The organism is Streptomyces sp. AC550_RSS872, assembly GCF_019049285.1.
In the GTDB taxonomy this organism is placed as follows: domain Bacteria; phylum Actinomycetota; class Actinomycetes; order Streptomycetales; family Streptomycetaceae; genus Streptomyces.
Genome location: NZ_JAGMUL010000019.1, coordinates 1 through 56,604 on the forward strand (window position 1 = coordinate 1; position 56,604 = coordinate 56,604).

At 70.9% G+C, this 56,604-nt stretch carries 51 protein-coding genes and 2 pseudogenes (1 of these 53 only partly in view); 27 read left to right on the plus strand and 26 right to left on the minus strand.

What is annotated here, in order from left to right; all coding sequences use genetic code 11:
• Positions 1-989 precede the first annotated feature (989 nt).
• Positions 990-1,799 (minus strand): annotated as a pseudogene (locus KUM44_RS47515) (serine/threonine-protein kinase); the annotation flags it as partial.
• 292 nt (positions 1,800-2,091) lie between these two features.
• Between KUM44_RS47515 and KUM44_RS08645 the strand changes: the two are divergent.
• Positions 2,092-2,817, plus strand: coding sequence for a hypothetical protein (locus tag KUM44_RS08645; RefSeq protein ID WP_217207200.1), 726 nt, complete (start codon positions 2,092-2,094; stop codon positions 2,815-2,817).
• A gap of 80 nt (positions 2,818-2,897) precedes the next feature.
• Positions 2,898-4,229 carry an FAD-binding oxidoreductase gene (locus tag KUM44_RS08650; protein ID WP_217207252.1) on the plus strand — a complete coding sequence of 444 codons (1,332 nt, stop codon included), beginning with the start codon at positions 2,898-2,900 and terminating at the stop codon, positions 4,227-4,229.
• Here KUM44_RS08650 and KUM44_RS08655 read toward each other — a convergent pair.
• Positions 4,219-4,806, minus strand: coding sequence for a biotin transporter BioY (locus KUM44_RS08655; RefSeq protein ID WP_217207201.1), 588 nt, complete (start codon positions 4,804-4,806; stop codon positions 4,219-4,221). The genes KUM44_RS08650 and KUM44_RS08655 overlap by 11 nt on opposite strands.
• Positions 4,807-5,032: 226 nt before the next feature.
• Positions 5,033-5,176: a hypothetical protein gene (locus KUM44_RS08660; protein WP_217207202.1), complete on the minus strand. Its 144-nt coding sequence runs from the start codon at positions 5,174-5,176 to the stop codon at positions 5,033-5,035.
• Between the two features lie 174 nt (positions 5,177-5,350).
• On the opposite strand from KUM44_RS08660, the gene KUM44_RS08665 reads away from it, so the two are divergent.
• A complete protein-coding gene (locus KUM44_RS08665; protein ID WP_217207203.1) occupies positions 5,351-6,739 on the plus strand; it encodes an amino acid permease in 1,389 nt (462 codons plus the stop codon).
• A gap of 107 nt (positions 6,740-6,846) precedes the next feature.
• Entirely contained in the window at positions 6,847-7,488 is a 642-nt protein-coding gene (locus KUM44_RS08670) for a superoxide dismutase (protein WP_217207204.1), read from the plus strand.
• A gap of 132 nt (positions 7,489-7,620) precedes the next feature.
• Here KUM44_RS08670 and KUM44_RS08675 read toward each other — a convergent pair whose 3' ends face one another.
• The 3 genes from KUM44_RS08675 to KUM44_RS08685 form a co-directional block, all read right to left on the minus strand.
• Complete coding sequence (locus KUM44_RS08675) at positions 7,621-8,400, minus strand: SAM-dependent methyltransferase (RefSeq protein ID WP_217207205.1); 780 nt, start codon at positions 8,398-8,400, stop codon at positions 7,621-7,623.
• A 12-nt stretch (positions 8,401-8,412) separates the two neighbouring features.
• Complete coding sequence (locus tag KUM44_RS08680) at positions 8,413-9,042, minus strand: histidine phosphatase family protein (protein WP_217207206.1); 630 nt, start codon at positions 9,040-9,042, stop codon at positions 8,413-8,415.
• 107 nt (positions 9,043-9,149) lie between these two features.
• Positions 9,150-10,637, minus strand: a complete 1,488-nt coding sequence (locus KUM44_RS08685) for an FGGY-family carbohydrate kinase (RefSeq protein ID WP_217207207.1) — start codon at positions 10,635-10,637, stop codon at positions 9,150-9,152.
• Positions 10,638-10,838: 201 nt separating this feature from the next.
• Here KUM44_RS08685 and KUM44_RS08690 point away from each other — a divergent pair, with 201 nt between their 5' ends.
• Genes KUM44_RS08690 through KUM44_RS08700 form a run of 3 tightly spaced genes read left to right on the plus strand, consistent with a single transcriptional unit; the run spans position 10,839 to position 14,089 of the window.
• The gene (locus KUM44_RS08690) at positions 10,839-12,260 is read left to right on the plus strand and encodes a sugar ABC transporter substrate-binding protein (protein ID WP_217207208.1); all 1,422 of its coding nucleotides are present in this window, start codon (positions 10,839-10,841) and stop codon (positions 12,258-12,260) included.
• Between the two features lie 3 nt (positions 12,261-12,263).
• Positions 12,264-13,262: a carbohydrate ABC transporter permease gene (locus KUM44_RS08695; protein ID WP_254389255.1), complete on the plus strand. Its 999-nt coding sequence runs from the start codon at positions 12,264-12,266 to the stop codon at positions 13,260-13,262.
• Positions 13,259-14,089: a carbohydrate ABC transporter permease gene (locus KUM44_RS08700; RefSeq protein ID WP_217207209.1), complete on the plus strand. Its 831-nt coding sequence runs from the start codon at positions 13,259-13,261 to the stop codon at positions 14,087-14,089. The genes KUM44_RS08695 and KUM44_RS08700 overlap by 4 nt, the downstream gene beginning before the upstream one ends.
• An 804-nt stretch (positions 14,090-14,893) precedes the next feature.
• Here KUM44_RS08700 and KUM44_RS08705 read toward each other — a convergent pair.
• Positions 14,894-14,997: pseudogene (locus KUM44_RS08705) on the minus strand (helix-turn-helix domain-containing protein); the annotation flags it as partial.
• A 56-nt stretch (positions 14,998-15,053) separates the two neighbouring features.
• Between KUM44_RS08705 and KUM44_RS08710 the strand changes: the two are divergent.
• From KUM44_RS08710 to KUM44_RS08740, 7 genes are all read left to right on the plus strand, one after another.
• Positions 15,054-16,067: an ABC transporter ATP-binding protein gene (locus KUM44_RS08710; protein ID WP_217207210.1), complete on the plus strand. Its 1,014-nt coding sequence runs from the start codon at positions 15,054-15,056 to the stop codon at positions 16,065-16,067.
• Positions 16,068-16,105: 38 nt separating this feature from the next.
• The gene (locus tag KUM44_RS08715; protein WP_254389261.1) at positions 16,106-16,906 is read left to right on the plus strand and encodes a DeoR/GlpR family DNA-binding transcription regulator; all 801 of its coding nucleotides are present in this window, start codon (positions 16,106-16,108) and stop codon (positions 16,904-16,906) included.
• Positions 16,884-17,966, plus strand: coding sequence for an ABC transporter ATP-binding protein (locus KUM44_RS08720; RefSeq protein ID WP_217207212.1), 1,083 nt, complete (start codon positions 16,884-16,886; stop codon positions 17,964-17,966). Before KUM44_RS08715 ends, KUM44_RS08720 begins: the two co-directional genes overlap by 23 nt.
• Complete coding sequence (locus KUM44_RS08725; protein WP_217207213.1) at positions 17,963-18,991, plus strand: 2-hydroxyacid dehydrogenase; 1,029 nt, start codon at positions 17,963-17,965, stop codon at positions 18,989-18,991. Before KUM44_RS08720 ends, KUM44_RS08725 begins: the two co-directional genes overlap by 4 nt.
• A gap of 185 nt (positions 18,992-19,176) precedes the next feature.
• A complete protein-coding gene (locus tag KUM44_RS08730) occupies positions 19,177-20,604 on the plus strand; it encodes an FGGY-family carbohydrate kinase (protein WP_217207254.1) in 1,428 nt (475 codons plus the stop codon).
• Positions 20,605-20,636: 32 nt separating this feature from the next.
• A complete protein-coding gene (locus KUM44_RS08735) occupies positions 20,637-21,704 on the plus strand; it encodes a glycerophosphodiester phosphodiesterase family protein (RefSeq protein ID WP_217207214.1) in 1,068 nt (355 codons plus the stop codon).
• The gene (locus KUM44_RS08740; protein WP_217207215.1) at positions 21,704-21,940 is read left to right on the plus strand and encodes a hypothetical protein; all 237 of its coding nucleotides are present in this window, start codon (positions 21,704-21,706) and stop codon (positions 21,938-21,940) included. The genes KUM44_RS08735 and KUM44_RS08740 overlap by 1 nt, the downstream gene beginning before the upstream one ends.
• Before the next feature lie 3 nt (positions 21,941-21,943).
• Here the strand turns inward: KUM44_RS08740 and KUM44_RS08745 are convergent, their stop codons facing one another.
• Complete coding sequence (locus tag KUM44_RS08745; RefSeq protein ID WP_217207216.1) at positions 21,944-22,582, minus strand: DsbA family protein; 639 nt, start codon at positions 22,580-22,582, stop codon at positions 21,944-21,946.
• 160 nt (positions 22,583-22,742) lie between these two features.
• On the opposite strand from KUM44_RS08745, the gene pepN (KUM44_RS08750) reads away from it, so the two are divergent.
• Entirely contained in the window at positions 22,743-25,343 is a 2,601-nt protein-coding gene (gene pepN / locus KUM44_RS08750; protein WP_217207217.1) for an aminopeptidase N, read from the plus strand.
• Between the two features lie 207 nt (positions 25,344-25,550).
• Positions 25,551-26,612, plus strand: coding sequence for a hypothetical protein (locus tag KUM44_RS08755; protein WP_217207218.1), 1,062 nt, complete (start codon positions 25,551-25,553; stop codon positions 26,610-26,612).
• A 189-nt stretch (positions 26,613-26,801) separates the two neighbouring features.
• On the opposite strand, the gene KUM44_RS08760 is transcribed toward KUM44_RS08755, so the two are convergent.
• Entirely contained in the window at positions 26,802-28,577 is a 1,776-nt protein-coding gene (locus KUM44_RS08760; protein WP_217207219.1) for a TIGR03767 family metallophosphoesterase, read from the minus strand.
• 245 nt (positions 28,578-28,822) lie between these two features.
• Complete coding sequence (locus KUM44_RS08765) at positions 28,823-29,284, minus strand: NUDIX hydrolase (RefSeq protein WP_217207220.1); 462 nt, start codon at positions 29,282-29,284, stop codon at positions 28,823-28,825.
• 225 nt (positions 29,285-29,509) lie between these two features.
• Here KUM44_RS08765 and KUM44_RS08770 point away from each other — a divergent pair, with 225 nt between their 5' ends.
• Positions 29,510-32,824, plus strand: a complete 3,315-nt coding sequence (locus tag KUM44_RS08770) for a S8 family serine peptidase (protein ID WP_217207221.1) — start codon at positions 29,510-29,512, stop codon at positions 32,822-32,824.
• A 78-nt stretch (positions 32,825-32,902) separates the two neighbouring features.
• Here the strand turns inward: KUM44_RS08770 and KUM44_RS08775 are convergent, their stop codons facing one another.
• Entirely contained in the window at positions 32,903-33,643 is a 741-nt protein-coding gene (locus KUM44_RS08775) for a hypothetical protein (protein WP_308402541.1), read from the minus strand.
• Position 33,644: 1 nt separating this feature from the next.
• Positions 33,645-34,193 (minus strand): RNA polymerase sigma factor, encoded by a 549-nt coding sequence (locus KUM44_RS08780; RefSeq protein WP_217207222.1) that lies wholly within the window; start codon positions 34,191-34,193, stop codon positions 33,645-33,647.
• Between the two features lie 384 nt (positions 34,194-34,577).
• Here KUM44_RS08780 and KUM44_RS08785 point away from each other — a divergent pair, with 384 nt between their 5' ends.
• Positions 34,578-35,594, plus strand: coding sequence for an aspartate-semialdehyde dehydrogenase (locus KUM44_RS08785; protein WP_217207223.1), 1,017 nt, complete (start codon positions 34,578-34,580; stop codon positions 35,592-35,594).
• A 57-nt stretch (positions 35,595-35,651) separates the two neighbouring features.
• Here KUM44_RS08785 and KUM44_RS08790 read toward each other — a convergent pair whose 3' ends face one another.
• Positions 35,652-35,999 carry a type II toxin-antitoxin system PemK/MazF family toxin gene (locus KUM44_RS08790; protein WP_217207224.1) on the minus strand — a complete coding sequence of 116 codons (348 nt, stop codon included), beginning with the start codon at positions 35,997-35,999 and terminating at the stop codon, positions 35,652-35,654.
• Positions 35,986-36,216, minus strand: coding sequence for a ribbon-helix-helix domain-containing protein (locus KUM44_RS08795; protein WP_217207225.1), 231 nt, complete (start codon positions 36,214-36,216; stop codon positions 35,986-35,988). Before KUM44_RS08795 ends, KUM44_RS08790 begins: the two co-directional genes overlap by 14 nt.
• Positions 36,217-36,377: 161 nt before the next feature.
• Between KUM44_RS08795 and pepN (KUM44_RS08800) the strand changes: the two genes are divergently transcribed.
• Positions 36,378-38,954, plus strand: a complete 2,577-nt coding sequence (gene pepN / locus KUM44_RS08800; protein WP_217207226.1) for an aminopeptidase N — start codon at positions 36,378-36,380, stop codon at positions 38,952-38,954.
• Positions 38,955-39,017: 63 nt separating this feature from the next.
• On the opposite strand, the gene KUM44_RS45205 is transcribed toward pepN (KUM44_RS08800), so the two are convergent.
• From KUM44_RS45205 to KUM44_RS08810, 3 genes are all read right to left on the minus strand, one after another.
• Complete coding sequence (locus tag KUM44_RS45205) at positions 39,018-39,224, minus strand: hypothetical protein (protein ID WP_254389257.1); 207 nt, start codon at positions 39,222-39,224, stop codon at positions 39,018-39,020.
• Positions 39,225-39,371: 147 nt separating this feature from the next.
• Positions 39,372-39,854 (minus strand): hypothetical protein, encoded by a 483-nt coding sequence (locus tag KUM44_RS45210; protein WP_254389258.1) that lies wholly within the window; start codon positions 39,852-39,854, stop codon positions 39,372-39,374.
• 156 nt (positions 39,855-40,010) lie between these two features.
• Positions 40,011-40,994 (minus strand): carbon-nitrogen hydrolase family protein, encoded by a 984-nt coding sequence (locus KUM44_RS08810; protein ID WP_308402542.1) that lies wholly within the window; start codon positions 40,992-40,994, stop codon positions 40,011-40,013.
• Positions 40,995-41,182: 188 nt separating this feature from the next.
• On the opposite strand from KUM44_RS08810, the gene KUM44_RS08815 reads away from it, so the two are divergent.
• Positions 41,183-41,398, plus strand: a complete 216-nt coding sequence (locus KUM44_RS08815; protein WP_217207258.1) for a hypothetical protein — start codon at positions 41,183-41,185, stop codon at positions 41,396-41,398.
• A gap of 7 nt (positions 41,399-41,405) precedes the next feature.
• On the opposite strand, the gene KUM44_RS08820 is transcribed toward KUM44_RS08815, so the two are convergent.
• The 3 genes from KUM44_RS08820 to KUM44_RS08830 all read right to left on the minus strand — a co-directional run bounded on the left by KUM44_RS08820 (position 41,406) and on the right by KUM44_RS08830 (position 44,310).
• Positions 41,406-42,335: a LysR family transcriptional regulator gene (locus KUM44_RS08820; RefSeq protein ID WP_217207228.1), complete on the minus strand. Its 930-nt coding sequence runs from the start codon at positions 42,333-42,335 to the stop codon at positions 41,406-41,408.
• 14 nt (positions 42,336-42,349) lie between these two features.
• Positions 42,350-43,240 carry a DMT family transporter gene (locus KUM44_RS08825; RefSeq protein ID WP_374202023.1) on the minus strand — a complete coding sequence of 297 codons (891 nt, stop codon included), beginning with the start codon at positions 43,238-43,240 and terminating at the stop codon, positions 42,350-42,352.
• Between the two features lie 71 nt (positions 43,241-43,311).
• Entirely contained in the window at positions 43,312-44,310 is a 999-nt protein-coding gene (locus tag KUM44_RS08830) for an EamA family transporter (RefSeq protein WP_217207230.1), read from the minus strand.
• A gap of 111 nt (positions 44,311-44,421) precedes the next feature.
• Here KUM44_RS08830 and KUM44_RS08835 point away from each other — a divergent pair, with 111 nt between their 5' ends.
• Entirely contained in the window at positions 44,422-44,934 is a 513-nt protein-coding gene (locus KUM44_RS08835) for a MarR family winged helix-turn-helix transcriptional regulator (protein ID WP_217207231.1), read from the plus strand.
• A 45-nt stretch (positions 44,935-44,979) separates the two neighbouring features.
• Here the strand turns inward: KUM44_RS08835 and KUM44_RS08840 are convergent, their stop codons facing one another.
• Positions 44,980-46,479: an FAD-dependent monooxygenase gene (locus KUM44_RS08840; protein ID WP_217207232.1), complete on the minus strand. Its 1,500-nt coding sequence runs from the start codon at positions 46,477-46,479 to the stop codon at positions 44,980-44,982.
• 142 nt (positions 46,480-46,621) lie between these two features.
• Between KUM44_RS08840 and KUM44_RS08845 the strand changes: the two genes are divergently transcribed.
• Positions 46,622-47,236 (plus strand): TetR family transcriptional regulator, encoded by a 615-nt coding sequence (locus tag KUM44_RS08845; protein WP_217207233.1) that lies wholly within the window; start codon positions 46,622-46,624, stop codon positions 47,234-47,236.
• 183 nt (positions 47,237-47,419) lie between these two features.
• Here KUM44_RS08845 and KUM44_RS08850 read toward each other — a convergent pair whose 3' ends face one another.
• From KUM44_RS08850 to KUM44_RS08860, 3 genes are all read right to left on the minus strand, one after another.
• Positions 47,420-47,677 (minus strand): hypothetical protein, encoded by a 258-nt coding sequence (locus KUM44_RS08850; RefSeq protein WP_217207234.1) that lies wholly within the window; start codon positions 47,675-47,677, stop codon positions 47,420-47,422.
• Positions 47,678-47,823: 146 nt separating this feature from the next.
• Positions 47,824-49,950 carry a 4-alpha-glucanotransferase gene (malQ, locus tag KUM44_RS08855; RefSeq protein ID WP_217207235.1) on the minus strand — a complete coding sequence of 709 codons (2,127 nt, stop codon included), beginning with the start codon at positions 49,948-49,950 and terminating at the stop codon, positions 47,824-47,826.
• A complete protein-coding gene (locus tag KUM44_RS08860) occupies positions 49,951-50,211 on the minus strand; it encodes a hypothetical protein (RefSeq protein WP_217207236.1) in 261 nt (86 codons plus the stop codon). It abuts the gene before it with no gap.
• A gap of 196 nt (positions 50,212-50,407) precedes the next feature.
• On the opposite strand from KUM44_RS08860, the gene KUM44_RS08865 reads away from it, so the two are divergent.
• From KUM44_RS08865 to KUM44_RS08875, 3 genes are read left to right on the plus strand one after another with little or no spacing between them, the layout of a single operon-like run.
• The gene (locus tag KUM44_RS08865) at positions 50,408-50,941 is read left to right on the plus strand and encodes a PadR family transcriptional regulator (protein WP_217207237.1); all 534 of its coding nucleotides are present in this window, start codon (positions 50,408-50,410) and stop codon (positions 50,939-50,941) included.
• On the plus strand, positions 50,938-51,651 hold the full coding sequence (locus tag KUM44_RS08870) for an ABC transporter ATP-binding protein (protein WP_217207238.1): 714 nt from the start codon (positions 50,938-50,940) through the stop codon (positions 51,649-51,651). Before KUM44_RS08865 ends, KUM44_RS08870 begins: the two co-directional genes overlap by 4 nt.
• Positions 51,648-53,006 carry an FtsX-like permease family protein gene (locus tag KUM44_RS08875; RefSeq protein ID WP_217207239.1) on the plus strand — a complete coding sequence of 453 codons (1,359 nt, stop codon included), beginning with the start codon at positions 51,648-51,650 and terminating at the stop codon, positions 53,004-53,006. Before KUM44_RS08870 ends, KUM44_RS08875 begins: the two co-directional genes overlap by 4 nt.
• 126 nt (positions 53,007-53,132) lie before the next feature.
• On the opposite strand, the gene KUM44_RS08880 is transcribed toward KUM44_RS08875, so the two are convergent.
• Positions 53,133-53,669 carry an HNH endonuclease gene (locus KUM44_RS08880; RefSeq protein WP_217207240.1) on the minus strand — a complete coding sequence of 179 codons (537 nt, stop codon included), beginning with the start codon at positions 53,667-53,669 and terminating at the stop codon, positions 53,133-53,135.
• A 327-nt stretch (positions 53,670-53,996) separates the two neighbouring features.
• Here KUM44_RS08880 and KUM44_RS08885 point away from each other — a divergent pair, with 327 nt between their 5' ends.
• Complete coding sequence (locus KUM44_RS08885; RefSeq protein WP_217207241.1) at positions 53,997-55,091, plus strand: mechanosensitive ion channel family protein; 1,095 nt, start codon at positions 53,997-53,999, stop codon at positions 55,089-55,091.
• A 29-nt stretch (positions 55,092-55,120) separates the two neighbouring features.
• Here the strand turns inward: KUM44_RS08885 and KUM44_RS08890 are convergent, their stop codons facing one another.
• Positions 55,121-55,375 (minus strand): hypothetical protein, encoded by a 255-nt coding sequence (locus KUM44_RS08890; RefSeq protein ID WP_217207242.1) that lies wholly within the window; start codon positions 55,373-55,375, stop codon positions 55,121-55,123.
• Positions 55,376-55,511: 136 nt separating this feature from the next.
• On the opposite strand from KUM44_RS08890, the gene KUM44_RS08895 reads away from it, so the two are divergent.
• Positions 55,512-56,604: the 5' portion of an MFS transporter gene (locus tag KUM44_RS08895; RefSeq protein WP_217207243.1), read on the plus strand. It continues 209 nt past the right edge of the window; the window shows 1,093 of its 1,302 coding nt (coding positions 1-1,093); the start codon lies at positions 55,512-55,514; its stop codon lies beyond the right edge, outside the window.

Here is a 56,604-nt window from a genome sequence, read left to right on the forward strand (position 1 = left end):
ACAGGAGCGGCACCGGACACAGAGCCCTGCGGGGGCGAGGGTTCGGGCTCGGAGCCCCGCGCGGGAGTAGGTCCGGGCACAGAGCCCTGCACAGGAGCGGCTCCGGGCACAGAGCCCTGCGGGGGCGAGGGTTCGGGCTCGGAGCCCCGCGCGGGAGCGGGCCCGGGCACAGAGCCCTGCACAGGAGCCGGTCCAGGCACGAAGCCCTGCGCGGGAGCGGGCCCGGGCACAGAGCCCTGCACGGGAGCCGGTCCAGGCACGAAGCCATGCGCGGGAGCGGGCCCGGGTACAGAGCCCTGCGGGGGTGTGGGTTCGAGCTCGGGTCCATGCGGTGACTGGAGTTGGGGGACCCGGCCGTGCGGTGGCTGGAGCCCGGGTGCCGAGGTGTGTGTCCGCTCTGGGTGAGGCGCCGGCCCTCCGGCGTCGGCGTCCGCTCCTCGACGCCCCAGGCCGGCCTCGGCCTCCCGAACTCCAGGACCGGCGTCGACGCCCCACATACGGCCAGGCCCAAGGCCGGCCTCGAACTCCTCTCCCGGTCCCCCAGGGCCGGTCTCGGCCTGAGCACTCCGGATTCCAGGGCCGGCCTCGATTTCCGCTACCGAACCCCCAGTGCCGGTCTCAGCCTGAACACCCTCACGCCCGAGGCCGGCTTCGGCCTCCGCCTTCCGGCCCCCGGGTCCCCCACCGCCAACGCCGGCTTCAGCCTCCCGACCTCCAAGGTCGGCCGCGGCCTCCGGACCCCGACCTCCAACCGCCTCCCGACCTCCAAAGCCGACCCCGGCTTCCGCTCGGCGACCCCCCAAGTCAGGTTCAGCTGCCGCTCCCCGGCCCTTGCCGTCGGCCTCGGCCTCGGCCTCCGGAGTCCGCCCCCTAGGACCGACCTCAACCCCCGCTCCCTCAAGCCCGGAACCACCCTCTACCTCAGCACCCGGTCGCCCACCCGCCGCCAGCCCCGAGACTCCCGACCCAGCCCTGTCTCCCCCGCCTCCAGGCCCCTCTCCCCCCAGCGCCGGCATCGTCGGCGTAGGAACCGGAAACGCCACCGGATCCAGGGCTCTCTCGAGGGCGTCCAGGCCGGGGCGGTGGGTGGGGTCCTTTTGCAGGAGGGTGGTGAGGACGGCTCGCAAGGGGCCTGCTGTGGGCGGGAGTTCGGGCTCCTCGTAGAGGACGGCGTGCAGGGTCGCCAGGGTGGTGTCGCGGGCGAAGGGGGAGCGGCCGGCGAGGGCCGCGCTCAGGGTGGCGCCCAGGGACCAGATGTCGGACGGTGGGCCCTGGGGGCGGCCGGAGACACGTTCGGGGGCCATGTAGTCGGGTGAGCCGACCAGCATGCCGACCATCGTGAGGGCCTTCGCATCCTGGATCGCCGCGATGCCGAAGTCCGTCAGGACCACCCGGCCCCGCCCGCGTGTCCGCGTCACCTCCGTCTCCACCAGAACGTTGCCCGGCTTGATGTCCCGGTGGAGCACGCCCCGGGCGTGGACCTGGCGCAGTGCCGCGAGCAGCCCGATGCCGATCCGGGCCGTCTCGCACGGGCCCAGCGGGCCATCCTCCGCGATGATGCGTTCCAGGGAGCGGCCGGCCACCAACTCCATGACGATCCACAGACGTTCGCCCTCGTCGACCACGTCGTAGACCCGGACGACGTTGGGGTGGTCGATCCGCGCCGTCGCCCTCGCCTCGCGCAGCGTCCGTTCACGGCGGGTGCGCGAGTCCTCGGGGTCCAGGCCGTCGATGCGCATTTCCTTGACGGCGACCAGGCGGTCGAGTATTTCGTCGACCGCTCGCCACACCCGCCCCATTCCCCCCTGGCCGATACTCTCGACCAATCGATAACGGCCCGTCACCAGTAAACCTGGAAGCCCGCCGTTCCTCGCACCATCACCTGCATGATCAGGGTTCCCTGAACTTCCCATGTTTCCCACGTTTCCCGGCAATCCGCTGCACCCCCCACTACGCCGCATCGGACATCCGCCATTGAAACACAATGGTCACACTTCAAGCCGTACCAGCATAGTGCGGAGAAATCTTGTGGTAGCTCTTCAAGTACTGCGAATTCAGGCGCAGGCAAGGGGGACGAACATGAGTTCTCGCATGAGTTCTCGTCGCACGACGGCCATCGCAGGGTCGCTGGTCGCGACATCTTTCTCGGCAGTGCTGATCTTTTCCGCCACTGCCGGCGCGGACGACCAGGGTCCTGGCAGCAGCAAGGGGGGAAAGGTCATCGACGAGGCGCCGGCAGGGGTGAAACTGACGACTCTGCTGCCCGAAAAGATCTCGGTGGACAACAGTTCGCAGGAGACCGGAATCACCGCCACGGTGAAGAACGAAGGGACCAAGGACAGCGGAAAGATCCAGCTTTTGGTCGTCGGTTTCGACGGCCTTACGGTCAAGAATGTCGAGGGCTGTTCAGCTATCGCGGAAGGCAGTCTTCCGGAGGGCTCGAACAGCGGTTTCGCCTGTGCCGTCGACAATCTCCCGGCCGGTGAGTCGAAGTCGTACGCCGTCAAGGCGACGTACGACCTGGGCAGGACCGGGAAGATCTGCCTTCCCGTCCAGACCGGCGACGGCAAGAAGACGTACTGGCAGCAGGGCCCGGTGCCGTTCGGTACGACGAATCCGTCGCCCGACGCCCCGGCCACCCCGCTGCTCCTCGGCACCGACAACAAGCCGGTCGCACCGGGCGCCGACGAGCTGCCCAAGACCGGCCTCGGCCGTGACGTCCTGCCGCTGGGCGCGGCCGGCGCGGCGCTGATCGCGGTGGGCGCGGCCGGGCTGTGGTGGTCCCAACTGCGGCGGGCCGGACAGCACGCCGACTGAGCGGGGACTCCTCGGAAATCGGCCGGATAACCTGACGGCAGGTGTCAGGTTATCCGGCCACTCTGTGTGCCATGACCTCCATGACCTCCATGACCTCCTCGCGGCACCTCACCGAACTGCCGCTTCTCCGTCCCGGCGACCCCGGCTACGACGACGAACTCGCCGGATTCCAGACCGGCTTCGCCCAGCGGCCCGACCTTGTCGTCCCGGCCCGCGGCACCGCCGATGTGGCGGCCGCGGTGCGGTACGCGGCCGAGCGGCGGCTGCCCGTCGGCATCAAGGCGACGGGCCATGGACTTCCCGGGCCGGTCGACGGCGGGGTCCTCGTCTCGACCCGGCACATGGACCGGGTGAGCGTGGATCCCGAGGCCCGCACGGCCCGCGTCCAGGCGGGCGTGCGCTGGGGGCAGGTCGTGGCGGCAGCCGAGCCGTACGGGCTGGCGCCGTTGAACGGCTCGGCCCCGTCCGTGGGCGCCGTGTCGTACACGCTGGGCGGCGGACTCGGCGTCCTCGCCCGCGAGTTCGGGTACGCCGCCGACCACGTACGGTCCCTCGACATCGTCACCGCGGACGGCCGGGCACGTCATGTCACCCCGGGGTCCGACCTGTACTGGGCCCTCCTCGGCGGGGGCCACGCCTTCGGTGTCGTCACCGAGATGGAGATCGGCCTCGTCCCCGTCCGCACGCTCTACGGCGGATCCCTCGCCTTCGACGGGCGGGACGTCGATCCGGCGGTGGTACTGCGGGCGTACGAGGAGTGGACGCGGACCGTGCCCGACGGGCTGACGTCGTCCTTCGCCGCCGTACCGTATCCGGACATCCCGGCTCTGCCGCCGCATGTGCGCGGGCGGTACGTCGTCTCGGTGCGGGTCGCCCACACCGGCCCCGACGGTGATCGGATCGTCGCCCCGTTGCGCAGGGTCGGGGCGGTGCTGTCCGACTCCCTGCGCGAGATGCCGTACGCCGAGAGCCACACCATCCACAGCGACCCGGACTTCCCGCACGCCTACTACGGGGACAGCGCGGTGTTGGGTGAGTGGGACCTCGACGCGGTGGCCGGGGTGCTCGGGCGGACCGGGCCGGAGGCCGCCGGGGCCATGTGCGTCGTGCAGGTCAATCATCTCGGGGGCGCGCTCGCCCGGCCCGCTCCGAACTCGGTGCCGTATCGCGAAGGCACCTTCCTGGTGCGGATGTTGACCATGGCGGACCGGGAGCGGGCCCGCGAGATCCTGGACCCCGCCTTCGAGCTGCTCGCGCCCGTCACGCTCGGGCGGGCCGTCAACTTCGCCTTCGGCGCCGGGGATCGGGGCGCCGGGCTGTACGACGCCACAACGCGCGAGAGGCTCGCCGGGATCAAGTCGCGGTACGACCCGGCGAACCTCTTCCGCAGGAACTACGGCGTCAGCGGTTGAGCAGCTTCCAGGTGGTGGGCAGGGCGCCCATCGCCAGGGCCGCCTTCAGGGCGTCGCCGATCAGGAACGGGGTGAGGCCGGCCGCGATGGCCGCGGTCGCCGACATGCCGGTGGCGAGGGCCAGGTACGGGACGCCGACGGCGTAGATGATCGCCTCGCCCAGCAGCATCGCGCCCGCGGTGCGCAGCGCGGTGCGGTCGGCTCCGCGGCGGGCCAGGGCGCCGACGACGGTGGAGGCGAGGATCATGCCGAGGATGTAGCCGAAGGACGGGGCCGCGGCGCCGGAGGTACCGTCCGCGAACCACGGCACGCCCGCGATGCCCGCCAGCGCGTACAGCGCGAGGGAGAGGAAGCCGCGGCCGGCGCCGAGGGCCGTGCCGACCAGCAGCACCGCGAGGGTCTGGCCGGTCACCGGCACCGGGGAGCCCGGCACGGGCACGGAGATCTGGGCCGCGAGGCCGGTGAACGCGGCGCCGCCGACGACGAGCGCGATGTCGCGGAGTCGGGAGGCCGGGATCAGGTCGGCGAGGACCTGCCCGGGGCGGGCGGGGGCGGCAGCGGTGGCGGCGGTGCTCATGGGGACTCCGCTAAGTGAGGGCGGTAGGGGACCTTGTGACGCTATCCCAGGGGGTTTCGGCGCCTCACCGTCAGTGGCCGACAAAGCGCGGCGCGTGGGGTTGGTGGGCTTCGGACAAAGGGTGGGGGTTACACGGGGTACGGGGTGATGACGGTCACTGAGGCAGGGACATTCACCTCACACAGCGGGTCTGGGGCCGACTGTAGGGGTTCGACAATCGGGAACCTCACTGCTGGGCGTCACCGCCGCTGCCGCCGGCCTCACCGGCTGCGCCGAGAGCAGCGCCGCCGACGCGGCCGACGCGGCCGAGGGGGGCCTCCACCGCCCCGCTCGCCAAGAAGGTTCCCGCCGGAACCACGCCGGTCGTCACGCCCGCCGCCACCCCGGCCGCCGCCGCATAGTCACCGCGTAGTCACCGCGTAGTCACCACGTCACCTACAGTGCGGCAGCTGTCCGCATAGTGGGCAGTCTCTCCTTCTGAGCGGAGAGACTGCCCAGACTGTGGGCGTTTTTTGCCCTCTCACGCATTGGACGAGCCGCGCCCATGCCCCACTCCACCGCTCAGGCGCCCCCGCAGGCGGACGAAGTCTCCCTGTCCCACGGCCTCAAGCAGCGCCACCTGTCGATGATCGCCCTCGGCGGCGTCATCGGCGCGGGCCTCTTCGTCGGCTCCGGCGCCGGTATCGCCGCCGCCGGCCCCTCGATCGTCATCGCCTATGTGATCTCCGGCCTCCTCGTGATGCTGGTGATGAGGATGCTCGGCGAGATGTCGGCCGCGTATCCCTCCTCCGGCTCCTTCTCCGCGCACGCCGAGCGGGCGATCGGCCCCTGGGCGGGCTTCACGGCCGGCTGGTCCTTCTGGGTGCTGCTCTGCACGGCCGTCGGCCTGGAGGGCATCGGCGCCGCGAAGATCGTCACGACCTGGCTGCCGCACACGCCCGAGTGGGCCTGGGTGGCGCTGTTCATGGTCGTCTTCTGCGGCGCGAACCTGGCGGCCGTGAAGAACTTCGGCGAGTTCGAGTTCTGGTTCGCGGCGCTGAAGGTCGGCGCGATCGGGCTGTTCCTGGTGCTGGGCGGGCTGGCCGTCGCGGGCGTCCTGCCGGGCACGGACGCCCCGGGCACCGCGAATCTCACGGGCGCGGGCGGCTTCCTGCCGAACGGCACCGAGGGACTGATCATCGGTCTGCTGGCCTCCGTCTTCGCCTACGGCGGCATGGAGACGGTCACCATCGCGGCCGCCGAGTCGGAGAACCCGGTCAGCGGCGTGGCGAGCGCCGTCCGCACGGCCATGTGGCGGATCGCCCTCTTCTACATCGGCTCGATGGCGGTCGTCGTCACCCTCGTCCCGTGGGACTCCAAGGAGGTCGTCGAGAAGGGCCCGTACGTCGCCACCCTCGACCACCTCGGCATCCCCGGCGCCGGCCAGGTGATGAACGTGGTGGTCCTGGTCGCCCTTCTGAGCGCCATGAACGCCAACATCTACGGTTCCTCGCGCATCGCGTACTCCCTCGTCCGGCGCGGCCAGGGTCCGAAGGCAATGGGCCGCGTGTCGGCCGGCGTCCCGCGCATCGCGGTCCTCGCCTCCTCCGTCTTCGGCTTCGTCTGCGTCGTGCTGTCCTACTGGCGGCCGGACGACGTCTTCCCCTGGCTGCTGAACATGATCGGCGCGGTCATCCTCGTCGTCTGGATCTTCATCGCCGTCTCCCAGCTGCGGCTGCGCAGCCGTCTGGAGCGCGAGGCGCCGCAGAAGCTGGTCGTGCGGATGTGGGCGTTCCCCGTGCTGACCTGGGTGGCGCTGGCCGGCATGGTGGCGATCTTCGTCCTCATGGCGCGGGAACCGGACACGCGGGTGCAGCTGTACTCGACGGGCGGGATGACGCTGTTCCTGGCGGTCGCCGGGTACGCGCGGCAGCGGGCGCGCGCCCGGAGCTGACGCCGCTTCGACGCCAAAAGGGCCCCCATGTGATCCACATGGGGGCCCTTTGCTGTTAGCTTGTTGTTGCAAGCTACTTGCAATAAGAGCTCTGAGGGGAACCCTTCATGCCCGTCTACACACTCCCGGAACTGCCGTACGACTACTCCGCGCTGGCGCCGGTGATCAGCCCCGAGATCATCGAACTGCACCACGACAAGCACCACGCGGCCTACGTCAAAGGCGCCAACGACACGCTGGAGCAGCTGGCGGAGGCGCGGGACAAGGAGCAGTGGGGGTCGATCAACGGCCTGGAGAAGAACCTGGCCTTCCATCTGTCCGGGCACATCCTGCACAGCATCTACTGGCAGAACATGACCGGTGCCGGTGGCGGGGAGCCGCTGGAGAAGGACGGCGTGGGCGAACTGGCGGACGCCATCGCCGAGTCGTTCGGATCGTTCGCGGGCTTCAAGGCGCAGCTGACCAAGGCCGCCGCGACCACGCAGGGCTCCGGCTGGGGTGTGCTGGCGTACGAGCCGCTGAGCGGACGGCTGATCGTCGAGCAGGTCTACGACCACCAGGGCAACGTCGGCCAGGGCGCCACGCCGATCCTCGTGTTCGACGCCTGGGAGCACGCCTTCTACCTCCAGTACAAGAACCAGAAGGTCGACTTCATCGACGCCATGTGGGCCGTCGTCAACTGGCAGGACGTGGCCCGGCGTTACGAGGCCGCCAAGTCCCGTACGGACGTCCTGCTGCTCGCGCCGTAACGGCGCCCCCGGCGTCCTGCCTCGTGATCGTCTTCTCACCCTTCACGAAGGCGGGCGGAATGAAGGAAGCCCCCGCGAGGACGTGACTCGCGGGGGCTTCTGCGTGCCGGGGAGCAAGCGTCGGGGCAGGTGTCAGGGCTTGCGGCCCAGGGCGCCGTGCTGGCCGATCGGCTGCGGGTCCCCGGCGCCCGGCTCGGTGTGCCACAGCGGAACGGAGACAAGGCCGGGCTCCACCAGGTCCAGGCCGTCGAAGTAGCCGGCGATCTGATCGACGGGGCGCAGGAAGTACGGGACCGCACCGGTCTCGTTGTAGGCGTCCTGGGCCTGCTCGTAGTCCGGGTCGGTGCCCCGGGAGCCCTCGTTGAGGGAGAGGTAGCTGCCGGAGGGCAGGCCGGCCAGGAGGCGGCGGACGATGCCGCGGGCCTGGTCGTAGTCGGCGACGTGGCCGAGGATGCCGCTGAGGATCAGGGCCGTGGGCCGGGACAGGTCGAGCGTCCGGGACGCCGCCTGAAGGATCTTCTCCGGCTCGTAGAGACTCAGGTCCTCGTACGCCGTCACGCCCTCGGGCGTCGAGGTGAGCAGGGCGCGGGCGTGGGCCAGGACCAGCGGGTCGTTGTCGACGTAGACGATCCTCGACTCGGGGGCGAGGCGCTGGGCGACCTCGTGGGTGTTGTCGACGGTGGGCAGACCCGTGCCGACGTCGAGGAACTGGCGTACGCCCGCCTCCGTGACCAGGTACCGGATGCTGCGGCCCAGGAAGGCCCGGCTGCTGCGGGCGATGGTGACGATACCGGGAAAGACGGCGGTGTAGGCGTCGCCGGCCGCCTCGTCCACGGCGTAGTTGTCCTTGCCGCCCAGCCAGTAGTTCCAGATGCGGGCCGAGTGCGGTACCGAGGTGTCGATCTCCGTCATGTGCCCATGGTGCTACGCCGGGTCGGGCTCGCAGGGCACATTGAGGGAGAGAAGTGACGCGGATCCGTCGGATTTCACGAGGAGTTCGCTGATCGCGGCGTTGCGCAACCGGGGGAACACTCTGCGGTACTCACCGGCCGGGATCGACAGCAGGGTGCACAGCACCAGACGCAGCAGCGTGTTGTGGGCGACCACGAGGACCCGCTCGCCCGGGTGGGCGGCGGCGATCCGGCGCAGGGCGGCGGCGCCGCGTTCGGCGGCGGCCGACGGGTCCTCCGCGCCCGGGAACGGGTTTGCCACCGGATCCGTCCGGAACGCCTGCGCGGCCTTGGGGTTCTCGGCCTCGAACTCCGCGAGCGTACGGCCCTCCAGCACCCCGAAGTCGCATTCGCGCAGGCCGGGTTCGCGGTGCGGGGTGAAGCCGAGGGCCCGGCAGGCGGGCGCTGCGGTGATCACGGCGCGGGAGAGGGTGGATGTCCAGACGGCGTCGACCGGGTGGGCGGCGGCCCAGCGGCCCAGCGCCTCGGCCTGGGCCCGGCCCGTGTCGGTGAGGGGCACGTCGCTGATGCCGGCGTAGCGGTTCTCGGCGTGCCAGACAGTCTGCCCGTGGCGGGCGAGGAGGAGGGTCGTGGCTGTGGTCATGGGACGTCCAGTGTCACTCGGTGTCGGTGCCGGCGCGACGGGGTGCCGCCTTCTTTGGGTCGGGTGCCGCCCCAGCGGCACGACTGTCCGCAGGCCGGGTGGGCCGATCACGAGTCCGTAGTATCCGGGGCCGGCGAAGGAGGGCAGGTCAGGCGGGTGCGTGCGTGGTGCGCGACCGGGGTGGGCAGCCAGCCGCGTTCCTCCAGTTCCCGCACCAGGCGGACGTACGGGTCGGTGAAGCGGGCGGTGCGGTCGGGGCGGGGCTCGACGGTCGTGCCGATGCGGGCCATGCCCTCCGCGGCCGCCGCCAGATCCGGTGCCGCGCCCGTGCCGTACGCCGCCAACGCGGCCATTCCCAGGGCCGGTTCGGTCTGTTCGGGTACGCGGGCCGGACGGCCCAGGATGTCGGCGCGCAGCTGGTTCCAGTACGGGCTGCGGGCGGCGCCGCCGGTGAAGGTGAGGGGGCCGTCGAGGGGGGCGCCCAGGTGGTGCAGGTAGTCCAGGCAGAGGCGTTCCGTGAAGGCGACGCCCTGGAGGAGCGCTGCCCACAGGTCGGCGTCCGACTCGGGTTCGCCGAGGACGAGGGCGACGGCGTCCGGGGCCAGGAAGGGGAAGCGCTCGCCGGGTGCGACGAGGGGGTACGTGATCGCGCCGGACGGCTCGTACGCGGCGGCCCGCTCGTCCATGGCCGCCGGGTCGGCCCCCGCGAACGCCGCCGTGAGTACGCCCGCGCCCACACTTGAGGCACCGCCGGGCAGCCAACTCCCGTCCGGAGCACGGTGGTTGTAGACCACACCGGTCGGGTCCCGGACGGGGTGCGTGGACGCGCCCTTGAGGACCAGCGTGGTGCCGAGCACCGAGTTCCAGGAGCCGGGGCGCAGGGAGGCGGAGGCGATCTGGGCCGCACAGCCGTCGGTCATCCCGGCGATGACGGGGGTGCCGGCGGGGATGCCGGTGGCGTCGGCGGCGGTCGCGCAGACCTCGCCGAGGGGCGTGCCGGGGCGTACGACGTCCGGGATCGCGGTCTCGTGCAGGCCCAGTCGGGGCAGCATGGCCGGCCAGGCGTCGCGCTCCAGGTCGTACCCGGTCTTCAAGGCGTGGCTGGAGTCGGCCGGGGGCAGCTCGCCGGTGAGGAGAGACACGATCAGGTCCGGCTGGTGGGTGATCCTGCCGTGGCCGTACGCCTCCGTCAGCCACAGCGCCTTGGGCAGCGCCCAGGTGTCCTGCACCCCGAGCCCCGCCGTCCTCGCCCGCGCCGCGTGGGCCGTCGCCCGCCCGTCGTCGTACATCAGGGCGGGGCTCGAAGGCCGCCCCGCCCCGTCCGTCAGCAGCACGGTCCCGGAGGTCCCGCACACCGCGAGCCCGCCGACCCGCGCCTTCGGCCGCCCCTCCAACGCCGCACGCGACGCCGTGCACAGCGCGTCCCACCACTCGGCCGGGTCCTGCTCGTGCCGCACCCCGTCCCGCCGTCCACCGAGGGGCGCCGAGCCGCTGCCCAGGACGGTGCCGTCCCCGGTGGCCAGCAGAACCCGGACACTCTGGGTGCCCAGGTCGATCCCGAGCCAGGCGTCGCCCTCGACGTGCTCGTGCACCATCCGGACCTCCCTGTTCTGGGGCGTTCATCGCTCTGGGAGCGTTCATCGCGATCCGATCCGTGAACTTCTCACTCTGCCCTGAGATTTTCCCGTGCGCGAGGGATTGACGCCCAACTTCCGCCGTTCCACCCTCTGTTAACGAGTCGACTCGCCGTGTTGGCCGAACACCGGACCGGACCGAACCCCACGTGGAGGTCACGGATGGACACGCACGTGCACGACCGCCGCCGCTTCCTGGCCCTGACCGCCGCGGCCGCCGCGACCCCGCTGCTCGCGGCCTGCGGTGCCGGGTTCGGCGGCGACGACGGCAAGAGCGACGGTTCGGCGGCGGACGACGTCACCGGCTCCTTCGACTGGAAGCGGGAGAAGGGCACGACCGTCAAGGCGCTGCTCAACAAGCACCCGTACACGGACGCGCTGATCGCCGACCTGAAGTCGTTCACCGAGAAGACCGGCATCGAGGTCGAGTACGACGTCTTCCCCGAGGACAACTACTTCGACAAGCTCACCGTCGACCTGTCCAGCGGACGCGCCTCCTACGACGTCTTCATGCTCGGCGCCTACATGGTGTGGCAGTACGGCCCGCCCGGATGGCTCGAAGACCTCGGCCCCTGGATGCGCAACGCCTCCGCCACCGGCGCCGAATGGGACCAGGCCGACTTCTTCCCCAACCTCCTCCAGGCCGACCAGTGGTCCCTGAAGGCGGGCGCACCGCTCGGCCAGGGCGGGCAGTACGCGCTGCCGTGGGGCTGGGAGACCAACGTCGTCGCCTACAACACGGACGTCTTCACCAAACTCGGCCTGAAGCCCGCCGAGACCTTCGAGGAGCTGCGCGAACTCGCCGGGGCCATCAAACGGAAGGCTCCCGGTGCCGGCTTCGACGGCATGTACGGAATCGCCGTACGGGGGTCGCGGAGCTGGGCGACGATCCACCCCGGCTTCATGACGATGTACGCCCGCAACGGACTGAAGGACTTCACAGTCCAGGGCGGGAAGCTCACACCCGCCATGAACACCCCGGAGGCCGTCGCCTTCACCGAGGACTGGGCCGGCATGGTCAAGCAGGGCGGGCCGCCGTCCTGGACGTCGTACACCTGGTACCAGTGCTCCAGCGACCTCGGCGCGAGGAAGGCCGGGATGCTGTTCGACGCGGACACGGCGGCCTACTTCCAGGCGGTCGAGGGCGCGAGCCCCGCCTCCGGGAAGATCGCCTTCCACCCCGGGCCCAAGGGACCGAACGGATCGCTCGCCACCAACATGTGGATCTGGTCGCTCGGTATGAACGCCAAGAGCAAGAAGAAGAGCGCCAGTTGGCTGTTCCTCCAGTGGGCGACCGGCAAGGAGCACCTGCTCAAGGGCGCGATCACGCACAACCACATCGACCCGGTGCGCAAGTCGATCGCCGACGCCGGCGCCTACAAGGACAAGATGAGGCACCTGCCCGGCTTCATCGAGACCTTCGAGACGGTCGTCGACCAGACGAAGATCCAGTTCACCCCGCAGGCCCAGTTCTTCGACGCGACGACCAGCTGGGCCTCCGCCCTCCAGGAGATCTACGGCGGCAGCGGCGCCAAGTCGGTCCTCGACGACCTGGCGGGCGACCTCGCCGGCAAGGTGGGCTAGCCGATGGGTTGGCGCCTCACTGCATCTTCCGGTTCGCCTCCGGGGCGCTCCAGCCGGTGTCGAGAGCCCGACCGCGCTCAGCCCTCCGGGCCTCCGCGCGCTCGGGCTCTCGACACCGGCGCGCCCCTGCGGCTCACCCTGCGCCCATACGTCCTGATCGTCCCCGCCCTGCTGCTGACCTGCGGGATTCTCTATCCCTTCGGGCTCGGCCTCTACTACACGCTCTTCGACTTCTCGGCGAGCAAGCCGCAGCCGGACATGGTGCGCTTCGAGAACTACCAGACCGTCTTCACACAGGAGGCCTTCTGGAACTCGGCGTGGGTGACGGTGCTGTACGCGGTCGGGGCGGCCGCCGTGGAGACGGTGCTGGGCGTGACCGTCGCCCTGCTGCTGCACCGGTCGACGATCGTCGGACGGGTGCTGGAGAAGATCCTCATCCTGCCGCTGATGATCGCGCCGGTGATCGCGGCGATCATCTGGAAGCTGATGCTCCAGCCGTCGGTAGGGGTCGTGAACTACCTGCTCAGACCCTTCGGACTGGGCGGCGTCCAGTGGACGGACACCCCGACCGGCGCCCTGCTGTCGTCGATCGCCGTGGACGTCTGGGTCTACACCCCGTTCGTGGCGATCCTCGCCCTCGCCGGACTGCGGTCGCTGCCCACCTCCCCCTTCGAGGCGGCGGCCGTGGACGGCGCGGGCTGGTGGTACACCTTCCGGCGCCTCACGCTGCCGATGCTGTGGCCGTACGTCCTCGTCGCGGTGATCTTCCGCTTCATGGACTCGCTGAAGGTGTTCGACATCATCTACGCCCTGACGGAGGGCGGCCCGGGCGACTCGACCGTCGTCCTCCAGATCCGGGCGTACCTGGAGGCCATCCGCTTCCAGCGGTACTCGTTCGGCATCAGCTACACGATCGTGCTGTGGGCCGTCGTGTATCTCGCCGCGATGGTGCTGGTGAAGCACCTGGGGAAGATCCAGCGGAAGGCGGCCGAGGCGAAATGACACCAAGGAAACGGCTGTGGGGATGGCTGGCGGACGCCGCCCTCATCCTCTACTTCCTCTTCGCGCTCTTCCCGATCGCCTGGATGGTGATCCTCTCCCTGAAGCCGACGAACGAGCTCTTCTCCACCTACTTCTCCTTCTCCCCCACCCTCGACGGCTACCGCACGGTCCTCGGCGACAGCGAGGGCATCCCGTTCGTGCGGTTCTTCGTCAACAGCCTGGTGGTGTCGGTGGGCGCGGTCGTCCTGTCGCTCCTCGTGGGGCTCCCGGCGGCGTACGCCTCGGCACGCTGGCGTTTCAAGGGCTCCGAGAACCTGATGTTCACGCTGCTGTCGTTCCGGTTCGCGCCCGAACTCACCGTGATCATCCCGCTGTTCGTGCTGTACCAGAAGCTCGGCCTCTTCGACACCTACGTCGGCATGGTCTGGGTGCTCCAACTCGTCACCCTGCCGCTGATCGTGTGGATCATGCGCTCGTACTTCGCCGACCTCACCCCCGAGCTGGAGCAGGCGGCGCTGCTGGACGGCTACACGCGCAAGCAGGCGTTCGTGAAGGTGGCCCTCCCGCTGGTGAAGCCGGGGGTGGCGGCAGTATCGCTCCTCGCCTTCATCTTCGCCTGGAACAACTTCGTCTTCCCCCTCATCCTCACCTCCAACGAGGCCCAGACCGTGACCGTGGGCGCACTGTCGTTCCTCGGCGGGGACCGCCCCAAGTACAACCTCACGGCCGCCGCCGCGCTGGTCTCCGTCGTACCGCCACTGCTGCTCGCGCTGACGATCCAGCGGTATCTCGTGCGGGGCCTGTCGTTCGGGGCGGTGAAGTCTTGACTTCCTCCCCCCGCTCAAAGGCGGGAGATTCCAGCGGTCGCCCGCTGGGTTTCCGGCTTCACCGACGACTGCCCCGTCCGGGAGGACTCCCGTTGAGGTCTTACACCGTCTCCACAGGCAGACGCGGCCTTTGGCTGATCTTGAACTATAGGCCGTGGACATGGCTTACTCCGCATACCAGCAACAACGAATCGACGCCGGGCTCTGCAAGGGCTGCGGTGCTGAGCGCGGCGATGCCGGAACGTCAGTCTTCTGTCGGCCCTGCGCCGACCGCCACAGCCAACGTCAGTCCTCGCGGAAAGCGCGACTTCGAGCCGAGTGGGCCAAAGCCGGACCGCTCACCTGCAACCACTGTGGGGTCGCGCTGCTCGATGACTCCTACAAGAGCTGTCCACGCTGCCGCGAGCGCCACAGGGAAAATTGGAAGGGCGCCGCGCCGCGCAGACGGGCGCGTAAGGAGGCGGCAGGCGAGTGCGTCGACTGCCGAGAACCTGCATTGGTCCCGTCGCGATACTGTCGCAGGCACGCCATGGGGAACATCCTGCGGAAACACGGTATCCCCGCAGAACGCTATGAGGAGTTCTGGCGGAAGCTGGAGACTCAGGGCTTTCGCTGCCACTACACGGGTGAGCCGCTCGTCCCTGGCGTCAATGCCAGCATCGACCATCGCATCCCAACTAGTCGCGGGGGCAGCAAAACCGACATCGAAAACTGCGTCTGGTGTGACCGCAACGTCAACGCCTTCAAACGCGATCTCACCGAAGAAGAATTCGTGCAGCGCTGCAAGGCGGTGGCCGAGCGCTTCAGCTGGCGAGACGGACGCAGCCGAACGTGCGGGACAGCTCAGCTGCCTGCTCGTCCGTGGGGTAAAAGCGGTACTTGAACGCCCGCTTGACCTGCTGCGTCACACTTCACATTCCATCAGATTCCGTGTGAGTCAAGAGCGTCGGACGAAGGAATCCCGATGATTCGCCTTCAGGCTGTGCGGAAGACGTACGGCAGGGTCACCGCACTCGATGGGCTGGAACTGGACGTGCGGGAGAGCGAGTTCTTCTGCCTGCTCGGCCCGTCCGGCGCCGGCAAGACGACCACGCTCAAAACTGTCGCCGGGCTCGAACAGCCCGACGCCGGCACGGTCGAACTCGACGGCAGGGACATGCGCGGCGTCGAACCCTACGACCGTGGCGTGGCGATGTGCTTCGAGAGTTACGCCCTCTACCCGCACAAGTCGGCCTACGACAACCTGGCCTCCCCGCTCCGCTCCCCCCGCCACCGCCTCCCCGCCGCGCAGGCCCGGGAGCGCATAGGCGAGATCGCCGAACTGCTCGGCATCTCCGCCCTCCTGGACCGCCCGGTCGGGCGGCTCTCCAACGGCCAGCGCCAGCGCGTCGCCCTCGGCCGCGTCCTGGTCCGCCCGGCCCGCGCCTTCCTCCTCGACGAGCCCCTCTCCCACCTGGACGCCAAGCTGCGCCAGCAGATGCGGGCCGAGCTGAAGGCGATCGGGGCGGTGCGGCGCACGACCACCCTCTACGTCACCCATGACTCCGTCGAGGCGCTGGCGCTCGGCGACAGGATCGGAGTGATCCGTGACGGGCGGATCGTGCAGACGGGGACGCGGGAGGAGATCTGGTACCGGCCCTGCGACACGGAGGTCGCGCGGGCCTTCGGGCGGCCCCGGATCAACCTGCTCCCGGGGACCGTGGCGCCCGACGGCGGCTTCCGGTCGGCGGACGGCAAGGTCGAGCTGCCGATCGGAGCGGAGGCGTCTCCCGGCACGGTCTACGTCACCGAGGTGCTCGGCCGGTCCGTGGAGGTCACCGTCCGGCTCGGCGAGCAGCACGTATCCCTGGTCGCCCCGCGCGGCGACGCGGCCGGTCTGCGTCCCGACGATCCGGTACGGCTGTCGGTCCGGCCTGAGAACCTGCTCCTGTTCGAGGCCGACCGGCCGGAGCGTCCAGGACGAAGGATCGGGCAGTGAACAACACACAGCAGGGCCCCGCCGCCCGCCAGGCCACCATGGCCGAGCAGGTCCTCGCCGCCGGGTCGGCCACGGCCGCCGAGCTGGCCGAGCGGTTCGGGGTGAGCCTGATGACCATCCACCGGGACCTCGACGAGCTCGAACGGCAGGGGATCGTGAGGAAGTCCAGGGGCGGGGTGACCGCGCAGCCCTCCGGGGTCTTCGAGTCGAACGTCCAGTACCGCCTGAAGGCCATGCGTGCCGAGAAGGCCGCCGTCGCCGACCGTGCCGTGAAGCTGATCGAGCCCGGCATGGCGATCATGCTGGACGACTCCACCTCCACCCTGGAGATAGCCCGCAGGCTGCGGCTCGGGGAGGTGACCCCGCTGACGGTCGTCACCAACTTCCTGGAGGCCATCAACCTCCTCTCCGACCAGCGCGGCATCCACCTGATGGCCCTCGGCGGCGACTACGACCCGCTGCACTCCTCCTTCCTCGGCGTGTCCTGCGTCGAGGCGATCGAACAGCTGCGGGTGGACGTCTGCTTCGCGTCGACGTCGGCCGTGCGCGGGGGCTACGCCTACCACCAGGAACAGCACATCGTGTCGGTGAAGCGGGCCATGCTCGACGCGGCCGCCCGCAACATCCTGCTGATCGACCACACCAAGCTCGCCCGGGTCGCCCTGCACCGGGTGGTCCCCCTCTCCCGCTTCGACCTGCTCCTCGTGGACGACGGGGCGTCGGCGGAGGCGCTGCGGGACCTGGACGAGCACAAGGTCACCTACGAAGTCTGCGCCAGGACAGGTCCTGTGGCACCGACCGTGACGAAGGGCAGCGATGACCGAGCTGGAGCTACGTGACCTGCGCAAGACCTACCGTGCGCGGGGCCGCCCGGCCGTGGACGCCGTACGCGGCATCGACCTGACGCTGCGCTCGGGCGAACTGCTCGGCCTGCTCGGCCCCTCGGGCTGCGGCAAGTCCACCACGCTGCGGATGATCGCGGGCCTGGAGACGGTGACCGGCGGGGACATCCTGGTCGGCGGCGCGTCGGTGATCGAGCGCCCGGCGCAGCAGCGCAACATCGGGGTCGCGTTCGAGAACTACGCGCTGTATCCGCCGCTGACGGTGGCGGAGAACCTGGCGTTCGGCCTGAAGGCACGGCGCCGGGCCGACCGGGGGGACGTCGACCGCAAGATCAAGGAGATCGCCGACCGCGTCGACCTCACCGCCCTCCTCGACGCCCGCCCCGCCGGCCTGTCCAGCGGCCAGAAGCAGCGCGTGTCCCTGGCCCGCGCCCTGATCCGTGAACCGGACGTCCTGCTCCTCGACGAACCGCTCTCCCACCTGGACGCGGCCCAACGCGACACGACCCGCCGCGAACTCAAGCGCATCCAGCGCGACTTGGGCCATACGACCATCCTGGTCACCCACGACCAGGAGGAGGCCCTCTCCCTCGCCGACCGGATCGCCGTGATGAAGGACGGCGTGATCCAGCAGCTCGGCACGCCGTACGAGATCTACGACACCCCGGCCAACGTCTTCGTCGCGGACTTCGTGGGCGAACCGGCGATCAACCTCTTCCCCGGCATCGCGGACGCGGACGCCCACGCCCGCCTCTCCGACACGGTACGGATCGCGTTGCCGGCTGCGGTGGCGGCGGGCCGGGAGGTGATGGTCGGCATCCGCCCGGAGGACCTGACGCTGACCGGCGAGGAGAACGGTCTCGCCGCCCGCGTGGTGGCCCACGAACCGCTCCTGGAGTCGGGCATCGCGACCCTCGCCCTCGACGGCGTCGAACGCCCCCTCGTCGTCCTCACCGCCCCCGAGGTCCGCCTGGCCCACGACGACCGCGTCCACGTCACAGCCGACCCACACCTCACCCATGTCTTCGACGCCGAGACGGGAGACTCTCTGCGATGACCAAGGGGAACAGCGTGCGCGTGCTGGCCGCAGGCGACCACTTCATCCTTCCGTCGCTCATCAGAGAGGCGCTGGACCCTGAACTCCCCTGCGAGGTGGCCGAACTGACCCTCGGCTGGCCTCTGACCCCCTTCGGCCCGGTGGCCGAGGTGACGGAGGCGAGTGACGCCGAGGACGAACTGATCGAGGCCCTCGCCGGCACCGAGGCGCTGGTCACCCAGATGGGCCCGGTGACGGAACGCGTCCTGGACGCCTGCCCGGACCTCCGGCTGGTGGTGGTCTGCCGCGGCGGCCCGGTGAACGTCAACCTGGACGCGGCCAAACGCCACGACGTCCGGGTCTGCTACGCCCCCGGCCGCAACGCCGCCGCCACCGCCGAGTTCACGATCGGCCTGATGCTGGCGGCCCTGCGCCGCATCCCCCAGGCCCACGACCTCCTCGCCCGCCGGTCCAGTTGGGAGGGGGCGACCTACTACACCTACGAGCACAGCGGCCTGGAGCTGGAGGACCTGCCGGTCGGTCTGGTCGGCTACGGAGCCGTCGGCAGCAGGGTCGCCCGCGTACTCTGCGCCTTCGGAGCACGCGTGATGGTCTTCGACCCGTACGTCCACGGCGAGATCCACGGCCTGCGGGTGCCCTCGCTCGACGAACTCCTGCGGATGTCCCACGTCATCACCGTGCACGCCCGCCTCACCCCCGAGACCCGCGGCCTGATCGGCGCCCGTGAACTGGCCCTGCTGCCGAAGGGCGCGGTGGTCGTGAACGCGGCAAGGGGCCCACTCCTGGACGAGGAGGCCCTGTGCGAGGCCCTGGAGAACGGCCACTTGTCCTCAGCGGCTCTCGACACCTACGTACGGGAGCCGCTCCCCCCGGCCTCCCGCCTGCACGCCCTGGCCGACCGGGTCGTCCTCACCCCCCACCTGGGCGGCGCCTCCCGCGCCGTGGCGGAGAAGGCGGCTCGCATCGCCGCCGCCGAGGTGGCCCGCTGGGCCCGCGGGGAACCCCTCGCACACTGCCTGACCTGAGGGCATCGGCCCACCGCGGCGCCGGGCAAGAGCCCACCAACCGCACCGGGCCGACGACACCGGCCACGAAGAGAGCCGTAGGGGCGACATGTGGCGCCCCGGAGGCGAACGAAGCCGGATATTCGGCACCCCAGCCCTGAAAAGCACAGCACAGCCGACCGAGCCGAAGAGGTGGGTGGGTGGGAATGTACGTAGGTATCGACGTAGGCACGTCCACGGTGAAAGCAGCCGCGTTCGACGCACAGGGCCGCGAACTGACCGTCGCCGCCCGCCCGGTGGCCCTCGCCCTGCACACCGGGACCGTCGAGCAGGACATGGACGAGGTGTACAACGCAGTCGTAGCCGTACTCGACGAGGTGACCGAACGCGCCCCCCACCCCGTGGAGCTGGCCGGCCTGACCGGCCAGGGCGACGGCGTCTGGCTGCTCGACGCACAAGGCCGCCCCGTCCGCCCCGCCGCGTCCTGGATGGACGGCCGCGCGCACGAACTGGTCGACCGCTGGCTGGCGGACGGCACGTTCGAGACGGTGTTCCGGCGGACGGGAAGCGCGATGTTCCCGGGGTGTCCGGGGCCGTTGCTGGCGTGGCTGGACAGTCACGAGCCGAAGGCGCTGGACGAGGCTTCGGCAGCCGTCTACTGCAAGGACATGGTGTTCCAACGGCTGACAGGCCGCCCCCACGCCACCACGGACGTCTCCGACGCCTCGATGCCCTTCCTGGACCCGCGCACCCGTATGTACGACAACGGGGTCGTGGAACTGCTCGGGCTGACCCACCGACGCGGACTCCTCGCCCCGGTCAGCGACCCGATCCCGACAGCGCGGACGCGCGCCGCGGGCCTCCCACCCGGGACCCGTATCGCGAACGGCCCGTACGACCTCCCGGCCTGCGCGCTCGGCGCGGGGGTGACGGCGCCCGGCGACGGCCTGCTCATCGTCGGCACCTGCCTGGCCAGCCTGGTCGCGACGACCGATCTCGACCTGACCGGTGAACCGGCCGGCCTGTACATCAACACGGACCGCCCCGGGCACTGGCTGCGCGCGATGCCCGCGATGGTGGGGACGGCGGCGTTGGACTGGGTGCTGTCGACGACGGGCGTCCGGCACGAGGAGGTCGACGACCTGCTCGCCGAGACCCCACCCGGAGCGAACGGCGTACGCGTCCTCCCGTACTTCGCCCCCTCCGGCGAGCGCGCCCCCTTCGTCGAGCCGCGGCTGCGCGCCGAACTCACCGGTGTCTCCCTGGAGTCCACGAAGGCAGATCTGGTACGTGCCACCTGCGAGGGCATCGGATTCGCGGCTCGCCACTGTCTGGAGGCGGCGGGGCTGACCGGTTCCCTCGCGGTGTGCGGCGGCGGCACGCGCAGTCCCGCCTGGATGCGGCTGCTCGCGGATGTCCTGGGCCGTCCGTTGAGGGTCGTCGAGGGTGAAGTGGGCGCGCGGGGCGCGGTGTTGGCGGCGGCGGAGCGTTTCGGGGTGGACCTGGACGTGGCGGCCTGGACGGAGCCGACGGTGGTGGTGGAGCCGGACGCGGTCCGGGCGGTGTACTACGCGGACACCTACGACGACCATCTGGCCCGGCTGGCTCAGGCGCGCCACCGGGCTCGCGCGTGAACGACCCGACGACACAAGGGAGTCAGAGTCCCATGCACCTCAGACGCCGTTCCCTCCTCCTGGCGGCCGCCACGGCCCCCGCGACCACCGCCGCCACCGCAATCCCCTCGCACGCGGCGGAGCAAGGAGCCCCGCGCGAGCGCGCCCCGGTGGTCATCGGCCATCGCGGCGCCGCGGGCTGGCGCCCCGAACACACGGCGGCTTCCTACACCTACGCCGTGCAGACCGGAGCGGACTGGATCGAACCGGACCTCGTCCCGACGAAGGACCATGTCCTGGTCGTCCGGCACGAGAACGAGATCTCGCAGACGACGGACGTGGCGTCGCACCCGGAGTTCGCGGGCCGCCGTACCACCAAGTCGGTGGACGGGCGGGCGGTGTCGGGCTGGTTCACCGAGGATTTCACGCTGGCGGAGCTGAAGACGCTGCGGGCGGTGGAGCGGCTGCCGTCGGTCCGCAACCGCAACACGGTCTTCGACGGCCGGGATCAGGTCCTGACCTTCCAGGAGGTCGTGGACCTCGCACGGAAGCTCTCGAGGACACACGGCCGGACGATCGCCGTGTTCCCGGAGACCAAGCACCCGACGTACTTCCGCGGGCTGGGTCTGCCGCTGGAGCCGAAGCTGACGCGGGCGATCCGCCGTAACCGCCTCGGTCGGCGTGAGTGTGTCGTGCAGTCCTTCGAGCCGACGAGTCTGAAGCGGGTCGCGGCGCAGCGGCTGGGGGTGCCGTTGTGGCAGGCGCTGGGGACGACGGGTGGGCCGTACGACCTGGTGTCGGCCGGTGATCCGACGACGTACCGGGACATGATGACCCCGGCGGGGCTGGCGCGGATCGCCGCGTACGCGGACTGGATCGGGCCGGACAAGTCGTCGCTCGTGGGTACGTCGGTCCTCGCGGACGCGCATGCGGCGGGGCTGCGGGTGGGCCCGTACACCTTCCGGGCGGAGAACCAGTTCCTGGCGGCGGAGTTCCGGCGCGGTGGCGGAGCGAACGATTTCGGGGACGCGTTCGCGGAGTACGCGCTGTACTACGGGATGGGGGTCGACGCCGTGGTGACCGACTTCCCTGATCTGGCGGTGATGGCGAGGAGGGGTTGATGGCACGAAGCCGGGCTTGCCCGAACTGCGGCACGATGCAGGAGTTCCAGAAGCTCGACGGCGCCGAGAAGGCGGCCGTCCGCGAGAAGAAGGGGGACCGGCACTACGTGGACGATCTCTGGCGCTGCACCGCCGTCGGCTGTCTGACGTACTTCCCCGCCGGACGCCTGCGCGAGCACGACCTCCTCCCGGAGAGGTTCCGCAAGGAGGAGGCCGCCGCCACGGAGCCGGAGTGACCCTTACAGGTTGCTGAAGTCGGGCCCCTTCGTCCGCGTCCGCTTGATCTCGTAGAAGCCCGGCACGGAGGCCACGGCGAGGGTGCCGTCCCACAGCTTCGCGGCGTCCTCGCCCTGGGGGGCCGGGGTGACGACCGGGCCGAAGAAGGCGATCTGCTCGCCGTCGGCGCCGGGGACGGCGATGACCGGGGTGCCGACCTCCTGGCCGACCTTGTCGATGCCCTCCTTGTGGGAGGCGCGCAGCTGCGGCTCGTACGGGGTGGCGTCCCAGTGCTCCATGAGGGACTCGGGCAGGCCGACGTCCTTCAGGGCGGCGGCGACCGTCTCCTTGCCAGGGCCCTCGTCCTTGTTGTGGATGCGGGTGCCGAGCGCGGTGTAGAGGTCGCCGAGCACCTCGGCGCCGTGCTCCTCCTGCGCGGCGATGACGACCCGGACCGGGCCCCACGCCTTGGTCTCGAGCAGCTCGCGGTACTCCTCGGGGAGGTCGTCCAGCTTGTCCTCGTTGAGGACGGCGAGGCTCATCAGATGCCAGCGGACCTCGATGTCACGGACCTTCTCCACCTCCAGCACCCAGCGGGAGGTCATCCAGGCCCAGGGGCACAGCGGGTCGAACCAGAAGTCGACGGGGGTCTTGTCCGACATGTCTCTCCTCAGAGGCAAGCGAGTCTCTCAGCCAAACCTCTGGGGGAACGCCCCGGCTCGCCCGGCCATTCCCCGGTGCGGTGTGTCAGGAGCGCATGACAGGATCGGGGCTGTCCGCATACTGAACACATCCGACCGAACCATCCGAGGGAGTCCACGCGTGCCCGGTGAGAATCTGTCCCGCGACGAGGCCCGGGAGCGGGCCGCCCTGCTGTCCGTCGACGGGTACGACGTGTCCCTCGACGTGCGTTCCGCCCTCGGTGACGGACCTTCTCAGAACGGGGCGCCGCGCACGTTCCGTTCGGTCACCACGATCCGCTTCCGCTGTGCCGAGCCCGGCGCCACGAGCTTCGCGGATCTGATCGCGCCGAGCGTGACGGCCGTCTCCCTCAACGGCCGGGATCTGGACCCGAGTGAGGTCTTCGACGGTTCGCGGATCGTGCTGGAGGACCTGGCCGCCGACAACGAACTCGTCGTGGACGCCCAGTGCGCCTACTCCCGCACCGGTGAAGGCCTGCACCGCTTCGTCGACCCGGAGGACGGCGAGGTCTACCTTTACACGCAGTACGAGCCGGCCGACTCCCGCCGGGTCTTCGCGAACTTCGAGCAGCCGGACCTCAAGGCGCCGTTCCGCTTCGAGGTGCGGGCGCCCGAGGAGTGGACGGTGTGGAGCAACGGGTCCGGTCAACTCGCCGACGGCGTATGGCGGTTCGCGGAGACGAAGCCGATCTCGACGTACATCACCTGTGTCGTGGCCGGCCCCTACCACTACGTCACGGACTCCTACTCCCGTACGTTCGCCGACGGTACGACCCTGGAGATCCCGCTGGGCGCGATGTGCCGCAAGGGTCTCGCACCGTACTTCGACTCCGACGACGTCTTCCTGGTGACGAAGCAGGGCCTGGACTTCTTCCACGACCACTTCGACTATCCGTACCCCTTCGGGAAGTACGACCAGGCGTTCGTGCCGGAGTACAACCTCGGCGCGATGGAGAACCCGGGGATGGTGACCTTCCGGGAGGAGTTCATCTTCCGCGGGAAGGTGACGCGGGCGTCGTACGAGGGCCGGGCCAACGTCATCCTGCACGAGATGGCGCACATGTGGTTCGGTGACCTGGTCACCATGGTGTGGTGGGACGACCTGTGGCTGAAGGAGTCCTTCGCGGACTTCATGGGCACCTTCGCGAACGTCGGCGCGACCCGCTTCAAGGACGCATGGATCACCTTCGCCAACCGGCGCAAGGCGTGGGCGTACCGCGCCGACCAGCTGCCCTCCACGCACCCGATCACGGCGGACATCCGTGACCTCCAGGACGCGAAGCTCAACTTCGACGGCATCACCTACGCCAAGGGCGCTTCCGTGCTGAAGCAGCTCGTGGCGTACGTCGGCCAGGACGCGTTCCTGGAGGGTGCGCGGCGCTATTTCAAGCGGCACGCGTACGGCAACACGCGCCTGGGCGATCTGCTGTCGGTACTGGAGGAGACCAGTGGCCGGGACATGGGCGCGTGGTCGCGGTCCTGGCTTCAGACGGCGGGCGTGAACTCGCTGACCCCGCAGGTGCTGCTGGACGCCGAGGGCCGGATCGACGAGCTGGCGGTGGTGCAGGAGGCGGCGGAGTCGCATCCGGAGCTGCGTCCGCACCGGGTCGCCGTGGGCCTGTACCGGAGGACGGAGGCCGGCACCCTGGAGCGGTTCGCGCAGGCCGAGGTGGACGTCGAGGGGCCGCGGACGGTCGTGGCGGAGCTGGCGGGCGCGCAGGCGCCGGAGCTGGTGCTGGTGAACGACGAGGACCTGACGTACTGCAAGACGCGTTTCGACGAGACGTCGCTGGCGACGCTGCGTGCCGCTCTCGGCGACATGACCGATCCGCTGGCCCGTGCGCTGTGCTGGTCGGCGCTGTGGAACATGACGCGGGACGCGCTGCTGCCGGCGCGGGACTTCGTGGGGCTGGTGCTGCGGTTCGCGGGGCGCGAGTCCGACATCGGTGTGCTCCAGATGCTGCACGCGTGGGCGAACTCGTCGCTGGTGCACTACGCGGCGCCCGGGTGGCGGCCGACCGGCGAGCGGCTCGTGGCCGAGGGCGCGCTGCGGGAGCTGCGGGTGGCCGAGGCGGGCAGCGAGCAGCAGCTGGCGTGGGCGCGGTTCTTCGCGTCGGTGGCGTCGGGGTCGGAGGACCTGGGGTTGCTGCGGGGGCTGCTGGAGGGTTCGGAGAAGATCGAGGGGCTGGACGTCGACCAGGAGCTGCGCTGGACGTTCCTGGAGCCGCTGGCCGCACACGGGGTCGCGGACGAGTCGGTCCTGGCGGCCGAACTGGCCCGGGACGACACGGCGTCCGGCAAGCGCCACCAGGTCCGCTGTCTCGCCGCGCGGCCGTCGCAGGCGGTGAAGGCGCAGGCGTGGGCGCAGGTCGTCGAGTCGGACGCGCTGTCCAACGCCCTGGTCGAGGCGACCATCTCCGGCTTCGGCCAGCCGTCCCAGCGGGAGCTGCTCGCGCCGTATGCCGAGAAGTACTTCGCGGCGATCGAGCGGGTGTGGGCCGAGCGGTCGATCCAGATCGGCATGGACGTGGTCCGGGGTCTGTTCCCGGGGCTCCAGCAGTCGCGGGCCACGCTGGACGCGACGGACGCGTGGCTCGCGGCCCACGAGGACGCGGCACCGGCGTTGCGGCGGCTGGTGCTGGAGGCGCGGGACGATCTGGCGCGGGGGCTGCGGGGGCAGGCGTGTGACGCGGCGGCCGCCGACGCGTCAAGCGCCGGATGACCTTTGGCCAACGATCACGGCCCTCCGTGACCGTTACGGAATTCAGGCAATAGCAGCCGTAACCCCTGGTCCAACCCGAACGGACCAGGGGTTTTCCGTGCCTACTCGGCATCCGAACACCCGTCCTTTAGTGCCGGGTTGTCCGTGTTTGTCGACGGGCGTGTAACAGCGGTTAAAGAGCCGACAAGACGCGGGAACCTCCGGGTCATGAACCACAACACCCCACTCCCCCCGCTCTCCCCCCGCCCCCTTCGTCACCTCTCCGAGGTGCTCCGCCGTGTCATGACGGCCGCGCAGCTGAAGTCGCACGGCGTGGCGGCCGCCGAGATGAACGAGCAGTGCCGCCCCGGCGGCCCCTGGCAGCAGATCCTCCCCGGTGTCCTGCTGCTCCACCCCGGCCCGCCGACCAGCGAGGAGCGCCTGCACGCGGTGCTGATGTACGCGGCACGGGAACGGTCGCCCGGGGTGCCGTCCCAACCGAACCCGGACGAGGAACACACCGCCCCCGCCTACCCCGACGCAGTGATCACGGGCCTCGCGGCCCTCACCCTGCACGGCTTCTCCGCCACGCCGCCGCTGACCGCCCTGGACACCATCGACGTCCTGGTCCCGCGCATGCGCCGGCTGCGCTCCACCGGCTGCGCCCGCGTCCTGCGCACCCCCGCGCTCCCCACCCCCCAGCAGGTGACGGGCCTGCCCGTGGCCCCGGTCCCCCGCGCCCTCGCCGACGCGGTCGCCGAACTGACGGACGCGGGCGCCGTGCGCCGCCTGCTGACCGAGGCCGTACGCGGAGGTCACTGCGAACCGTCCTCGGTGGTACGGGAGTTGAACCAGGCCAAGCTCCTGTCCCGCCCGCACGTGGTGGACGCGGTGGACTCCCTGCTCGCCGAGGGCCGCGCCATCGCGGAGGACCGCCTGTACGAGATGGTCCACGTCCACAGCCTGCCCGACCCCGTCTGGAACGTCGACCTGCGCCTGCCCGGCGGACCCCACCTCGGCGGCCTGGACGCCTACTGGCCGGACCAGGCGGTGGCCCTGGAGCTGGACACCCGCGCCCCGCGCCAAGGCCATCGGCAGGACGACGACGCCCTCTGGTCCGAGTACGCCCGCAAGCGCGAGCATCTGGAGCGACTCGGCATCACGGTCGTCCACATCACCCCGAAGAAGCTCCGGGACGCGATGGAGCAGCAGGCGGCGGTGGTCCGTACGGCGCTGATGGCCGCGGCGGACCGCGATCCGGCCGCGTATGTCGTGGTGCTGCCGCGGTAGTGACGGACCGGGCGCAGCATCAGGAGGGGAGAGGAGGGGCCGCCGCGGCCTGGTGCCGGCGGCCCCTCCTCATGTCGTCACCGCTGCCGGATCCCCCGACCAGTCGCCGTTGAAGTTGAAGGCGACCGAGAACAGGCGCGGCTGCTGGGCTGCGGCGGACTGCGGCGGACTGCGGCAGTTGAGCGTGCTTCAGCCCTTCTTCAGCACCAGCTCCGTATTGCGGTCCTTCCGCTGCCCCGCCAGCTTCGTGCTCGCGCCCGGCGCGTTGAGGGACAGCTCGCGGTAGAGGGCGGCCAGGCCCGTCTGGGAGTGGTCGGTGAAGCTGGCGCGGTGCGGGGCCGAGGACTCGATCAGGGTGGTGAACAGGGAGAGCGTGCCGTCCTTGTTGTCCACCACCTCGATGATCCGGGCGAGTTGGGGGAAGTCGACGTGGGAGGCGGTGGAGATCTCCCAGAAGGAGCGGCCGCCGGAGCCGGAGTGCGGGGTGATGACGTTCTTGTGGATGTGGCCGTTCACCCAGGCCAGAACGTTGCGGTGGCTGCCGAGGAGCTGGAGCACCTCGGCGCCGCCCACGCGCCGCTCGCGCGGGCGTGCCGGGTCACGGCGCAGGTTGTCCATCGTCCCGCTGGTGTGATGGCTGAAGACGATCGCGTACGAGTCCTTGTTCTCCCGCAGCGTCCGGTCCAGCCACGCGAACTGCGCCGACCCGATGGACCCTGCGAAGTGGCCGCCCGGGTCGGTGGTGTCGAGGCTGATGCCGATGACGTCGTCGGCGATCCGGAAGCTGTAGTACTGGGTGCCGGCGTCCAGGTTGGCCGTCGAGTAGCCGTGGCCGACCGGGCCGTGGCCGCGGTGCGCCGGGTCCAGGTGGGCGTGGATGTACTCCTTCGGCGTGAACGGGGCGCGGCTCTCGTCCGGCGTCACCGAGCGCATCGAGCGGGCGTGGGCCTTGAGGAAGTCCTTGAAGACGGTGCCCCTCGGGTCCTTGTCCTGCTTGAGGGAGTCCTGGAGCTTCTTGGCGTCGGCGGCCGGCACGTTCATCAGCTTCTTGCCGCCGACGGCGAGGTCGGTGAGGTAGGAGTCGGCGTGCGAGGCGTACGTGCCGAGCGGCATCGCGTCGTGGTTGCCGACCGTCGAATACCAGGGGATGTTCAGGCCGGGGCTGCGCAGCTCGCGGATCGCGGCGGCGAGGTAGCCCTCGATGTGCGGGAAGCCGAGCTCCTTGTCGGCGTCGCGGACACCGTCGTCGGCCTGCCAGTACAGCTTGAGGCCGCTGTTCTGCACGCCCTCGTAGTGCCGCGGGTCGCCTGTGTTCGGGGTGACGCGGCCCCCGCTCATCACCGTCAGGAACCACTCCAGCTCGGACTTGCAGTTGTTGTCCGTGTTGTCGCCGGTGGTCATGGCGAAGTGGAGCGGGGCGCCGGTGACGGGGGCGCCCCGCAGCGCGTTGATCCGCTCGACGAGCGCGACCGCGCCCGGCACGGTCAGCGCCTCCTGCGGCCGCCAGGCGTGCACGTCCGTGGCACGCAGGTACTCCAGGCGGAGCGGGTGCTGGGCGTCGATCACGTGCAGATCGGTGAGCTGGACGAAGGCGGCGAGTGCCGTACGGCGATTCTCGCGCCCCGCCTTGGCCGCCGCCAGGTTCTCGCGGACGACCCGCTCCCAGCCGGGACCGTCGCCGAGGCGGCGGTAGCCGGAGCTGCCGGTCGGGGTGGCGACCGAGGCGACGGTGGTGCCCCGGGTGTACGGCGCGAGGGCGGCCGGCGCCTTGCGGGGGGCACCGACGGGGGCCTCGGCGGCGGCGTCCGGCACGCTCGCGGGGCTCGCGGTGGTGGCGGCCTCACTGTCGGTGGGGCGCAGGGCGTAGCCGACGCCCGCGGAGAGGGTCACCGCTCCGGTGGCGGCGAGCAGGGTACGGCGGTGGACCCCCAGCGCGGAGCTGGCGACAGAGCGTATGCGCGACATGGCGCGATCTCCCCGAGTGCGAACGCGTCGGCAGTGGTCGCGGGCGGTCACCGAAGCGAACCTCCCGCTCACTGTGGATCGTTGGCAGCGGGGATGACCTGCACATGAACACGACTGCAACGGGCAGCGCCGATCACCGTACGTGGATCTTGGACTACCTTCCGCGTCCGCGGCCGCTCCTCGAACGGCCGGGACGCCGTCACTCCGTGTTCATCTTTCGGGGTAGGGAAGCTATTTCGCGGCGCCTAGAGCGCGGCGGCTCCGATCCGCCCCGCCGCCGGCCGCTCGCGCCACAGCGACAGCCCCTTGTCGACCATGGAGACGCAGGTCAGGGCCGTCACCTCGGCCAGGGGATGCCAGGCGGCCATGTCGGTCGAGCCGTTGGCCTCGTAGCGCAGGTCGCCGCCCGTGATCCGGACCTCGTAGACGAGCCGTACACCGTGGTGGTCGACGGGGCGGCCGAGGCGGCCGCTCGGGAACGCGTGGCGGGAGGAGTCGATGCCGAGCAGGCCGGTCGGTTCGACGAGGTAGCCGGTCTCCTCCTCCACCTCCCGCACGACCGTGTCGTAGGGATCCTCACCGTGCTCCATGCCGCCGCCCGGCAGCACCCACTCGAAGCCGCCGCCGGGTGCCGGGGACCGCGCGAGGAGTAGTTGTCCGTCACGTACGCAAATGGCGTAGGCCGCCACCCTCAACTTCTTCCGCACGTACGGACGTTAGACGGGCGGGGCGCACCGGCGCAGGCGAATTTTCGGCTTGCGGGCGACTTGGGTCTTTCATCCCTCACACCCCAATTGCATAGGGGGTTTCCCCCATCCCTCCATTGCGATTCGGTCAACTCTTCCCAAACATCCTTCCCTTGCGTCAGGCTGTGCGGTCGTCCGGGATCACATACCGGACGGACCATGCTCCTTTACCAACAAGGGATGCCGATGACCCTCAACCCCCAGCGCGAACCGAAGCCGGGTCCGAGACGCGCGGCCCGCACAGCCGTGGCCGTCGGTCTCGTCGCGGCGCTCTCCGCGGCCGGGCCGATACCCATGGCCATGGCCGCGGACCCCGCCCCCGCGGCGACGGACCCGAGCGTCAAGTCCGCGCACGACAAGCTCGGTTCGGACGACGCCGACCTGCTCGCCGAGGCGAAGGCCGACGGCGACAAGAACGTCACGATGATGATCGCGACCGCGCCCGGCCAGACCGAGAAGGTCGCCGGGCAGCTGGACGCGGTCGGCTCTGTGGGCCGTACGTACGACAAGCTCGGCTATGTCCGGGCCACCGTCCCCACCGGCAAGGCCGACTCGGCCATCGCCGCCGCCACGAAGCTCTCCTCGGTGCACGGCATCGACCTGCGCGAGGAGATACCCCTGGACGACCCGGTCGTCGACGCGAAGGGCTCGCAGGGCTCGAACAGCGCGGCCAGGGCGACGGGCGCCGCGAGCGCGTATCCGGCCCCCGGCAAGAAGACCCCGGCCGAGAACCCGTACAACCCGTCCTTCGAGACGGGCGCCGTCGACTTCGTCGAGGACCACCCGAAGGCGGACGGCCGCGGCATCACCATCGGCATCCTCGACTCCGGCATCGACCTCGCCCACCCGGCGCTCCAGAAGACCACCACGGGTGAGCGCAAGATCGTCGACTGGGTCACCGCGACCGACCCGATAGTGGACAACGACCGCACCTGGCGCCCGATGGTGACCTCCGTCTCCGGGCCCACCTTCACCTACGGCGGCAAGACCTGGACCGCGCCCGCCGGCTCCTACCAGGTGAGCACCTTCCTGGAGTCGTACACCACGGGGGGCGACGCGGCGGGCGACGCCAACCGTGACGGCGACAAGACCGACTCCTGGGGCGTCCTCTACGACGCCGCGAACGGCACCGTCCGGGTCGACCTGAACAACAACTTCGACTTCGGTGACGACACCCCGATGAAGCCGTACAAGGACGGCTACCAGATCGGGTACTTCGGCACCGACAACCCGGCCACGGACGTCGCCGAGCGCCAGCCGTTCGTCGTGGAGATCCGCAAGGACGTCCCGATGGACCCGCTGGGCGGCGACTGGGCCGGCCAGAAGCGCGACTTCGTCAACATCGGCGTCATCGAGTCCGAGCACGGCACGCACGTCGCCGGCATCACCGCCGCGAAAGGCCTGTTCGGCGGGAAGATGAACGGCGCGGCGCCGGGCGCGAAGCTCGTCGCCTCCCGTGCCTGCACCTGGACCGGCGGCTGCACCAACGTCGCGCTCACCGAGGGCATGATCGACCTCGTCGTCAACCGTGGCGTCGACATCGTCAACATGTCCATCGGCGGTCTCCCGGCGCTGAACGACGGCAACAACGCCCGCGCCGAGCTGTACACGCGTCTCATCGACACCTACGGCGTGCAGCTGGTGATCTCGGCCGGCAACTCCGGCCCCGGTGCCAACACCATCGGCGACCCGGCCCTGGCGAGCAAGGTCATCTCGGTCGGAGCGACCGTCTCCAAGGAGACCTGGGCCGCCAACTACGGCTCCGTCGTGGAGAAGAAGTACGCGATGATGCCGTTCTCCTCGCGCGGTCCGCGTGAGGACGGCGGCTTCACCCCGACGCTGTCCGCGCCGGGCGCCGCGATCAACACCATCCAGACCTGGCTGCCGGGCGCCCCGGTCGCCGAGGCGGGCTACTCGCTGCCGGCCGGCTACGGCATGCTCCAGGGCACCTCGATGGCGTCCCCGCAGGCGGCGGGCGCGAGCGCGCTGCTCCTGTCGGCCGCCAAGCAGAAGGGCATCGACCTCACGCCGGCGAAGCTGCGCACCGCGCTGACCTCGACCGCCGACCACATCAAGGGTGTGCAGGCGTACGAGGAGGGTGTCGGCCTCATCAACATCCCGGACGCCTGGGAGTCGATCCGTGACGGCGCCACCGCCCATGAGTACACGGTCAAGGCGCCGGTCGACACCGCGATCGACCAGTTCCTGAAGACCCCTGGCTACGGCACGGGCGTCTACGACCGCGAGGGCGGCCTCAAGGCCGGGCAGAAGAAGACGTACGACATCACGCTCACGCGTACGTCCGGCGCGGACAAGGCGATCCGGCACGAGCTGCACCTGGAGAACAACGCCGGGGGCACCTTCCGCATCGTCGGCTCCGACGAGATCAGCCTCGGCCTGAACAAGCCGGTCACCGTCAAGGTCGCCGCCAAGCCGTCCTCGGCCGGCATCAAGAGCGCCATCCTGGAGGTCGACGACCCGCGCACCGAGGGCATCGACCAGCAGGTCCTCAACACGGTCGTGGTCTCGGCGCCGCTGAAGTACACGTACGCGGCGTCCGGTTCGGTGCAGCGCAACAGCACCAAGTCGTACTTCGTGACCGTCCCCGAGGGCGCGAAGTCGCTGGAGGTCGCGATCGGCGGGCTGAAGGACAAGAGCCAGACCCGGTTCATCGCCATCCACCCGCACGGCACGCCGTCCGACCCGACCGGCACGCCGAACTGCTACAACAACTACCAGGGCGGCAACGGCTGCAAGCCGGACGTGCGTTCCTACGCCGACCCGCAGCCGGGCGTCTGGGAGATCGAGGTCGAGTCGCGCCGTACGTCGCCGCTGCTCGACAACCCGTTCAAGCTGGACGTCACCGTGCTGGGCGCGGCCTTCGACCCGGAGACCGTGACCCTGTCCGAGGCCAAGGTCGGCACCCCGGCCGCCGTCTCCTGGAAGGTGACCAACAACTACGCCGCCCTCGACGGCAAGCTGGCCGGCGGCCCGCTCGGCTCGTCCAAGAGCGCACGTCCGACCATCGCCGAGGGCGACACGCAGACCACCACGGTCGAGGTGCCCGAGGGCGCCACCTCCCTGGACGTCTCCATCGGCAACGTCTCCGACGCGGCCGCCGACCTCGACCTGGTCGTCAAGGACGCGGCCGGCACCGAGGTCGGCAGCTCCGCCGACGGTGACTCGGAGGAGTCGGTCTCGGTCGCGAAGCCCGCGGCCGGGAAGTACAGCATCGAGGTCGTCGGCTACTCGGTGCCGGCCGGCTCGACGGCGTACGACTACCTGGACGTGTTCTACTCCGCCGCGCTCGGCAGCGTCACGGTCGAGGAGTCGGCGCCGGTGAAGCTCGGCACGGGTGACACGGCCACGGTCGCGGGCAGCGTCACCGCCGCGGCGGCGGCGCCGGAGGGCCGTGAGTTCTTCGGCCAGGTCCGGCTGCTGAACGCGCGCGGCACGGCCGCGGGCCTGGGCAACGTGAAGATCGAGAAGGTCACGCCGTAGCTCGTCGAGTACGGCGGTGGGGGCGGGCGTCCGAATGGGCGCCCGCCCTTGTCGTTCACCGCGCCCGGCCCGTGCCGTTCAGCAGGTGAGCTTGCCCGCCTCGGCCAGCGAGGCGGTGATCCAGGCCCGTTCGGGGGCGATGTCCTGCTCGCCGACGGCCCAGAAGTCGGGCCGGCGGGCGCCCTGGGGGATGCCGAGGAGGACCGGGTCGCCCACGCGCAGGCCCGGGACGAGGCTCTCGTCGACCACGAAGGTCAGCTCCCGCTCGCCCTTGTCCGGCTTGTAGTAGCGGGTCATGTACAGGGTGACGCGCAGGGACGTCGTGCCGGGCAGCCGCTCCACCGAGGTGGCCCTGCCCTCGGCGACCAGGCGGGAGCAGGCGAGGTAGTCAGGGCTGCCGAAGGCATTGCCGCCGCCGCTGGCCTCGGAGGCCTGCTCGTCGGCGGCGGCACCGGCGTCGGACCGGGCGCCCTCGCCCTGGGTCAGCAGCCAGCCCAGCCCCGTCAGCACGGACGCCGCGGCGGCCACCGCGAGCCCGCCGTAGGCCACGGCGAACACGCGGCGCCGGGCGCGGGAGGGCTGTCGTACCCGGACCGGGGCGGGGGCGGGCTCCGGCTCGGGCGCCGGTGGTGCCGTCGGCTCGGCGAGCGCGTGCCCGATGATCCCCAGCTGTTCCCGCAGCAGCGCCACGTCGGCGGCGGCCGAGCGGTGCTCCGCCATGAAGGCGGCGTCGGCGCGTGCCGCGTCCGTCAGCGGTTCGTCGGTGATCGCGGCCATCAGCGCGTCAGCGCGGGTACGGCCTTCGTTCTCGGCGGTCACGTCACACCACCTCGTCCTCGTGCAGGCGGGCGCGCAGGGCCCGTACCGCCGTGTGCAGCCTGCTCTTGACCGTGCCCTCCGGGATGCCGAGCTCCTCGGCGATGCCGCGGACCGGCAGGTCGGCGAAGAAGCGCAGGACGAGGACCTGACGCTGGGCGTCGGGCAGCTCGTCCAGGCCCTGGGCGACGGCGAGGGAGAGCAGGCTGGTCTCCTCGCCCGAGGGGTGGACCGGCTGGTGCAGGGAGGCGAGACGCTCCCCGAGCCGCTCCTGGCGCTTCTTGGCCCGGTGCCAGTCCATGGCGAGGTTGGAGGCGACGACCGCCGCCCACGCCGACACGTCCCGCGGCGCCTCACGACCGCTCGCGGCCCGCTCCAGCAGCCGCAGGCGGACCTGCTGTACCCCGTCCAGCAGGTCCGCCTGCGGCACCCCGCCCAGCGCGAGCACCGCCCGCACCCGACGTTCCTGGGCCGCGTCCAGCGGATCGTCCAGTACGTCCTGGACGGCACCGCCCCCCTGGTCGCGGCGGGCCTTTCTGCGCAGCACAGCCACCCCTCCCCTCGCCGTGTGGTGACTGTGACGCCGGGAGGGGCCGAAACGTTCGGCTTCGGCCGGCGGAATTTCCGGGGACGTCCCGCCGCTGCACACAGCCGTATGGAGAGATGGGCACAGAGGCGTACGTCACACCGCCGCGTAGCCCGGTCGTGGGCGGGCAGGCGAGCTTGCGGTGCGGGGCCGCCGTGGGGTGAATTTCTCCAGCTCAGCCCCTGTGTGGGCCGCAGAACCGCAGCTCGGGCCGGGGTCCGGGGTGTTCCACTGTTCGGTCATCCCGGTCAAACGATTGGACAGGCGGACCAAGGCTGACCGCATGATGGAAACGCCTCGGCCATGCAGCAGACACAGACAAGCCACGCAGATCACGTAGAAGGAGTCGCCGTGAGGGTCGGAATCGTCGGAGCCACCGGTCAGGTCGGCACGGTCATGCGCAGGATCCTCAAGGAGCGGGACTTCCCGGTCACCGAGCTGCGCCTGTTCGCCTCGGCCCGCTCGGCGGGGACGCTCCTGGACGGCGTGACCGTGGAGGACGCGACGACGGCCGACTACAGCGGCCTGGACATCGTCCTGTTCTCGGCGGGCGGCTCGACCTCCAAGGCGCTGGCGCCGAAGGTCGCCTCCCAGGGCGCCGTCGTGATCGACAACTCCTCGGCCTGGCGCCGCGACCCCGAGGTCCCGCTGGTGGTCTCCGAGGTCAACCCGCACGCCATCGCCGACCGCCCCAAGGGCATCATCGCCAACCCGAACTGCACGACGATGGCCGCGATGCCGGTCCTGCGGCCGCTGCACGCCGAGGCGGGCCTCGAGGCGCTGGTCGTCGCCACCTACCAGGCGGTCTCCGGCTCCGGTCTGGCCGGCGTCGACGAACTGTTCGAGCAGATCAAGAAGGTCGGCGACGACGCGCCCAAGCTGACGCACGACGGTTCGGCGGCGGAGTTCCCCGAGCCGAACAAGTACGTCGCGCCGATCGCGTACAACGTCCTGCCGATGGCCGGCTCCATCGTGGACGACGGCCTGAACGAGACCGACGAGGAGCAGAAGCTCCGCCACGAGTCCCGCAAGATCCTGGAGATCCCCGAGCTGAAGGTCTCCGGCACCTGCGTGCGCGTCCCGGTCTTCGCCGGCCACTCCCTCCAGGTCAACGCCCGCTTCGCCCGCCCGATCAGCGTGGAGCGCGCCAAGGAGGTCCTGGCCGGCGCCCCCGGCGTGGCCCTCACCGACGTCCCGACCCCGCTCCAGGCGGCGGGCCAGGACCCGTCCTACGTCGGCCGCATCCGCCAGGACGAGACCGTCGAGCACGGCCTCGCCCTGTTCCTCTCCAACGACAACCTCCGCAAGGGCGCGGCGCTGAACGCCGTGCAGATCGCGGAGCTGGTGGCGGCGGAGCTGAAGGGCTGACGCCCGTACGAACGAGGAAGGGGCGCCCCCGGTGAATGTGGGCGCCCCTTCACGTGTTCAGAGCGCCAGATGCCGCCGTAGCGCTACGTCGATATCAGCCATGCGCTGTCGAGGGACCACACCGACCCGTTGCAGCAGACGCTGCGGTGCGACGGCACGCACCTGCTCACACTGCACCTTGGAGTCCTTGGGCAGACGGCTCTCGTCGGCGCGCAAGAAGACCTGGAACGACAGGATCCGAGTGGTGTTCGAAGTCAGCGGCACGACGCTGATGACACCTCGATCGTTCCGCTCGACCGATTCGTTGGCGCCGTCGTTGGACACGATCACGGCAGGTCTGACCTTGTTGGCCTCGCTGCCTCGGGCCGGCTCCAGGTCCACCATGTAGATGTCACCACGTCTCATCGGTGATCCCGTCTCCGCTCGTCCGGTCCCAGAGGGCGGCGTCCTCACTCGCATCCCACTCGGCGAACGCCTCCGTGTACTCCTGCACCAACTGCGCCTGCCTGAGCAGCTCGATGGCGGCATGTATCACGGCTGATCGGGACTCGGCATCGGTACGCGTGGCGTACTCGTCAACGAAGGTCACATCCTCCTGCGGCAGGCTCACACTGATCTTCATACCCTTACGATAACAGGGTATGACCCATCTGGCTACCAACGGTACTACTACCTGGTGCCACCCCTTGCCTACCTCGTGCCCACGGCGGTAAACGCCCATCGCGCTCCGCGCAGCTCCCGTGGAAGGATGGCGCAACCCACACATATCGAGGAGATGACCGCGTGCCTGGCACAAACCTGACTCGCGAAGAGGCGCAGCAGCGGGCGAAGCTGCTCACCGTTGACTCGTACGAGATCGATCTCGACCTCTCCGGCGCGCAGGAGGGCGGCACCTACAGGTCCGTGACCACGGTGCGCTTCGACGTCACCGAGAACGGCGCCGACTCCTTCATCGACCTCGTGGCACCGACCGTCCACGAGGTGACCCTCAACGGCGATCCGCTCGACGCCGACGAGGTCTTCAAGGACTCCAGGATCGCCCTGCCGGGCCTGCTGGAGGGCCGCAACGTCCTGCGGGTCGTCGCCGACTGCGCGTACACCAACACGGGCGAGGGCCTGCACCGGTTCGTCGACCCGGTCGACCAGCAGGCCTACCTCTACACCCAGTTCGAGGTCCCGGACGCCCGCCGCGTCTTCGCGTCCTTCGAGCAGCCCGACCTGAAGGCCACCTTCCAGTTCACCGTGAAGGCCCCGGAGGGCTGGACGGTGATCTCCAACTCGCCCACCCCGGAACCGAAGGACAACGTCTGGTCCTTCGAGCCGACGCCGCGTATCTCGACGTACATCACCGCGCTGATCGTCGGCCCGTACCACTCCGTGCACAGCGTCTACGAGAAGGACGGCCAGTCCGTCCCGCTCGGCATCTACTGCCGGCCGTCGCTCGCCGAGTACCTCGACTCGGACGCCATCTTCGAGGTGACCCGGCAGGGCTTCGACTGGTTCCAGGAGAAGTTCGACTACGCGTACCCGTTCAAGAAGTACGACCAGCTGTTCGTGCCGGAGTTCAACGCGGGCGCGATGGAGAACGCCGGCGCGGTCACCATCCGGGACCAGTACGTCTTCCGGTCGAAGGTCACCGACGCCGCGTACGAGCAGCGTGCCGCCACGATCCTGCACGAGCTGGCCCACATGTGGTTCGGCGACCTGGTCACCATGGAGTGGTGGAACGACCTGTGGCTGAACGAGTCGTTCGCCACCTACGCGGAGGCCGCCTGCCAGGCGTACGCGCCCGAGTCGCGCTGGCCGCACTCGTGGACCACCTTCGCCAACCAGATGAAGACGTGGGCGTACCGCCAGGACCAGCTGCCGTCCACCCACCCGATCATGGCGGAGATCCGCGACCTGGACGACGTGCTCGTCAACTTCGACGGCATCACCTACGCCAAGGGCGCCTCCGTCCTCAAGCAGCTCGTCGCCTACGTCGGCGAGGACGAGTTCTTCCGGGGCGTGCAGGCGTACTTCAAGCGCCACGCCTTCGGCAACACGCGCCTGTCCGACCTGCTGGGCGCCCTGGAGGAGACCTCCGGCCGTGACCTGAAGACCTGGTCGAAGCAGTGGCTGGAGACGGCGGGCATCAACGTCCTGCGCCCCGAGATCGAGACGGACGCCGACGGCGTCATCACGTCCTTCGCGATCCGTCAGGAGGCCCCGGCGCTGCCGACCGGCGCGAAGGGCGAGCCGACCCTGCGCCCGCACCGCATCGCGGTCGGCCTGTACGACCTGGACGAGGCCTCCGGCAAGCTGGTGCGCGCCGAGCGCGTCGAGCTCGACGTCGACGGCGAACTGACCGCCGTACCGCAGCTGTCGGGCACCCGCCGCCCGGACGTGGTCCTCCTGAACGACGACGACCTGTCGTACGCGAAGGTCCGCCTGGACGAGAAGTCCCTCGCCTTCGTCACCGAGCACCTCGGCGACTTCGAGGCGTCCCTGCCCCGGGCCCTGTGCTGGGCGTCGTCCTGGGACATGACGCGCGACGCGGAGCTCGCCACCCGCGACTACCTCTCGCTGGTCCTGTCGGGCATCGGCAAGGAGTCCGACATCGGTGTCGTGCAGTCGCTGCACCGTCAGGTGAAGCTGGCCATCGAGCTGTACGCCGCCCCGGCCGCCCGTGATGCCCTGCTGACCCGCTGGACGGACGCCACGCTGGCCCATCTGCGGTCCGCCGAGGCGGGCAGCGACCACCAGCTGGCGTGGGCGCGGGCGTTCGCGGCGACGGCCCGTACGCCGGAGCAGCTGGACCTGCTGGAGGCCCTGTTGGACGGCTCCCAGTCGGTCGAAGGGCTGGCCGTCGACACGGAGCTGCGCTGGGCGTTCGTGGAGCGCCTGGCGGCCGTGGGCCGCTTCGACGAGACGGAGATCGCCGGCGAGTACGAGCGGGACAGGACGGCGGCCGGCGAGCGCCACGCCGCCACGGCCCGCGCCGCCCGCCCGACCCCCGAGGCCAAGGCCGAGGCCTGGTCGTCGGTCATCGACTCCGACAAGCTCCCGAACGCCCTCCAGGAAGCGGTCATCGGCGGCTTCGTCCAGACCGACCAGCGCGAGCTCCTCGCCCCGTACGCGGACAGGTTCTTCGAGGTGGTCAAGGACATCTGGGACGCCCGCTCCCACGAGATCGCCCAGCAGATCGCCGTCGGCCTTTACCCGACGATCCAGGTCTCCGACGAGACCCTGCGCAAGACGGACACCTGGCTGTCCGCCGCCGAGCCGAACGCGGCCCTGCGACGCCTGGTCTCGGAGTCCCGGGCGGGCGTGGAACGGGCGCTGAAGGCCCAGTCCGCGGACGCGGCTGCGGAGCAGTAACGGTCGTAGTCCGTACGTCGACGAGGGCGCCCGGTGCGGTTCCGCCGGGCGCCCTCGCCCATATCAGTGCGGCGCGTCCAGCGCTCGGCCGATCAGCGTCTCGTCCTTGACGGGGGCGTGGCGCCGTCGCTGGAGCTCATCGCGTTCAGCGTCCGGGATCGTCATCGACTCGGCCAGCACGGCGGCGAGCGCGTCCACTTGGGTGTTGTCGATGTCAGCGCGGAAGAGCCACCGGATGTTCTCGTCGCGCGTGATGAGGTCGATCGCCAAGCGCGCGTTTCTGTCCCGTGCGGTCGCTGCTCGTACATACATATCGCACTTGGTCGATCGGGATGTCCTGACGAATCTCGCCCTGCTCAAGGAATGCGTTGGTCCTGGTCGCGATGATGCGCCGATCCGTGACGGCGACCAGTGTCCTCACCGCGGCCTTGTCGAGGGCCGCCGCCAACTTGTCCTTCGCTCCGCCGAGGATCGCGGAAAGGGGACCGAGGGCATCGAGCTGGTCGGGGAAGCCGAGGCCCCGTAGGTCTCACCGTCGTCGAGGAACCATCGCAGGACGCGAAGGTACGGCTCGAGTTCCAGCGATCTGGGTGCGCAGACGACGCCAGGAGCGTTGAGCGGAGGGGCCGGCGGCTGGAGGGCGTCGGCGCCGGGGAGCTCGGCGATGACGCGCAGCTCCCGCGCCAGCGCGTCGACGAGGCTCGTCGCCCCGGCGAGAGCGGAATCGAACTCCGCGCGGGTGTCGCACGCGATGACCTCGGCGTACTGCGCCTCGGCGGCGTCTTCACGTCCAGCGGCTCTCGCCCTCGCGGCGCGCAGCGCGTGATACCCGGTCCATGCCTTGACGGAGGACAGCCAGATGTCCCGTCCCGTTGCTCCGGGAACGACGGAACACCCCATGAGATCGCCCGGCAGTGGCGGCCAGGTGTAAGCCGGTGTGCAGGGCGCCTTCGGCTCGTCAGCCGTTGCACAGACATGCGGGACGGACTGAATCCGAGGTGCTCGCGGCTCGGGAGCCATCCTGTACGCGTGAACACCTCGGACTCTGCTTCTGACCTAGAAGGCCGCTGTCCGGTCTTCGCTGCGCGGGTCGATCACCTGGTGCTCGGTGTAGATGCCCGATCGTGCCTCGCGACGCCAGGGACGCCCGTAGGTCACCGCGTCGGCGGCGGCTTCGGAACTGTCGTCGAGGTTCACGACGGCTACCGACGGCGAGTCGTCCGTGGGACACCGTGCGAGCCAGTGGCCGTTGGGAGCGACGATTCCGGACGGTGCGGTGGCGCTGTGCTGTGCCGGCCCTGACAAGCTGACCCAGTAGCTGTTGACCGCGGCGTGGCCTTGGGCTTGGGCGGCGGTGTTACCCGGGGTGCCGCTGGTGGAGAACAGAACGCAGTCGACATCCAGCCTCTCGTATTCCGCGAACAACTCCGGGTAGTGGATCTCCATGCCGAGCAGGCAGCCGAAGCGCACACCGTCGACCTCGAAGGTCACCGGTGAGACGCCCGGCGAGTACATGTACGAGACCTTCGTCTTCGACAGCAGGCGCTCGTCGTAGCGCGTGACGACGGTGCCGCGATCGGAGATGACGTAGAGGCTGTTGTGCGGGCGGTTCGGCTCGGTCAGGCGGTGCACCGAAGCAATCACCGTCCACAGCCGCAACTCGCGGGCCAGCTCGGCGGTCGCGGCCAACTCCGCTTGGAGCACGGGCCACTGGCACCGGTCCCAATCCGCCGGGCCGACCGCGTCCGGGCCGTCGACGGACATGACGAACTTGCTGGGAAAGCAGATCGCACCTTCAGGAAAGTGCACGATCCTCGCTCCCTGAGCACTGGCCTCGCGCATCAGAGCACGGACCTCACGCCCGCTTTCGCGCAGCGCTTCAACGTCTCGGGGGTCTTCGCGTACGAGCGTCTGCGCTACGGCGAGCCGCACGCTCTTGGGCTTCCTTGCTTCCGACATGACGTCTCCTGATGGAGTCGGACGGAAGTGCCGGAGGGCGGACGTGTAGGACTCACCGGTCTTGGCGGCGCGGGCGCGCACCTGGCGCTTGAAGTTCCTACGGGCTGTCATCGCGGCCTTCCCCGCCTTGAGCGACGGCTCCCCAGCAACCTCGCCCGAGGCGATCGGGCTGCAACAACGACCTGAGACGCTGGTCCCTTTGCCTCCGACGGGAGACCGCGCTGGGGACGGTCGCGGGAGGTTCGGCGTAGGCCACGCGGTCGGTCATCATGCCGTCGCGCGCGAGCTCCGTCAACGTCCTTCAACAGAAGTTCGCGGTCACCGTGGCGAGCGCGTCGAGTCTGCCCCGCAGTTCGGTCGCCCTGGCGGTGGCCTCCCGTAGCAGAACCTGTCTGCCGCGGTGGAGCAGCGTCCCCATCGAAGCCACCGTCATGGTCAAGGCAGGCCATCTCTACGAACTTCAGTACGAGTTCACGCCTGAGTGACCCTCCGTCACAGGCGATCTGCGGGGTCCGGCGTCCCGGCGTGCGCGGTGGCAACGGTTCGCAGAGCGTTGAGCACCCTTCCGACCGTCGGCCCGTCCTCCCCACCCTTGCGCACAGCCGCCACCACATGCCGAACGGGCCGCTCCTCCCCCAGCTCCCGCATCACGACCCCGCCCCGCCGCACGGCAGCCATCCGCGGGACCAGCGCCACCCCCATCCCCGCCTCCACCATCGCCAGGATCGCCGTCCACCCGGCCGCCGAGTGCGCCTGGCGTGGGCTGAACCCGGCCGCCTCGCACGCCCCCCGGGTGATGTCCGACCACGGCCCGCTCCCGCCGAAGATCCAGTCCTCTGCGGCGAGGTCGGCCAGCCGCAGCGGTTCGGCGGTCGCCAGCTCGTGGCCGCCGGGGAGGGCGACATCCAGCGGATCCGCCGGCAGCGGCACCCGGGTGAAGCGCGGGTCCCCCGCGGCCGGTGCCTGGGCCGCGAGGGAGAGCGCGAGGTCGACCTCCCCTGCGGCCAGCAGCTCGTACGCCTCCGCGGCCTCGGCCTCCCGCACCCGTACGACCACCCCGGGATGCGAGGCCCGCAGCGCCCGCACGGCGGGTACGACCAGCGCCGGGACCGCCGTGGAGAAGGCCCCCACGCGCACCTCCCCGACCTCGCCCTGCGTGTACGCCGCCAACTCCGCTTCCGCCCGCTCCAGTTGCTCGAACACGGCCTCGGCGTGCCGCAGCACCAGCCGGGCCGCGTCCGTCAGCCGCACCCGCCGCCCCTGCGCCTCCAGCAACGGCACCCCGACCTGCCTGGCGAGGTTCGTCAGCTGTTGCGACACCGCCGACGGCGTCATCCGTAGCGCCTCGGCCGTCGCCGTCACGGTGCCCCGCTCCCGCAGCGTCCGCAGGATGTGCAGCTTCCGGATGTCCCACTCGACCATGGCGGAAACCTACGTCACCGACGAGCCGTGGCCCCGAGGACGACCCCGCCGAGGATCAGCGCCATGCACAGCGACTGCGTCCAGTCGGTCCGCTCCCCGAGCAGCGCCCAGGACAGCAGCGACACGCACACCGGCTGGAGGTAGTAGACGACCCCGGCGCGGCTCGGACCGACCAGCGCGATCGCCCGGTTCCAGGCGAAGAAGGCGATGGCGGAGGAGGCGAGTCCGACGTAGAGGATCGGCAGGACGGTTCCGGGCGTCGGATCGAAGCCGCCCTGCACCGCCACGCTCAGCCCCTGCGCGGGCAGCAGCAGGACCGTACCGACCAGGAACGTGGTGAACAGGAAGGCTGTACCGCCCAGTTCGGCCGGCCTGCGCCGCAACAGCCCGCTGTACGCCCCGAAGCAGCAGGCCGCCGCCACCATCCACAGGTCCCCGGCCGTGAAGCCGGCCCCGCCCGCACCACTCCCGATCAGCAGCACGACCCCCGCACAGGCCACCAGCAGTCCCCCCACCCGGCGCGCCCCCAGCCGTACTCCCGAAGCCCGCTCGAAGACGGCCATCAGCACCGGTGAGGCGGCCATGATCATGCCCATGTTGGCGGCCGGTGTGGTCAATCCGGCCTGGTTGACGAGGGTGTTGTAGGCGGTGACGCCGAGGAGCGAGGCGAGGAGTACGAAGCCGAGGTGACCGCGGATCGCCTTGCGCTGCCGCCAGGCCCGCCGGGCCCCGAAGGGCGCCACCGCGGCCAACGCCACCAGCCACCTCCAGAACGCCTGCTGCACCGGCGGCACACTGTCGTGCAGCGCCCGGGAGGTGACGAAGCTGCCGGACCAGACGACGGTGGCGAGCGCGGCGAGCGCGATGCCGAGCGCGGCTGTCCCGGGGAGGGAGGCAGACGGAATCGAGGGGGCTGTCCTGGGGAGGACGACGGTCACGGAGATCCTTTCGCTGGTGGTCGGTGATCGGACTCGATCTACCGTCGCAGCGCCGAACCTGTCACGTCCATCGAATCTTTTCGATTCTTTGCTTCAGAAGAACTGAACGATTCAACGGAGGCCACCCGCCCGGACACGCCGCGCCCGACCCCGCCACGCCCGACCCCGCCGCGCTCGCCCCTGCCACGCCCGGCCCCGATCTGCCCCACCACCGTCGCACCGAACGCAAGCACCATCCCCGCCACCTGAACCGGCGTCAGCGCCTGACCCAGCACCGCCCAGCCGACCACCGCGGCGGTCAGCGGGGACAGCGGTCCGAGGAACGTGACCTGCGTGGCGGTGAGGCGGCCGATGCCACGGAACCAGAGCCAGTAAGCGAGGGCCGTGTTCGCCAGCGCGAGGTAGAGGTAGCCGCCGACCGCCGGGGCGTCGAGCGCGGGCGGCGCGCCCTCTACCAGCACCGCGAGCGGGGCGACCAGCAGGCCGCCGGCCGTCAGTTGCCACCCCGTGAGGGCGAGGGGGCCGACGCCGTCCGGACGTCCCCAGCGCTTGGTCAGTACCGTGCCCGTGGACATCGAGGCGGTGGCGGCGACGGCCGCGAGGACGCCCAGCGCCTCCAGGGAACCGGCCGCCTTCAGCACGACCAGAGTGACCCCGAACGCGGCCACGACCGCGGTGAGCAGCGTCCGTACGGTCGGCCGCTCACCCAGCAGCAGCGCCGCGAGCCCCGCCACGAACAGCGGCCCGACCGAGCCCACGACCGCCGCCATGCCGCCCGGCAGCCGGTACGCGGACAGGAACAGCAGCGGAAAGAAGGCGCCGATGTTCAGCGCGCCCAGCACCGCCGACTTCCACCACCAGGCGCCGCGCGGGCGGACCCGGGCCAGGGCGAGCAGCAGCAGGCCGGCGGGGAGAGCGCGCATCAGGCCGGTGTACAGGGGGCGGTCGGGCGGCAGGAACTCGGTGGTGACCGCGTAGGTCGTGCCCCAGGAGACGGGGGCGAGCGCGGTGAGGAGTATCAGTGCACGTGCACCCATGGTTCGGCACACACCCTTCGAAGTAGGTCGATGGAAAGTAGCTTAGCCGCAAGCTACTTTCCGTCAAGCCACTTTCTTGCGGCCGAGCGTCCGACGACCGATACTCGGCACATGAGCGAACGTCCGCAGCGCAACGACCCCGTCGACGCGATCATCGACCAGTGGGCGGCCGTGCGGCCCGACCTCGACACCAAGGCGATGGAGGTCTTCGGGCGGATCTTCCGTCTCTCGCGCACGATGAGCGACCGCATGGAGAAGGCGTACGCGCCCTACGGCATCTCGCGCGGCGAGTTCGACGTCCTGGCGACCCTGCGCCGCACCGGTGCGCCGCACACGCTCTCACCCCGCCAGCTGTCGGCGACGCTGATGCTCACCACCGGAGGCATGACCGGCCGCCTCGACAAGCTGGAACGGGCCGGCCTGCTGCGCCGCTCCCCCGACCCCCACGACCGCCGCGGCCTACAGGTCACCCTCACCGAGAAGGGGCTGCACCTCATCGACGAGGCGGTCGGCGCCGGGCTCGCCACCCAGGCGGAGGCCCTGTCCGCCCTCGACGCCGAACAGGCCGACCGACTGGCCGACCTGTTGCGGGAGTTGCTCGCGGGGACGCCCGACGCCCGGTAGTCCGGCAGCCGGACAGCTGGGGCGGCCCGGCAGCGGAGGTGGCGCTCAGCCCACCTGCGCGGCGAGCGCCGCCTCGACGGCCCGCGCGTCCGCCGCGTCCGCCCCGTCCGCCGCCCACGCCACATATCCGTCGGGCCGCACCAGCACGGTCGTACGGCGGTCGCTCGCCCAGCGTTCCACGGTCAGCCGGTCCTTGCGGGAGCCTGGGTCCCCGGGCACTCCCGCGTCCTTCGCGGTGATCAGCACGAACCGCCCGCCGCGCAGGGCCTCGTACAGCCGGCCGCTCTCCAGCGCGACATCCGGGACGCGGGTGCCGACCAGGGGGTGGGAGCCGTGCGGGGCGGCGTACCGGTAGCCGATGCCCGAGATCTGGGCCAGGGCCTTCGCCCGGGCGGGGCGGGCCGCGTTGACGAAGGCGGAGACGAGGGCGCGTACGGCACGCAGGGCCGGGTTCTGCGCCCGCCCCAGCCGGACCAGTCCGCCGCTGCTGCGCAGTACCGCCTTGCCGACCGGGTGGCGCTCGGCCTGATAGGTGCCCAGGAGGCTCTCGGGCGCCCACCCCTTGCTGACGGCGGCGAGCTTCCAGCCGAGGTTGGCGGCGTCCTGGAGTCCGGTGTTCATGCCCTGGCCGCCGGCCGGTGAGTGGACGTGCGCGGCGTCGCCCGCGAGGAAGACCCGTCCGACCCGGTACTCGCGCGCCTGGCGCTCGTCGCTGTGGAAGCGGGAGAGCCAGCGGGCGTCGTGCATGCCGTAGTCGGTGCCCAGGGCGCGCCGGGTGACCTCCTTGATCTCGTCGAGGTCGAGCGGGGCGTCGTCGGGAACCTCGTGACGGCGGTTCCAGCCCATGACGCGGTACCAGCCGTCACCGAAGGACGCGATCATCGCGAAGGCGTCACCGGCGCCGTTGACGGTGAGCACACTGTCCGGCCGCTCGGCGAGCCGTACGTCCGCCAGGAACAGGGACCTGATGACGGAGACGCCGGGGAAGGGCAGGCCGACGGCACGGCGCACGGCGCTGCGGTGGCCGTCCGCGCCGACGACATAGGCCGCGCGATGCGTGACGACCGTTCCGTCCGGGCCGCGCACATCGAGGTCGACCCCGCCGTCGTCCTGCCGCAGCCCGACGACCTCGCTCTCGAAGCGGAACTCGACGCCGAGCTCGCGTGCCCGCCGCTCCAGGAGCCGCTCGACCTCGTACTGCGGGGTGATGAGCAGGAACGGGAAGCGGGACGGCAGCGTGCCCAGGTCGAGGGAGAGGCGACGGAAGAGGCGCAGCTCGGTGATGGTGCTGCCGGTGGCGAGCAGCTGGTCGGCGAGGCCTCGGGCGTCGAGTTGCTCCAGGGTGCGGGCGTGCACGCCGAAGGCGCGGGAGAGGTTGCTGATCTCGTGGGGGCGCTTCTCGACGAGCGTTACGGGGACTCCGGCGGCGGCGAGGTCACCGGCCAGGAGAAGGCCGGTGGGGCCGGAGCCGACGACCAGGACGGGGGCGGGGACGGGAGCGGGGGCGGGAACGGAGTGGTTGGTGCCGGTGCCGGTGCCGTTCATGGTGGCCTCCTGGGTGCCAACGCATGTTTGCCAACGTATGTATGCCAACGATTGTTGGTCAACGCTTGTTGGCTAACGTAGGGAGCCACCTCACGCCTGTCAACACTTGTTGGCCCACGCATGTTGGCCTACGGTTGTTGGCATGACCCAGAGCGCGCCCCGCACACCCCGCACGCCCCGCACGCCCCGCACGCCCGAAGCCCCACGCCGGTCCGAAGCCACGCGCACGGCGATCCTCGACGCGGCCCGTGAACGCTTCGCGGCCGACGGCTACGAGCGCGCCACCATCCGCGCCATCGCCAAGCACGCGAACATCGATCCGTCGATGGTGATGCGCTACTACGGCAACAAAGAGGGCCTGTTCGCGGCGGCCGTCTCGATCGACCTGAAGCTGCCGGACCCGGCGTCACTGTCCCGGGACGAAGCCGGCCGGACGCTCGTGACCCACTTCGTGGACATGTGGGAGAAGAACGAGGTGCTCACGGCCCTGCTCAGGGTCGGCGCGACCAACCAGGCCGGGGCCGAGCGCATGCGGGGCATCTTCGCGGACCAGTTGCTGCCGGTCGCCCGTCGGGTCTGCCCCGACCCCGAGCAGGCTCCGGCACGGGCCGCGCTGGCCTCGTCGCAACTGCTCGGGCTGGCGCTCACGCGCTATGTCCTGCGGTTCCCGCCCGCCGTGGCGCTGTCCCCCGAGGAGATCGTGGCGTGGCTGGCGCCCACAGTGCAGCGGTATCTGACCGCGCCGTACCCGGCGTAGGCGCCACCGCGGGGAGAACACCCCGGGGAGAACACCCCGGGGAGAACACCCCGGGGAGAACACACCGGAGAGAACACACCGAGGGCGCCGACCTCGTCGACGTACGACGGATGCGTGTACGTACGACAGGGTCGGCGCCCTCGGGGAAGACTGCGGAACCGCCGAGTCAGGCAAAAGCCCTGATCAGGCCTTCGCCTTGGCCTTTGCCTTCGGCTGGCGGTCCGTGGAGCGGTCCAGGACCATCACGAGGCCCGCGATGACCGCGAACAGCACGAGGGGGGCCAGGACGAACTGGCCCAGCGTCTCGATGACGCTCAGGCCCGGGCCGGGGTCGTCGCCGTCGTCACGCGCGAGCGCGAGCGCGGGGGACGACATGAGCAGCATCATCAGCGTCGTACCGGCAGCCAGGGCGCCGGCGCGCAGGGCGTTCTTCTTGTCCACGGGGCCAAAAGTACCGAACCCCACGAGCGGCCGCGCGCCCGGGGTGCCCTGAGAGGCGCCCGGCATTGTCGTGACCGCTCCTGGGGGCTGGGCCCTCAGCCCCCCGCTTCGGCCCCGAAGAGCCTCGTCCTCACACGCCGGACGGGCTAGAAACGCCGACCGGCGTCCCCTCGCAGTACCTCCACCAGCGCCCGCACCCTCGGCGAAGCCGCCAGCTCCTCCAGTGTCACCGCCCTCCCGTCCGCGTCCGCGATCGGCAGCCGCCAGTTCGGGTACTGGTCCCAGGTGCCCGGGAGGTTCTGCGGGCGACGGTCGCCCACCCCGTCCGGGAGCCAGACGCCGACCATGCGGGCCGGGGTGCTCAGCAGGAAGCGGTGGACGGCCTGGATCTCGGCCTCCTCCTCCGAGGTGCAGTGGCCGCCATGGGTGCCCCGCAGCAGCCCGAGCCGGGACAGCAGCTCCAGCCACTCGCCGGTGTCCGCCGCCGCTTCCGCCCGCTCCTGCTCCAGGGGCCGGGGCAACAGGCCGAGTCCGTCGCGGAGTTCGACGTGGTCGCCGGTGAGGCGGGCCGCGGTGGGCGGCAGGTCGTGGGTGGTGGCGGTGGCGAGGCAGTCGGACCGCCAGGAGTCCGGCGGCAGGGGGCGGCCGTCGCCGTCCCAGTCCCGTTCGAACCAGAGCACCGAGGTGCCGAGCACGCCTCGCGAGCGCAGCGTCTCCCGCACGCCCGGCTCCACCGTGCCGAGATCCTCCCCGATCACCACCGCCCCGGCCCGGGAGGCCTCCAGCACCAGGATCGCGAGCATGGCCTCGGCGTCGTAGCGGACGTACGTCCCCTCGGTCGGCGGATGTCCCTGCGGCACCCACCACAGCCGGAACAGCCCCATCACATGGTCGATGCGCAGCGCGCCCGCGTACCGGAAGAGCGCCCTGAGCAGCCGGCGGTACGGCTCGTAGCCCGACTCGGCCAGCCGGTCCGGGCGCCAGGGCGGCAGGCCCCAGTCCTGGCCGCGCGCGTTGAAGGCGTCCGGCGGTGCCCCGACCGACATCCCGGCCGCGAAGTACTCCTGCTGGGCCCAGGCGTCCGCACCCCCGGGGTGCACACCGACCGCCAGGTCGTGGACGATCCCGACCGGCATACCGGCCTCCCGCGCGACCCGCTGGGCGGCGGTCAGCTGGCCGTCGGCGAGCCACGCGAGACGGCAGTGGAAGTCGACGCGGTCCATCAGCTCGCGCCGCGCCCGGGCGGTCTCCGGCGACCTCGGATCCCGTAGCCCCGCGGGCCACCGCGACCAGTCGGAGCCGTGCACCTCGGCCAGCGCGCACCAGGTGGCGTGGTCCTCCAGCGCCCGGCCCTCCCGCGCGAGGAAGTCGGCGTAGGAGGCCCGTCGGCCCGGCCCGAGCGGCACCTCGCGCACCAGTTCCAACGCCTCCCGCTTGGCCTCCCAGACGGCATCCCGGTCGATCAACTCCCCCTTCTCCAGCACCGCTTCCCGCAGTCGCCCGGCCCGTTCCAGCAGCGCGCGCACGCGCTCGCGGTCCTCGACGTAGGCGAACTCGGGGACGTCCTCGATCCGCAGATGCACCGGGTCGGGGAAGCGCCGGGAGGAGGGGCGGTAGGGGGACGGGTCGGTGGGCGCTCCGGGTACGGCCGCGTGCAGGGGGTTGACCTGCACGAATCCGGCGCCGAGCGCGCGCCCGGCCCAGGCGGCAAGTTCGGTGAGGTCGCCGAGGTCGCCCATGCCCCAGGAGCGGCGGGAGAGGAGGGAGTAGAGCTGGACGAGCAGGCCGTACGAGCGTCCGGCGGAGGTGGGCAGGCGGGGCGGGGCGACGACCAGGTGGCTGGTCGCCGTACGGCCGTCGGGGGCGGTGGCGGTCAAGCGGTGGACGCCGGGCGGGAGTTGGCCTGGGTCGTCGCGGGTCTCGCCCTGTTCGGTCTCGATGTGCAGTCGGGTGCCGACGGGCAGGGCGGCCAGCGCCTCGGGTTCGGTACCGCTCCAGCACACCGCCGTCGGCGGCAGCAGCCGCTCGCCCAGCTCCCGCTCGCGGGCGGCGAGCGCGGCGGCGACGGTATCGGGCGTGCTCGTGTCGATGCCGAGGGCGGCCAGGGCGCGGGTGAGCGCGGCGGCGGAGGCCGTGACCGTGCGGTCGGCGGACGGCTGGTAGGAGGTGGCGACGCCGTGCAGCTCGGCGAGGAGCGACAGGGCGTCGGAGGGGGGATCTTCGGGACCCGGCGGATCCTCGGCAGGGGCTTCGGCCGACCGCTGTCCTGTCATCTAGGGCCTCGTGGAGTACATGTCCAAGTCCATACCGGTGTCCATACCCAGGTCCATGCCCGTGTCCCAGGTGGCCGCCTCGCTCGTCAGCGGCGCGGCGTCGGAGAGCGGCGGCTCGCTGGTGAGGGGCTCGGCGTCGGGGAGGGGCGGTTCGCTGGTGAGGGGGGTCTCGAAGCAGGCGCCCTCGGCGCTGAAGACGCAGGCGTGCATCTCGGGCTCGATGGGCGCCTCAGGTTTGGACAGGGCCGATGCTGTGGCCACGGGGGCCTCCTTGTCGAGTACGACGTGGGGTTACCGCCAGCCATACCCAGCGAACGCGACGGCAGACGTACGCAGACGAACAACGTGCCTCTCCTCACATTCTGTTCCGCACATCCTTTCGCCCAGGCCGCCCATCCCGGATCATTTTCCTGATCACTATTCACTCAGTACATGTACTCAGTACATAATGATCGGCATGAGCACCCGCCACATCCTGTTGGGGCTGCTCGCCACGGGGCCGAGCCATGGCTACGACCTCAAGCGACGGCATGACGAACGCTTCCCGCAGGCCCGACCGCTGGCCTACGGGCAGGTCTACACGACCTTGCAGCGGCTGGTCCGCGACGGACTCGCCGAGGTCGACGGCACCGACTCGGACGGCGGCCCGGAGCGGACCACGTACCGCTCGACGAAGGACGGAGCGCGCGAACTGGCCGAGTGGGCCGGGCAGATCGCGCCGCCCGCCCCGTTCGTGACGAACGAGATCTTCGCCAAGGTCGTCGTGTCGATCCTGTCCGGCGGCGACGCCGAGGCCTATCTGCGCGCCCAGCGCGCCGCCCATACGGCGCGGATGCGGGAGCTCACGGCGGTCAAGACCGCGCGGGGCACCGATCTCGCGACCGTGCTCTCGGCGGACTACGCCCTCAACCACCTCGACGCCGACCTCCGTTGGATGACGACGACGGCGGCCCGGCTCACCACTCTGACCGCGGAGGTCGACGCAGGATGAGCAACACCGAGGGAGGCGCGGTGCCGCTGCTGGCGGCCCGTGACCTCGTCAAGGCGCACGGCAGGACCGAGGCCCTGCGCGGCGCCTCCGTCGAGCTCCGGGCGGGTGAGATCCTCGCGGTCACCGGCGCCAGCGGCAGTGGCAAGTCCACGCTGCTGCACTGCCTCGCCGGCATCGTCCGCCCGGACACCGGCTCGGTGACGTACGCCGGGGAGCGGCTGGACCGGCTGCCGGAGAAACGGCTGAGCGAGCTGCGGCGTACGGAGTTCGGTGTGGTCTTCCAGTTCGGGCAGCTGATACCCGAGCTGACGGCCCTGGACAACGTCGCCCTGCCGCTGCTGCTCGCCGGTGCCCGGCGGCAGGAGGCGTGGGAGCGGGCCGGTGAGTGGCTGGAGCGGTTCGGGGTGCGCGGACAGCAGGAGCTGCGGCCCGGTGAGATGAGCGGCGGGCAGGCCCAGCGGGCGGCCCTGGCCCGGGCACTGGTCACCGGCCCGAAGGTGGTCTTCGCGGACGAGCCGACCGGGGCGCTGGACTCGCTGGCGGGCGAGCGGGTCATGACGGCCCTGACGCACACGGCCCGCGAGGCGGGCACGGCAGTGCTGCTGATCACGCACGACGCCCAGGTGGCGGCGTACGCGGACCGGGAGGTGTCGCTGCACGACGGCACCGTCGTCACCGCGGGCACCACGGCGCTGGAGGTCACGCCGTGAGTACCGATCTCAGACTCGCCTGGCAGCTGGTCCGCGGTTCCGACCGGCGCGAGTGGTGGCGGATCGCGCTCACCGCGCTCGGGGCAATGCCGGCGACCGGATTCGCGCTCGCGGCCGTCGCCATAGCCTCTCTGCGCGGCCAGTACCACATAGCCTTCGGCGCCGGGCTGCTGAACCAGCCCGGCCAGCGCGTCGGCGTGGTGCTGACCCTGCTGCTCCTGCTGATTCCGGTGCTCGGGTTCCTGGGACAGTGCGCCCGCGTCGGCGCCGTCCACCGCGACCGGCGGCTCGCGGCGCTGCGACTGGCCGGGGCCACTCCCTGGCAGGTGCGCCGGATCGCCGCGCTGGAGACGGGGCTCGCCTGTCTGCTGGGCTCGGTGCTCGCCGTCGCGGTCGCGGTGCCGGTGCTGCTGTCCGTCTGGGCCAGTCCGACCGCGCTCGCCTGGGCGGGGATGGCGCTGATCGCCCTGGCGGTACCGGCGCTGGGCGCGGCGACGGCCGCGCTGGCGTTGCGCCGGGTGGTGGCCTCACCGCTCGGCTCGGTGCGCCGGGTGCGGACCGCCCGGCGTCCGGGGCGGGTGTTCCTGACGGCGGCACTGCTGCTCGCGGCATCGGCGGGGCTTGCCCTGCCGACCCCGTTGTTCGACAGGCCCCACGTGCTCTCCCCCCTTCCGCTGATCGCCCTGGCCCTCACCCTGCTGGTCGGTACCGCGGCGGTGCTGCTGACGGGCTGGTCCTCCGGCCTGCTGGGCCGCACCCTCGCCGCCCGGGCCCAGCGCCCGGCCCTGCTGATCGCGGCGGAACGGCTGCGCGACGACCCGTGGGCGGCGGCCCGCACCCACGGGGCCGTGCTGCTGGTGACGGTCATCGGCACCGGTTTCGTGGGAGTACGGCAGGTGCTGCTCGCCGAACTGCACGCCATGAGCCGCGTGGACGACCTCGCCATGGACATGGGGTTCTACACGACGGGCCTCGATCTGACGGCGGCCGCGATCCTCGCCGCCCTCGGGCTCGTCCTGTCCGCTCTGGCTGTCGGCACCGCCGAGTCCCTGGCCACCCGGCGCCGGGGTCTGGCGGCGCAGAACGCGGCCGGGGTGCCGCGCGCGGTGCTGGCCCGGACGCTGTTCCTGGAGACCGCGCTCCCGCTGGCCCCGGCGGTCGCGGTGGCGGGCTGCGGCGGCCTGGCGATCGGCACCTGGTACTCGTCGCTCGCCACGGACTACATCGTGCACGCCGTGCCGTACGTCTCCCTGCTGGTCCCGGTCGCGGTGTACGGCTGCTGCCTGCTGGCGGCGGCCACCTCGCTGCCCCTGCTGCACCGCTCGGTCCGCCCGGCGGAGCTGCGGTACGTGTGACAGCCGTGCCGCGGCTCGCATGAGAACGGCCATACGGTCGCGCCACCGTCCGGCCCCGGGGGCACGGGGGACCCTCGGGGCCGGATGCCGTGGCACCGTACGGCAGGTATGCGAAAGGCCCGGACGTCAGGCGGAAATGCCGTCGATCCGGGCCATGGCGTCCTCCGCGCCGTACGGCACCAAGTACGGCAACCAGCGCGGGTCCCTGTGCCCGGTCCCGATGATGCGCCAGGCGAGACCGGTGGGTGGAGCGGGTTTGTGGCGCAGCCGCCAGCCGATTTCGAAGAGATGTCGGTCGGCCTTCACGTGGTTGCAGCGGCGGCAGGACGCCACCACGTTGTCCCAGACGTGCTTGCCCCCGCGGCTGCGCGGAATGACATGGTCGACGCTGGTTGCGACGCCACCGCAGTACATGCACCGGCCCCCGTCGCGCGCGAAGAGCGCCCTGCGGGTAAGAGGAACGGGCCCCCGATAGGGAACCCGGACGAATCGCTTGAGCCGGACCACGCTGGGTGCGGGGACTGTGACGGTTGCGCTGTGCATGAAGGCGCCGGACTCCTCGAGGCATACGGCCTTGTTCTCGAGGACGAGGACGAGCGCGCGGCGGAGCGGTACGACGCCGAGTGGCTCGTACGACGCGTTGAGGACCAGGACATGCGGCACGGATGCCTCCTTGGGCGTCGGCGGCGCGTGGCTCGCGCCGGGACGATCTGTAGTCAGTCTCCCCTCTTGCCTGGTGAAAGCGCCACCATGTCCCGGTAACGGGCTGGGAGTGTTTTCAACCACATCTGATTCATCCCCAGGGCGACGAACTCTTCATCCCACCAGTTCATCCCCAGGTGGGCACCGTTCCTCCCTCGAACATCGCGCCGATCCACACACGATGCCCCGATAGTGTGGTGGGCCTGCCCCGCCGGTGACCTTTTCGTGACCTTGATCGACCTTGACCGCCTACCGGTGGGGCGGGCCGCTGCACTGGAGGTACCTGCCGTGTCCCTGCCCGCCGACCTACTGGCCGCCGGTTCGCCCCCCTCACCGACCCCGTCGGAGACGACGACCCCGGCGGTGCCCTCGATCCAGGACGCCCACGAGAGCGCGACCCAGGCCGCGAGCTGGGTCGAGCAGAACTGGTCGACCTGGCTCGCGATCGGTCTCAAGGTCCTGCTGATCCTGGTGATCGCGGCCGTGCTGAGAGTGGCGATCCGACGGGCGATCACCAAGCTCATAGAGCGGATGAACCGCACCGCGCAGGCGGTGGACGGCACGGCGATCGGCGGCCTCCTGGTCAACGTCGAGCGTCGCCGTCAGCGTTCCCAGGCGATCGGCTCGGTCCTGCGCTCGGTGGCCAGCTTCGTGATCATGGGCACGGCCGCCCTGATGGTCCTGTCCGCCTTCGACATCAACCTGGCCCCGCTGCTCGCCTCCGCCGGTGTCGCGGGCGTGGCCATCGGTTTCGGCGCCCGCAACCTGGTCACCGACTTCCTCTCCGGCGTCTTCATGATCCTGGAGGACCAGTACGGCGTCGGCGACTCGATCGACGCCGGCGTCGCCTCCGGCGAGGTCATCGAGGTCGGCCTGCGCGTGACCAAGCTGCGCGGCGACAACGGCGAGATCTGGTACGTCCGCAACGGCGAGGTCAAGCGCATCGGCAACCTCTCCCAGGGCTGGTCCACGGCCGGCGTCGACGTCACCGTCCGCTCCTCCGAGGACCTGGACAAGGTCAAGGCCACCATCGACGCGGTCGCCGAGAAGATGAGCAAGGAGGAGCCCTGGAACGAGCTCCTCTGGGGCCCGATCGAGGTTCTCGGGCTGGACAGCGTGCTGCTGGACTCCATGGTCGTCCGCGTCTCGGCGAAGACCATGCCCGGCAAGTCCCTGACCGTCGAACGCGAACTGCGCTGGCGCGTCAAGCGGGCCTTCGACGCCGCCGACATCCCGATCGTCGGCCGCGCCCCTGTCCTGGTGGACGGCGAGCCCACGGCGGACCCGACGGCGGGCATGGCAGCCCCCTCGGCCTACGCCAACACCTCCTCTCCGCAGGCCCAGGCTGCGACACCGCTGACGCCGCCGAGCGTGACGAAGTAGGCGGCGCGGGCCCGGAGCAGGCGCGGGCCTCAGTCGAACCACCCGCGCCACCGCGGCGACGGCCCCTCGCACCGCCCCTCGGCGACCGCCTTCGCATACTCCCGATGAGCGATCTCCTCCAGCTCACGCCCGGTGGCCGGCTCGCTGTCGCCGGTGGTGATCCGGGAGAAGGCGACCACGCACTCGCCGTGCGGTACGGGCCGTGTCCCCCAGAACACGAAGGACACGGCCGCGGCGATCACGGTGAGCGAGGCGAGGGCGAGCAGCAGCACGGCGACGGTCACGCGTCATCCGCGCAGCCCAGGCGCTCCTCCGACGGTGCCGATGTGCGGCTTCGCAGTGCCGACGGGCGTGGACAACCAGTGGTTGTGCGGCCCTGACCCCTCGGTTGTTTGATCAGGGCGTGTCCCGCTGGCTTGGATGGTCCGGATCGACGGATGGTTGTGCCGACCAGGGCGGGGCGGTGGGCAGGTGGCGGGCGGCAGGCGGTCGCTGGGGCGGGACTTCGGGTGGCTGTGGGCGGCGTACGGAGTCAGTACGTTCGGGACGCGGCTGGCCTTCGACGCGTTCCCGCTGATAGCGGTCCTCGTGCTGCACGCCGGGGCGACCGAGGTGGCACTGCTGGCGGCCTCGGGGCTCGCGGTGGGGGCGGTGGTGGCGGTGCCGCTCGGGGCGTGGGTGGAGTTCCGCGAGAAGCGGCCGGTGATGGTCACGGCCGATCTGATCCGGTGCGCGGCGCTGCTCAGCATCCCCGTCGCGTTCGCCCTGGACGGGCTCGACCTCGGCCAACTGCTGGTGGTGTCGGTGGTGGTCGCCGCGGCGGACATCACGTTCGGCGCGGCCGGCGGGGCGTATCTGAAGTCCCTTGTGCCGCCGGAAGACCTGCTCGTGGCGAACGGCCGCTTCGAGGCGACGACATGGACGGCCACCGCGCTCGGCCCGCCGCTCGGCGGCATGGCGGTCGTCGTGTTCGGTCCGATGACGACGGTGCTGGCGGACGCGGTCAGCTATCTGCTGTCGGCGCTGGGACTCCGCGCGATCGGCGGTAAGGAAGGGCAACAGACCGAAAGGACGCGGCTCTCCCCCACCGCCCCCTCGGGCCTGCGGATGAGCGACCTCCCGGCAGGCTGGCGGCATATCCTCACCCACCCCACCCTGCGCCCGCTGTTCCTCAACACCCTCTCGGTCAACGCCCTGATCATGGCGCCGGCCCCCCTGCTGTCCGTCCTCATGCTCGGCCAACTCGGCTTCTCCCCCTGGCAGTACGGCCTCGCCTTCGCCGTGCCGTGCCTGGGCGGCCTGCTGGGCTCACGTCTGTCCCGGCCCCTGGTCGCCCGTTACGGCCGACGCCGCGTCCTGCTCACCACGGGCACCCTGCGTGCCTGCTGGCCCGTCGGCCTGGCCTTCGTCGGTCCGGGCACGTCCGGACTGCTCCTCGTCATGGCGGTCGAGTTCGGACTGATCACCTGCATGGGCGTCTTCACTCCGGTGCTGGCCACCACCCGTCTCGACC

What these genes read in the sequence shown, in the direction of transcription:
- KUM44_RS08645 (WP_217207200.1), top strand. Translation starts at nt 2,092, where the DNA reads ATGAGTTCTCGTCGCACGACGGCCATCGCAGGGTCGCTGGTCGCGACA.
- KUM44_RS08650 (WP_217207252.1), top strand. Translation starts at nt 2,898, where the DNA reads ATGACCTCCATGACCTCCTCGCGGCACCTCACCGAACTGCCGCTTCTC.
- KUM44_RS08655 (WP_217207201.1), bottom strand. Translation starts at nt 4,806, where the DNA reads ATGAGCACCGCCGCCACCGCTGCCGCCCCCGCCCGCCCCGGGCAGGTC.
- KUM44_RS08665 (WP_217207203.1), top strand. Translation starts at nt 5,351, where the DNA reads ATGCCCCACTCCACCGCTCAGGCGCCCCCGCAGGCGGACGAAGTCTCC.
- KUM44_RS08670 (WP_217207204.1), top strand. Translation starts at nt 6,847, where the DNA reads ATGCCCGTCTACACACTCCCGGAACTGCCGTACGACTACTCCGCGCTG.
- KUM44_RS08675 (WP_217207205.1), bottom strand. Translation starts at nt 8,400, where the DNA reads ATGACGGAGATCGACACCTCGGTACCGCACTCGGCCCGCATCTGGAAC.
- KUM44_RS08680 (WP_217207206.1), bottom strand. Translation starts at nt 9,042, where the DNA reads ATGACCACAGCCACGACCCTCCTCCTCGCCCGCCACGGGCAGACTGTC.
- KUM44_RS08685 (WP_217207207.1), bottom strand. Translation starts at nt 10,637, where the DNA reads ATGGTGCACGAGCACGTCGAGGGCGACGCCTGGCTCGGGATCGACCTG.
- KUM44_RS08690 (WP_217207208.1), top strand. Translation starts at nt 10,839, where the DNA reads ATGGACACGCACGTGCACGACCGCCGCCGCTTCCTGGCCCTGACCGCC.
- KUM44_RS08695 (WP_254389255.1), top strand. Translation starts at nt 12,264, where the DNA reads ATGGGTTGGCGCCTCACTGCATCTTCCGGTTCGCCTCCGGGGCGCTCC.
- KUM44_RS08700 (WP_217207209.1), top strand. Translation starts at nt 13,259, where the DNA reads ATGACACCAAGGAAACGGCTGTGGGGATGGCTGGCGGACGCCGCCCTC.
- KUM44_RS08710 (WP_217207210.1), top strand. Translation starts at nt 15,054, where the DNA reads ATGATTCGCCTTCAGGCTGTGCGGAAGACGTACGGCAGGGTCACCGCA.
- KUM44_RS08715 (WP_254389261.1), top strand. Translation starts at nt 16,106, where the DNA reads ATGGCCGAGCAGGTCCTCGCCGCCGGGTCGGCCACGGCCGCCGAGCTG.
- KUM44_RS08720 (WP_217207212.1), top strand. Translation starts at nt 16,884, where the DNA reads ATGACCGAGCTGGAGCTACGTGACCTGCGCAAGACCTACCGTGCGCGG.
- KUM44_RS08725 (WP_217207213.1), top strand. Translation starts at nt 17,963, where the DNA reads ATGACCAAGGGGAACAGCGTGCGCGTGCTGGCCGCAGGCGACCACTTC.
- KUM44_RS08730 (WP_217207254.1), top strand. Translation starts at nt 19,177, where the DNA reads ATGTACGTAGGTATCGACGTAGGCACGTCCACGGTGAAAGCAGCCGCG.
- KUM44_RS08735 (WP_217207214.1), top strand. Translation starts at nt 20,637, where the DNA reads ATGCACCTCAGACGCCGTTCCCTCCTCCTGGCGGCCGCCACGGCCCCC.
- KUM44_RS08740 (WP_217207215.1), top strand. Translation starts at nt 21,704, where the DNA reads ATGGCACGAAGCCGGGCTTGCCCGAACTGCGGCACGATGCAGGAGTTC.
- KUM44_RS08745 (WP_217207216.1), bottom strand. Translation starts at nt 22,582, where the DNA reads ATGTCGGACAAGACCCCCGTCGACTTCTGGTTCGACCCGCTGTGCCCC.
- KUM44_RS08755 (WP_217207218.1), top strand. Translation starts at nt 25,551, where the DNA reads ATGAACCACAACACCCCACTCCCCCCGCTCTCCCCCCGCCCCCTTCGT.
- KUM44_RS08760 (WP_217207219.1), bottom strand. Translation starts at nt 28,577, where the DNA reads ATGTCGCGCATACGCTCTGTCGCCAGCTCCGCGCTGGGGGTCCACCGC.
- KUM44_RS08770 (WP_217207221.1), top strand. Translation starts at nt 29,510, where the DNA reads ATGACCCTCAACCCCCAGCGCGAACCGAAGCCGGGTCCGAGACGCGCG.
- KUM44_RS08790 (WP_217207224.1), bottom strand. Translation starts at nt 35,999, where the DNA reads ATGAGACGTGGTGACATCTACATGGTGGACCTGGAGCCGGCCCGAGGC.
- KUM44_RS08795 (WP_217207225.1), bottom strand. Translation starts at nt 36,216, where the DNA reads ATGAAGATCAGTGTGAGCCTGCCGCAGGAGGATGTGACCTTCGTTGAC.
- KUM44_RS45210 (WP_254389258.1), bottom strand. Translation starts at nt 39,854, where the DNA reads ATGGGGTGTTCCGTCGTTCCCGGAGCAACGGGACGGGACATCTGGCTG.
- KUM44_RS08815 (WP_217207258.1), top strand. Translation starts at nt 41,183, where the DNA reads ATGCCGTCGCGCGCGAGCTCCGTCAACGTCCTTCAACAGAAGTTCGCG.
- KUM44_RS08820 (WP_217207228.1), bottom strand. Translation starts at nt 42,335, where the DNA reads ATGGTCGAGTGGGACATCCGGAAGCTGCACATCCTGCGGACGCTGCGG.
- KUM44_RS08830 (WP_217207230.1), bottom strand. Translation starts at nt 44,310, where the DNA reads ATGGGTGCACGTGCACTGATACTCCTCACCGCGCTCGCCCCCGTCTCC.
- KUM44_RS08835 (WP_217207231.1), top strand. Translation starts at nt 44,422, where the DNA reads ATGAGCGAACGTCCGCAGCGCAACGACCCCGTCGACGCGATCATCGAC.
- KUM44_RS08840 (WP_217207232.1), bottom strand. Translation starts at nt 46,479, where the DNA reads ATGAACGGCACCGGCACCGGCACCAACCACTCCGTTCCCGCCCCCGCT.
- KUM44_RS08845 (WP_217207233.1), top strand. Translation starts at nt 46,622, where the DNA reads ATGACCCAGAGCGCGCCCCGCACACCCCGCACGCCCCGCACGCCCCGC.
- malQ (WP_217207235.1), bottom strand. Translation starts at nt 49,950, where the DNA reads ATGACAGGACAGCGGTCGGCCGAAGCCCCTGCCGAGGATCCGCCGGGT.
- KUM44_RS08865 (WP_217207237.1), top strand. Translation starts at nt 50,408, where the DNA reads ATGAGCACCCGCCACATCCTGTTGGGGCTGCTCGCCACGGGGCCGAGC.
- KUM44_RS08870 (WP_217207238.1), top strand. Translation starts at nt 50,938, where the DNA reads ATGAGCAACACCGAGGGAGGCGCGGTGCCGCTGCTGGCGGCCCGTGAC.